The organism is candidate division WOR-3 bacterium (genome assembly GCA_016934535.1).
GTDB lineage: Bacteria > SDB-A > SDB-A > SDB-A > SDB-A > JAFGIG01.
Genome location: JAFGSQ010000008.1, coordinates 1 through 45,564, shown reverse-complemented (window position 1 = coordinate 45,564; position 45,564 = coordinate 1). Strand labels below are relative to the sequence as shown.

Annotated in this window: 40 protein-coding genes and 4 tRNA genes; 34 read left to right on the top strand and 10 right to left on the bottom strand. The window is 42.5% G+C overall.

Annotation, left to right across the window (positions count from 1 at the left end; translation table 11 throughout):
- Positions 1-838, top strand: an 838-nt coding sequence (locus tag JXL83_01710) for a T9SS type A sorting domain-containing protein (GenBank protein ID MBN2362828.1), incomplete at its 5' end; no start/stop codon positions are given.
- A gap of 30 nt (positions 839-868) precedes the next feature.
- Positions 869-1,915 carry a DUF362 domain-containing protein gene (locus tag JXL83_01705; protein MBN2362827.1) on the top strand — a complete coding sequence of 349 codons (1,047 nt, stop codon included), beginning with the start codon at positions 869-871 and terminating at the stop codon, positions 1,913-1,915.
- A gap of 61 nt (positions 1,916-1,976) precedes the next feature.
- Here JXL83_01705 and JXL83_01700 read toward each other — a convergent pair whose 3' ends face one another.
- Positions 1,977-2,489, bottom strand: coding sequence for a hypothetical protein (locus JXL83_01700; GenBank protein ID MBN2362826.1), 513 nt, complete (start codon positions 2,487-2,489; stop codon positions 1,977-1,979).
- A 222-nt stretch (positions 2,490-2,711) separates the two neighbouring features.
- On the opposite strand from JXL83_01700, the gene JXL83_01695 reads away from it, so the two are divergent.
- The 3 genes from JXL83_01695 (at position 2,712) to JXL83_01685 (ending at position 3,684) form a co-directional block, all read left to right on the top strand.
- On the top strand, positions 2,712-3,005 hold the full coding sequence (locus JXL83_01695) for a hypothetical protein (GenBank protein MBN2362825.1): 294 nt from the start codon (positions 2,712-2,714) through the stop codon (positions 3,003-3,005).
- Between the two features lie 178 nt (positions 3,006-3,183).
- Positions 3,184-3,420 (top strand): uracil-DNA glycosylase, encoded by a 237-nt coding sequence (locus JXL83_01690; GenBank protein MBN2362824.1) that lies wholly within the window; start codon positions 3,184-3,186, stop codon positions 3,418-3,420.
- A 54-nt stretch (positions 3,421-3,474) separates the two neighbouring features.
- Positions 3,475-3,684: a hypothetical protein gene (locus JXL83_01685; GenBank protein ID MBN2362823.1), complete on the top strand. Its 210-nt coding sequence runs from the start codon at positions 3,475-3,477 to the stop codon at positions 3,682-3,684.
- Here the strand turns inward: JXL83_01685 and JXL83_01680 are convergent.
- Together JXL83_01680 and JXL83_01675 are read right to left on the bottom strand one after the other, a co-directional pair.
- Positions 3,681-3,824: a hypothetical protein gene (locus JXL83_01680; protein ID MBN2362822.1), complete on the bottom strand. Its 144-nt coding sequence runs from the start codon at positions 3,822-3,824 to the stop codon at positions 3,681-3,683. The two genes, JXL83_01685 and JXL83_01680, sit on opposite strands and share 4 nt — an antisense overlap.
- Before the next feature lie 223 nt (positions 3,825-4,047).
- Complete coding sequence (locus JXL83_01675) at positions 4,048-4,818, bottom strand: GNAT family N-acetyltransferase (GenBank protein MBN2362821.1); 771 nt, start codon at positions 4,816-4,818, stop codon at positions 4,048-4,050.
- Between the two features lie 269 nt (positions 4,819-5,087).
- Between JXL83_01675 and JXL83_01670 the strand changes: the two genes are divergently transcribed.
- The 5 genes from JXL83_01670 to JXL83_01650 all read left to right on the top strand — a co-directional run bounded on the left by JXL83_01670 (position 5,088) and on the right by JXL83_01650 (position 12,366).
- On the top strand, positions 5,088-6,212 hold the full coding sequence (locus JXL83_01670) for a VWA domain-containing protein (GenBank protein MBN2362820.1): 1,125 nt from the start codon (positions 5,088-5,090) through the stop codon (positions 6,210-6,212).
- 9 nt (positions 6,213-6,221) lie between these two features.
- Positions 6,222-8,336, top strand: coding sequence for a VWA domain-containing protein (locus tag JXL83_01665; GenBank protein MBN2362819.1), 2,115 nt, complete (start codon positions 6,222-6,224; stop codon positions 8,334-8,336).
- 127 nt (positions 8,337-8,463) lie between these two features.
- Positions 8,464-10,362, top strand: coding sequence for a tetratricopeptide repeat protein (locus JXL83_01660; protein ID MBN2362818.1), 1,899 nt, complete (start codon positions 8,464-8,466; stop codon positions 10,360-10,362).
- Complete coding sequence (locus tag JXL83_01655; protein ID MBN2362817.1) at positions 10,359-11,267, top strand: hypothetical protein; 909 nt, start codon at positions 10,359-10,361, stop codon at positions 11,265-11,267. Before JXL83_01660 ends, JXL83_01655 begins: the two co-directional genes overlap by 4 nt.
- A 7-nt stretch (positions 11,268-11,274) precedes the next feature.
- Positions 11,275-12,366, top strand: coding sequence for a tetratricopeptide repeat protein (locus tag JXL83_01650; protein ID MBN2362816.1), 1,092 nt, complete (start codon positions 11,275-11,277; stop codon positions 12,364-12,366).
- On the opposite strand, the gene JXL83_01645 is transcribed toward JXL83_01650, so the two are convergent.
- The 3 genes from JXL83_01645 to JXL83_01635 all read right to left on the bottom strand — a co-directional run bounded on the left by JXL83_01645 (position 12,354) and on the right by JXL83_01635 (position 15,431).
- Entirely contained in the window at positions 12,354-13,007 is a 654-nt protein-coding gene (locus JXL83_01645; protein ID MBN2362815.1) for a PorT family protein, read from the bottom strand. The genes JXL83_01650 and JXL83_01645 overlap by 13 nt on opposite strands.
- Positions 13,008-13,072: 65 nt before the next feature.
- On the bottom strand, positions 13,073-14,038 hold the full coding sequence (locus JXL83_01640) for a MarR family transcriptional regulator (GenBank protein MBN2362814.1): 966 nt from the start codon (positions 14,036-14,038) through the stop codon (positions 13,073-13,075).
- A gap of 64 nt (positions 14,039-14,102) precedes the next feature.
- Positions 14,103-15,431, bottom strand: a complete 1,329-nt coding sequence (locus JXL83_01635; GenBank protein ID MBN2362813.1) for a S41 family peptidase — start codon at positions 15,429-15,431, stop codon at positions 14,103-14,105.
- Between the two features lie 150 nt (positions 15,432-15,581).
- Between JXL83_01635 and JXL83_01630 the strand changes: the two genes are divergently transcribed.
- On the top strand, positions 15,582-17,822 hold the full coding sequence (locus JXL83_01630) for a carbohydrate binding family 9 domain-containing protein (GenBank protein ID MBN2362812.1): 2,241 nt from the start codon (positions 15,582-15,584) through the stop codon (positions 17,820-17,822).
- A 12-nt stretch (positions 17,823-17,834) separates the two neighbouring features.
- Here JXL83_01630 and JXL83_01625 read toward each other — a convergent pair whose 3' ends face one another.
- Entirely contained in the window at positions 17,835-18,446 is a 612-nt protein-coding gene (locus tag JXL83_01625; GenBank protein ID MBN2362811.1) for a hypothetical protein, read from the bottom strand.
- Positions 18,447-18,577: 131 nt separating this feature from the next.
- On the opposite strand from JXL83_01625, the gene JXL83_01620 reads away from it, so the two are divergent.
- The 19 genes from JXL83_01620 (at position 18,578) to JXL83_01530 (ending at position 39,741) form a co-directional block, all read left to right on the top strand.
- Positions 18,578-20,260, top strand: a complete 1,683-nt coding sequence (locus tag JXL83_01620) for a Trk family potassium uptake protein (protein MBN2362810.1) — start codon at positions 18,578-18,580, stop codon at positions 20,258-20,260.
- Positions 20,261-20,268: 8 nt separating this feature from the next.
- Positions 20,269-20,961 carry a TrkA family potassium uptake protein gene (locus JXL83_01615; protein MBN2362809.1) on the top strand — a complete coding sequence of 231 codons (693 nt, stop codon included), beginning with the start codon at positions 20,269-20,271 and terminating at the stop codon, positions 20,959-20,961.
- On the top strand, positions 20,958-21,692 hold the full coding sequence (locus tag JXL83_01610; protein ID MBN2362808.1) for a hypothetical protein: 735 nt from the start codon (positions 20,958-20,960) through the stop codon (positions 21,690-21,692). The genes JXL83_01615 and JXL83_01610 overlap by 4 nt, the downstream gene beginning before the upstream one ends.
- 12 nt (positions 21,693-21,704) lie before the next feature.
- Positions 21,705-22,451 carry a SagB/ThcOx family dehydrogenase gene (locus tag JXL83_01605; GenBank protein ID MBN2362807.1) on the top strand — a complete coding sequence of 249 codons (747 nt, stop codon included), beginning with the start codon at positions 21,705-21,707 and terminating at the stop codon, positions 22,449-22,451.
- Positions 22,448-22,909: a hypothetical protein gene (locus JXL83_01600; protein MBN2362806.1), complete on the top strand. Its 462-nt coding sequence runs from the start codon at positions 22,448-22,450 to the stop codon at positions 22,907-22,909. Before JXL83_01605 ends, JXL83_01600 begins: the two co-directional genes overlap by 4 nt.
- 348 nt (positions 22,910-23,257) lie before the next feature.
- Positions 23,258-23,977 carry a peroxiredoxin gene (locus tag JXL83_01595; GenBank protein ID MBN2362805.1) on the top strand — a complete coding sequence of 240 codons (720 nt, stop codon included), beginning with the start codon at positions 23,258-23,260 and terminating at the stop codon, positions 23,975-23,977.
- Positions 23,978-24,250: 273 nt separating this feature from the next.
- Entirely contained in the window at positions 24,251-28,093 is a 3,843-nt protein-coding gene (locus tag JXL83_01590; protein ID MBN2362804.1) for a tetratricopeptide repeat protein, read from the top strand.
- Positions 28,090-28,578 (top strand): GNAT family N-acetyltransferase, encoded by a 489-nt coding sequence (locus JXL83_01585; protein MBN2362803.1) that lies wholly within the window; start codon positions 28,090-28,092, stop codon positions 28,576-28,578. The genes JXL83_01590 and JXL83_01585 overlap by 4 nt, the downstream gene beginning before the upstream one ends.
- 28 nt (positions 28,579-28,606) lie before the next feature.
- Positions 28,607-30,196: a hypothetical protein gene (locus JXL83_01580; GenBank protein MBN2362802.1), complete on the top strand. Its 1,590-nt coding sequence runs from the start codon at positions 28,607-28,609 to the stop codon at positions 30,194-30,196.
- 22 nt (positions 30,197-30,218) lie between these two features.
- Positions 30,219-31,562 (top strand): sigma 54-interacting transcriptional regulator, encoded by a 1,344-nt coding sequence (locus JXL83_01575; GenBank protein MBN2362801.1) that lies wholly within the window; start codon positions 30,219-30,221, stop codon positions 31,560-31,562.
- Positions 31,563-31,721: 159 nt separating this feature from the next.
- On the top strand, positions 31,722-32,114 hold the full coding sequence (locus JXL83_01570) for a NifB/NifX family molybdenum-iron cluster-binding protein (GenBank protein MBN2362800.1): 393 nt from the start codon (positions 31,722-31,724) through the stop codon (positions 32,112-32,114).
- 29 nt (positions 32,115-32,143) lie between these two features.
- Positions 32,144-32,467, top strand: coding sequence for a DUF5320 domain-containing protein (locus tag JXL83_01565; protein MBN2362799.1), 324 nt, complete (start codon positions 32,144-32,146; stop codon positions 32,465-32,467).
- Positions 32,464-32,826 carry a NifB/NifX family molybdenum-iron cluster-binding protein gene (locus JXL83_01560; protein MBN2362798.1) on the top strand — a complete coding sequence of 121 codons (363 nt, stop codon included), beginning with the start codon at positions 32,464-32,466 and terminating at the stop codon, positions 32,824-32,826. The genes JXL83_01565 and JXL83_01560 overlap by 4 nt, the downstream gene beginning before the upstream one ends.
- Entirely contained in the window at positions 32,823-33,671 is an 849-nt protein-coding gene (locus JXL83_01555) for an ATP-binding protein (protein MBN2362797.1), read from the top strand. Before JXL83_01560 ends, JXL83_01555 begins: the two co-directional genes overlap by 4 nt.
- On the top strand, positions 33,668-34,543 hold the full coding sequence (locus JXL83_01550; GenBank protein MBN2362796.1) for an ATP-binding protein: 876 nt from the start codon (positions 33,668-33,670) through the stop codon (positions 34,541-34,543). The genes JXL83_01555 and JXL83_01550 overlap by 4 nt, the downstream gene beginning before the upstream one ends.
- Positions 34,525-35,727, top strand: a complete 1,203-nt coding sequence (locus JXL83_01545) for a P-loop NTPase (GenBank protein MBN2362795.1) — start codon at positions 34,525-34,527, stop codon at positions 35,725-35,727. Before JXL83_01550 ends, JXL83_01545 begins: the two co-directional genes overlap by 19 nt.
- Positions 35,717-36,142, top strand: a complete 426-nt coding sequence (locus tag JXL83_01540; GenBank protein MBN2362794.1) for a PaaI family thioesterase — start codon at positions 35,717-35,719, stop codon at positions 36,140-36,142. Before JXL83_01545 ends, JXL83_01540 begins: the two co-directional genes overlap by 11 nt.
- A gap of 282 nt (positions 36,143-36,424) precedes the next feature.
- Positions 36,425-37,366 carry a substrate-binding domain-containing protein gene (locus JXL83_01535; protein MBN2362793.1) on the top strand — a complete coding sequence of 314 codons (942 nt, stop codon included), beginning with the start codon at positions 36,425-36,427 and terminating at the stop codon, positions 37,364-37,366.
- 41 nt (positions 37,367-37,407) lie between these two features.
- A complete protein-coding gene (locus JXL83_01530; GenBank protein MBN2362792.1) occupies positions 37,408-39,741 on the top strand; it encodes a response regulator in 2,334 nt (777 codons plus the stop codon).
- A 43-nt stretch (positions 39,742-39,784) separates the two neighbouring features.
- Here JXL83_01530 and glgB read toward each other — a convergent pair whose 3' ends face one another.
- From glgB to sppA, 3 genes are read right to left on the bottom strand one after another with little or no spacing between them, the layout of a single operon-like run.
- On the bottom strand, positions 39,785-41,992 hold the full coding sequence (gene glgB, locus JXL83_01525; protein ID MBN2362791.1) for a 1,4-alpha-glucan branching protein GlgB: 2,208 nt from the start codon (positions 41,990-41,992) through the stop codon (positions 39,785-39,787).
- A 10-nt stretch (positions 41,993-42,002) separates the two neighbouring features.
- The gene (locus JXL83_01520; protein ID MBN2362790.1) at positions 42,003-43,319 is read right to left on the bottom strand and encodes a hypothetical protein; all 1,317 of its coding nucleotides are present in this window, start codon (positions 43,317-43,319) and stop codon (positions 42,003-42,005) included.
- A gap of 2 nt (positions 43,320-43,321) precedes the next feature.
- Positions 43,322-45,052 (bottom strand): signal peptide peptidase SppA, encoded by a 1,731-nt coding sequence (sppA, locus tag JXL83_01515; protein ID MBN2362789.1) that lies wholly within the window; start codon positions 45,050-45,052, stop codon positions 43,322-43,324.
- Between the two features lie 128 nt (positions 45,053-45,180).
- On the opposite strand from sppA, the gene JXL83_01510 reads away from it, so the two are divergent.
- The 4 genes from JXL83_01510 to JXL83_01495 all read left to right on the top strand — a co-directional run bounded on the left by JXL83_01510 (position 45,181) and on the right by JXL83_01495 (position 45,561).
- Positions 45,181-45,252 (top strand) — tRNA-Glu (locus JXL83_01510).
- Positions 45,253-45,310: 58 nt separating this feature from the next.
- A tRNA-Thr gene (locus JXL83_01505) sits at positions 45,311-45,383 on the top strand.
- Between the two features lie 17 nt (positions 45,384-45,400).
- Positions 45,401-45,482, top strand: a tRNA-Tyr gene (locus tag JXL83_01500).
- Between the two features lie 6 nt (positions 45,483-45,488).
- Positions 45,489-45,561: transfer RNA gene (locus tag JXL83_01495), tRNA-Gly, on the top strand.
- Positions 45,562-45,564 lie beyond the last annotated feature (3 nt).

Here is a 45,564-nt window from a genome sequence, read left to right as displayed (position 1 = left end):
TCACAGACTTGACTACACTACGTCTCATGCCGATATCGGCCTTGACGTGGAAGGAAATGAAGTCCTGGTAATGCAGAACAACAGAACTGATTACATTGACCTCATTCCGATAGACACTCTCACTCAGCCGATTCTTGTCGCCGGAGGAAGTTACGCGGGCACGAACAGGACTCCGATTATGATACTATATTACAACAGCGGGTCTCCTTTTGGCCTGAATTCAGGTGTCCACATTTCGTGCAATTATCCGGGTTTCGCTGTTGTATCAACAACTATAGAGCCTTCTTTTCCGGAACAGAACTGGTTGGACAGGACGTTGACACTGGTCAGACTCGACAGGCAAAATCCGAGGGTATTTTATCTGTCCAAGCTCTACAACACTACTCAGGAATACTGGGAGGAGACGCACGCTGCCATAACGGACGACGGCTCCAAAATCGTTTGGGCGGACAATTGGAGCCAGGATGTCGGTCAGGAAAGAATTTTTCTGATGGAGCTCTTGATGCCCGACGACTGGCCGAACCTGACTTATGTCGAAGAATCCGGAGAAACTGAATTTGAGAAATCATTGCTCTTGTCTGTTAAACCGAATTATCTCTGCAGGACGTGTGATATCATATTTTTTCTTCAGCGATCGATGTTTGTCGACGTCGAAGTTTTCAACATAACCGGCGCTCTCGTCAAAGAGCTGGCATCAGAAAGTTTTGAAAACGGCGAAAGACATCTTGTTTGGAATTTTATGGACGAAAACGAAAACATTGTAAGATCAGGGGTGTATTTTGTAAACCTGAGCTCAGGTGAATTCAGTATAACAAAAAAAATGGTTTTAATGATTTGATAAAAAGCGAAAACATAAATTCAGAAAATAATGTCAAAAGTTTATTTTAGTCATATTGAAAAAGGCGCTTCAGATGAGACGATATCCGTTTATTCCTCAATTTTATTTGAGAAGCTGATAACCGAAGAAAAAATAAGTTTTGAAAAAACAGTGCCCATAAAAGTTCATTTCGGTGAAAAGGGAAACGTCACTTACAACAAGCCCGGATACTACGATGGAATTATAGATTTTTTAAAGTCACAAGGAGTCGAAACCTGCTACATAGAGACAAACGTCCTGTACAGAGGAGAAAGAACGACGAAGGCAAGCCACATAAAAGTCGCCCTGGATCACGGATTCAATCAAATACCCGTTGTTATCGCCGACGGCGATTCGGGGAAATATTCTTCAGAAATACAAATAGATAAAAAAAGATTCAGTGTATGTAAAATAGGAAAAGAATTTTCAAAGTTTGACCAATTTATAGTCATGAGTCATTTTAAGGGACATCTCTTGGCAGGGTTTGGAGGAGCCTTAAAAAACCTGGGCATGGGATTTGCGTCCCGGGAAGGTAAACTCGCCCAACATTCGGGCTCCGTTCCCTGGCTCAACTTTTTCGAGTGCAGAAAATGCGGAATCTGCGCCGAGAATTGTCTTGCAGACGCAATAGTTATGGGTGCTTATCCGAGGGTTATGAGAAAAAAATGCGTGGGCTGTGCGTCTTGCATAGCTGTCTGCCCCACGGGCGCAATGAAAATAAACTGGTTCGGTTCAATGGGCAGAAAATTCGCGGAAAATCTTGCCGAATACGCTTTTGCCGCCCAGCTCGGTAAAAAAATGATATATATCAATTACGCAGTCAATATGACAAAACTTTGCGACTGTGTCGGTAAATCTCAAAAAATATTTATCGACAACTTGGGGGTTTTAGCGTCGACGGATCCTGTTGCAATCGATCAGGCTTGTCTCGACCTTTTGGACAAGAGAAAGGGAAGAAAGGTGTTCCGCAGAGGAAGGCATGTTCTCAAATACGCAGAGGGAATAGGACTTGGAAAAAGAGAATATGAGCTTGAGACTATTTCCAAAACCAATCACTGATAGTATTTTTGTAGATTTAAAGTTCTGTGTGGCTAATAAATAATTTTTGACTATTTGTGTTTCAAAAACTGTAACCTATGCTCACTCCACAGTAAAAAAGAAGATTGTTGGAATTGAATAAGGGTGTAACTGCGGCTTTCAAAAAAGCACCTTTATAAGGCTGATAACGATAACCAAAAATTCCGGTTCCTAAAAATATAGTTTTTGACGCGTCGATCTCTTCGCCGAAGAAAAAGTCGGTGCCCTCGATTTCGATATGCATGGGTACAACTCCTCCTCCAACTTCGAAACTGTGGCTTCCCTGGCCGGTCAGATAGCTCGCTGTGATTGGAAAAGCCTGGAATTTAAACCATCCGTCTACGAAAAGAAAGAAAGTTGACATACTCCAGGAAGAATATCCGGCCCTCAGGGAAAACTGACGAATAGGTCTGAATTCATAATTCAATGAATATATGATTCCGGGACCGAACATTTCGCAATAAACCGCGTTTTTCGAAAAAGGTTTTGTGACTTGGGAAGTCAAAACACCCGTAAGTGAGATTATAATCAAAAATCCTGCGATAACCTGTTTCATTAGGGATCCTTTCTTTTTAATTATTTTGAGGGAATATGAAAGATAGAGAAATTTTTTTCCATTATTAATTATTATACAACAAAAACCAGTGCTGTAAATTGTTTTATCAGTCTTGAGACAGGCATAATAATTCGTTGTTATAATTCTGTGGAATAATTATAAAAATATATGTCTGGCATTTTGGAAAAATCATCATTTAATATTTTTTAGATGGAGGTAAAAGTGAAAACAAGGAACAGTGACTTAATAGGCTGGTTGTCAATATTTATATCCATAACAGGATTATTGCTTCCTTTTATCGTCATGAGATACGCAGTAAGCCTAAAAGACTTCTTGTGGAGCAACGGAGCTTACATCGTCTGGGCTTTTCAGCTTCTGTCCCTTATTTTCGGATTCGCGGGCAGGAGATCACAGGCAGGAAAATCGGGAATGGTAATGGCCGTCTTAATCGCTGCGATCCTGGTGTTGTATCTGTCGTTTCCTGTGAGTCTGAAGCCGATGCAGTTGCTGAAATGAAATGTCACGTTCGAATTAAACAGAAAAATACAAACGGGGACCAGCAGTAAATTCTCTGTTGCCAATATATGCTTATAAACAACGTTTTTGAAGCCGTTTTTTTAAATCATGTTTTTTACAAACGAGAAATTCCGTGGATAAGACAAGAAATTGTTTGTAAAATCGCGTACAGATTGAAATGAAAAAAAAGGATGATATCAAACGGGATCAAAATTCAAAGGACGACCCTTGCAGATGGTATAATGTGTGTCCAATGAAGAGATTTTTCGAAAAAGGAAAACTTGAAGCCAAGTGGATAAAATCGTATTGCAAAGGGAACTGGCGGAACTGCGTCCGTTTTCGCATGGAAGAAAAGGGAGAATACCACCCTGACTCGATGCTTCCGGACGGCAGTACAGACGAAAATTTAAGATAATAATCGAGAGGAGATACAATTCTGTTCTTCATTTTTTATCTATTCCTTGGGGGAATGGACGGACTGCAGAGTATAATTCTGAATTTACAGAACATGCAGATCGGATCTGATGAAGGAATCATGATTATTTCTGTCTATGACAATTATTTATATGATCCGGAATTGAAAGCCGGCTGGGGATTCAGTACTGTAATTAAAACTCCTTACGAGACAATACTTTTTGACATCCGTATCAATCAGCTGTTTCATCCCGGAGTAGTCTAATGACATTTGTAACGCGTCGGTTTGTTTTTCCAACCGACAGAATCCAGCCGCCATTCGGGGTAGCCGACCTCCTGAAACATTTTATGTTCAGCGTTGATGTATCCGTCGTCGTATTTGACTTTGAGCTGTTCAAACAACATTCACCATCTTTCTTTAGCCCGATCTGCGTTTACGATGCATCGTTCAACTGGTTATACAGTAGCATTATATATATTGTTATGTTTCCCTCGATATAATTCGTCTTTTCCTTCTTGATGTTTTGGAGTTCGTCAATTGCTTCGTAATGTTTGTTTATAGTTTCGTAGGGATCCAATGGCAGTTCTGATAAGTGTGGTACGGATGAAACAGAATCACTGTAGTCTTTTATTGTATATCTTTTTCCATTCTCACGAGTTCGTACTGAAGCTTGAAGCCGGCTTTCTGGCAGGCTCTTGCCAAACCTTCGTCAGGAAAAGTGAGCAGAAGCTGGTCCTGAGCGGGTTTTAAAAATGCGCCTATCGAGTCTACGACAGCTGGAAGATGAAGATGAGGTTCGAGCAATATGAAGGGCTTGCAACCAGGCATGTCGGCGACGAGTCTGCAGATTCCTTTGACAGTAGATTCTCCTTCGACGAACAGCAGAGCGAATTTGTGGGGAGGAGCGTGCTGTTCTACAATGTAATCCCATTCAGAAGGCAGAATAGACCTGAGCGTTTCGTTGAGGTCTCCTATTGAAAGAGCTCTCGTTTGACATCTGATTTTACCAGCCGATCCGGCTGATCTGCGGTGAATAGGAGCTATGAACTGGTACAGGTCGCCAATTTCTTCGAAGTCATAACTCTTGTAAAGTTTTATCGCGTCTTCGTTGTCTTTCTGAACTGCGAGGGTGACTGTATCTAATGAATACTTTTTGCACATGTCGACGGCTATCTCAATAAGCCTGCCCGCGATTCCTTTACGCCTGAACTGATCGAGCACGGCGATCCTGTGTATGTGGGCGGTGTCTTTGAAACTGACGTGAGAATAGGCGACCAGCTTTCCGCTGAATCTCACGGTCCAAAATTTGTCTTTGAGACATTCCTTGAAAGTTTCCCGGTTTGTCAAAGGTTCGTTTGGAAAACAGGCTCTGTCGACGGCTAAAAACTCTTCATACAAAAGATTCGGCTCGAGAGCGATTTCGAACTTTAAAATAGTTCTCTCCGGTGCTTGATATGTTCGGGCAACTCTTCCTGGATTTCATTTTAATACAATAACGGGAAGAGTTCTACTTATTTAAGATTTAATTTATACCGGCAATCGCAGTTCAAACAAAACGAGTTAATGGAATATCCAAAATTTTTGAAATAATAATGTTACTTTCAAAGTAGTACTATGCAAAAATGGAACATGAGACGAAAGAAAAAAAGAATGAAAAAGGAGGAAAAGTGAAAAGACTGATCGCCGCAACAATCCTGTTACTCGCGGTAATGTCGTGTAAAAATCCCGAATTAGCCGGACACAGAACCGTCAGAGTGGATAACCCTACAATCGAAGTCGTTTTCGTCCTCGACGCCACGGGAAGCATGTCGGGGTTGATCGAAGGCGCGAAAATGAAAATATGGTCCATTGCCAACGAAATCCTCACCGGAGATCCAGTTCCCGATGTCAGAATTGGACTGGTCATATACAGAGACAGAGGGGATGTATTCGTCGTAAAAAAATACGACATAACTGACGACATAGACCAAATATACGTCGATTTGACATCAGTCACGGCCGACGGAGGCGGAGATTTTCAGGAAGACGTCAACCAGGCTCTCACCTGGGCCGTCGACAGCATGTCATGGACTGATTCCGAAAACGTCTTAAAACTCGTCTTTCTCGTAGGCGACGCTCCTCCTCACATGGATTACAACGATCAGAACGACTATATAACCGTGTGCAGGGACGCGCTGAAGAAAGAAATAATAATAAACACTGTCAGATGCGGCACGGACAACAGCACGCAGGAAGTTTGGATGGAAATTGCCCATCTCGCCGAAGGGACTTACACTTCAATAGGATACGAAGCTTCACAGGTAGTAGCGACTCCGTACGACGAAGAAATCGCTTCTCTGAGCAGAGAACTCTACGGAACAGTACTTCTTTACGGAAGCGAAGAAGAAGTGATTATGGCGGATGCGACCATGGGAGCGAGCGGTGAATTAGCCGCCGAAGCTCCTTCGACGGCCGCAGACAGAGCTACGTACGCTTATGCTAAATCAGCCGCAGGATACGGATTTGTTTCGAGAGACCTGGTAAGCGAGATCATTGAAGGTAAAATAGAACTGAAAGACGTGGAAGACGACGAAATGCCCGAAATTTTCAAAGACATGACTGATGACGAGAGAACGGCATACATAGACAGCCTGAGATCGGAAAGAGAAGTCATCACAGGCAAAATGGCGGAACTTACAAGAATGAGGGACCAGTACATCAGGGATAACACCGGAGAAGAAAGAGATGCTTTCGACATTTTCGTCGTAGAAACCCTTAAAGAGCAAGCCGAAATAATCGGTGTGACCTATTGAGGGGGAAAGATGAAAAAATTCACGCTGATTTCGATCGTGCTCGCCGCTTTTGCGTCGGGCGTGTCGGCTGACGGATTTATAATCGTCCCTCCGACACCTTTTTTGCCGAATCCTGTACAGGTGGAAGTCAAATACCACCACGTAGACATTGAATTGACCCATCAGTTCGCCCAGGTCCACATAGACCAGGAATTTTACAATCCGAACAATCACCAGGTGGAAGGAAGATACATTTTCCCCATACCTGAAGAGGCCGCCATATCGGATTTTGTACTGTGGATAGAGGGCGAAAAAGTGCACGGTGAGATCAAAGACGCAGATGAAGCGCTGGAAATTTATCAGGAAATAGTTTCGAGGATGATTGATCCCGCCATTTTAAGATACGCAGGTCAGGACATGTTTGAGGCCAGGATTTTCCCGTTTCCGGCTAAAGGAAACAGACAGGTTGAACTCGATTATCAACAACTCGTCAGAAAAGATAAAAATCTTTACAGATTTATATATCCTCTTTCCACAGAAAGGTTTTCGTCGAAAGATCTCGAGAGCGCCGTCATCAGGATCGACCTTAAAACCGACAAACCCATCAAAAACGTATACTCGCCATCTCACGTAATTGAAGTGAGATACATTGATTCAAGGCACGCCGAGATAACTTGGGAAGAAAGAAACGTAAAACCCGACAAAGATTTTATACTGTATTACTCACTCAACGAAGATGAAGTGGATCTTTCAGTCATCACATACAAGCCTAAAAGGGGCGACGACGGATATTTCATTCTTTTGGGCTCCGTCGGAAGCGGTGAAGTCGAATCTACTCCCAAAGACATAGTCTTCGTAGTTGACCGATCCGGCTCGATGAGGGGCGAAAGAATGGAGATGGTAATAGATGCCCTGAATTACTGCGTAGACAACCTCAATCCCGAAGACAGATTCAACATTGTAACTTTTTCTTCGAGCACGGAAACTCTGTTTGACGACCTGTCGAGGGCTTCGAGAGTCAACATCAGCGACGCGGAAGATTTTATAGAAGACATAGTCGCCAGAGGGGGCACAAACATAGGAGACGCCCTCGACCTCGCGTTTGATCAGAATTATTCGGCAACGAGACCTTCTTTCATAGTCTTTCTCACAGACGGTTATCCGACCGTAGGTGAAATGGATCCAGGTAAAATCGTCGACATGGTGGAAGATTTCGACGAAGCAAAAATGTTCGTATTTGGTATTGGAAAAGACGAGATAAACGCCATACTGCTCGATGCGATGTCGGAAGCGGGAAGAGGGCTCGTCGAATATGTAAAGGACGGTGATACTCTCGAAGTGGTGATTAGCTCTTTTTACGACAAGATTTCACATCCCGTTCTGACAGACATTGCAGTCAACTTCGGGACAGCCAACGTGTATGATGTTGTGCCGAGGTCTTTGCCTGATATTTTTGAAGGCCAACAGCTGGTAATAACAGGCAGGTACAGAAACGGCGGCAGTTCCAGGGTCTATCTGACCGGTCTCAGAGGCGGTTCCAAACAGGAATTCACCTTCACGGCCGATTTCACTGAATACGACAGGGAATTGGATTTCATAGGAAGATACTGGGCAATGAGACAGGTCGGCACTCTTCTCAGGGACATAAGACTGAACGGTGAAAATCCCGAACTCGTCAACGACATAAAAGCCCTCGCCCTCGAGTTCGGAATTGTCACTCCGTACACTTCATACCTTGTCACGGAAAACGAGGAAATGCTTGCCGGGACTGAATTTGACGACATAAGGACGATGTCGTCCGAGATGCTGATGATGGACGGCGCTCTCGCTCCGGCAATGGGCGAAAAAGAAGCCTCCGGCGGGTTCGCGGTAGATGTTTCGAGCACAATTGACAGAATGGCCAGAGGAAACGTCCAGGAGGTTTCGCACAATCCTGTCATAAACTACATAAACGGCACAAGCTTTGTCAAAGAAGGAAGCGTCTGGAAACAAAACGGATACGAAAACCAGACAACTGAAAAAATAACTTTCGGAAGCGCTGAATTCTTTAAATTGCTCGCTGACAATCCCGAAGCAGGGGACTTCATGGCTTTGGGCGATGTGATATTCAAGGTGGGCGACACCTGGTACGAATTGACGCGCTGATAACCTTTTATCAGAACCGGAAAAAAGGCGGCCAAATGAGCCGCCTTTTTTATTTATAAAAAATTTGTAGGATACCATCTCATAAAGAGTCTACGTTTTTATTGTTTTATCGTGATATTATTAGATAATGGACGAAACAGAAGAACTCAAAAAAAAACTCAAAAAAACAAAAAGCGAAAAAGACAAAATTCTCCTACTATTTAAACTTGCCGAAATGTATTTGAATCGAAATAGTGAGATTTCGACAGAATATGCCGACGAAGCCATCAAGTTGGCTGAAAAAACAAATGATCAGTTAAATTTATCGAGGGCGTACAATAAAAAAGGGAAAATCAAGGTAATAGGCGGTCATTTAAAGGAATCTTTGACACTTTTTGAAAAAGCTTTGTCTATTCAGGAAAAAATTCAGGATAATAAACTCGTTTGTACGTCTTTAAACAGCATAGGGCTTAATCACTATTATCTGGGTAATTTTAAAGGGGCCATGTTTAATCTCGAAAAAGCCATAGAAATATCGAGGGAGATAGGCGCAAACGAAGTGTTGGCGCCGGCTCTTAGCAACAGAGGTCTCGTATTGGAAGCACTACAGGAAAAGGATAAAGCTCTCGAATCATATTTTGAATGTCTTGAAATTGAAGAGAATGAAGGGGTGCCGCTTGACAAAATGGCAGACACTCTCGGAAACATCGGATCGGTTTATGAAAGCATTTACGACAATGGAAAAGCGCTCGAATACTACAAAAAAAGTTTGTCAATGTATTTTAAAACGAGAAATAAAAAAGGTTTGGCCGGCGCAATTTCAAACGTAGCAAATATACTGAAGGACAATGATCAGGAAGACTTGGCTCTTAAATACTACATGAAAGCGCTGAAATTCGCCGAAGATGTAAAAAACAAAGAGTTCTGCGCTAATATACTGAACAATATCGGATTGGTTTATCTCAGAAAGAAAAATCACACCAAAGCTCTTGAGTATTTTAACGGATCACTGCGCATAAACGAGATTTTATATGACAAGAAATCAACAGCCAACAATTTGAACAATATAGCAGACGTCTATACATTCATAAAAGATTACGGCAGAGCCCGTGAATGTCTGGAGAAATCCTGTTCAATTTCTCGTGAAATAGGCGCTTTAAACCTCGAAGCGGAATCTCTCTTCAAACATGCGTATCTATTCGCACGGCAAAATGATTTTATAACAGCGCTCGAATATTTACACAAAGCAGACAATTTGAACGATCTGATTTTCAGCGAAGATCTGTCCGGGAAGATTTCTGAGCTGGAGACACGATTTGAAATTGAAAAAAAGAAAAGAGACGAAATAAACATTCAAACCAGGGCAGAGTTCTTTAGATTGAAAAACGATGAACTTAATGAAACCCTTGCCGAACTTACAGAGGAAAAGATAAAGACGGATTCGGTTCTGAAGGCGATTTTCCCGGAAAAAGTTAGAGAACGCCTGAAGCAGGGAAAGCCTACAGGTTTTGAAAACTTCAGGAACGTCACCGTTTTTTATTCCGACATAGCTGATTTTACGTCGAATGCGCGCGGCATAAACCCGGAAAGTTTGATAGGAGAGCTGAATGAAATTTTTTCGTCTTTTGATGAAATTTTTGAAAAATGGGAGTGCGAAAGAATAATGACAATAGGCGACGCCTATCTTGCTGTTTCCGGTCTGTTTGATAAAAAAACACCTGAAGGCATGGTTTCAGCATCAAACGAGTGCCTTGATTATTTGTGTGAAAGAAACAAAAAAAGAAATTTCAAATGGATGATAAGGGCGGGTATACACACTGGAAACGTTACGTGCGGTGTCATGGGTAAAAAAAAGTTTTTGTACGAGGTAACGGGGGAAGCCGTGGACATAGCTAAATATATTCAATCGATAATGCCTCCGATGATTTTGGGCATATCGTCGAGAACATTTGAAATGCTTTCTTTCAATTCTAAAATTGAAAGGATGGGTATTTTTGAATCGGAGGATTGCGGTCAGATAAAAGTGTACAAATCGGTGAAAAGATGAAGAGAGAAGAAGTAGAAAAAGAAAAGCTGTTGAGCGAGAAATTCTTTTCAAACGGAGATTTTGAAAAGGCGTACGGGCATTTTAATGAGTATCTGAGATTGAAAGAAGTTTATTTCGCGGCACAAATGGAGTCGGAAGAAAGAAAACTGAAGTTGAAGCAAGAGGTTGAAGGGATTGAGCATGAACTTGAAATTATCCGCAATGAAGCGGAAATCATGAAAACAGAAAATGAAAGACTCGAAAGAGCAAAAAACAGCCTTGAAGAGGAAAAGTTGAAATCCGATTCACTCCTTCTGAGCATTCTCCCTCCGTCTGTCGCCCGAGAAATGAAGGAAAACGGAAAGGTCTCGGCGAGATTGTACGACAACGTCACCGTATGTATAATCGGGTTTCCATGTATTAAAAAATTGTTGAGAATGGAAATAAACCTAGAAACGCTCGAAGAGTTGAGTAAAATTTACACTTTCTTTGATGAGACATTCGAAAAAATGAATTGTGAAAAAATAAAAACATTCGAAGAAAAGTATCTCGCGGTTTGCGGACTTCCCGTGGCCTTTGAAAATCATGCAGAAAACATTATTGCTGCCACCGTTGAAAACGCACGTCTTGTAAAGGAGATTAAAAAAAACAATTCAGATGATTGGTCTTTGAAAGTATCTGTGCATTCCGGATGCGTCATAGGAGGTGTCGTGGGAGAAAAAAAATTTCTTTTTGACATTTTTGGAGACACTATAAATACCGCGTCGAGAATATACGACCGGTCGGAAGCGGGAAAAATTTACGTTTCTGCAGATACTTACGATTTGGTGAAGGATAAAATTAAAAATGCTGAAAGGTCTGTTGTTAATTTGAAGGGCGTAGGTAAAACGGAAATGTACGCTTTTGACTACAGCGCTTGGATATGATAAAAACATGGGTAAAACAAATCCGACGTGCGAAGCTGAAAATCTGCTGAATGAAGCTTCACTTTCCAAAGATAAAGACCCGAAAAAAGCCCTTGAAAGCGCGACAAGAGCTCTTTCATTGATCGCGCAGACAAGTGAAATTGATCTGTTTTTTAAGGCTAAAAAAATCATAGCCAGATCGCTCGCGAGATTGGGAGAATATAAAAGATCCGAAGATGTTTTTTCTGAGGCGATTGGAATCAGCGGAGAAGACAAAAAAACCAAGGCAGAACTGTTAAAAGACCTCGGACTTGTAAAATACTACATGTGCGAGTATGAAGCGGCTCTTTCAATCCTTCACGAATCGTTAAATTTGTCTGAAGAATTGAACTGTTTTGAATTAAAAGCTCAATGCCTCAACAACATGGGTCTTGTTTTTTCAGCCAGAGGCGCTTATTCTGAAGCTTTAGGCGTTTTTGAAGAATCTTTAAAAATCAAAGAGAGTATAGAAAACTATTCTGAAAACAGCATAGCGAACACACTGTCGAGTATGGGTGATCTGTACGAAAAAAAAGGAGACGTCTATTTGAGCCTTGATTTTCATGAGAAAGCTTTAAAATTATACAAAAAAAACAATAACCTTTCAGGGATTGCAGGTCAGCTTTGCAATATAGGAATAATTTACAAAAAGCTTAATAAAAGCAAGGAAGCCATGACGTATTTCAAAAATTCGCTCGCATTGGCAAAAGAGATCAGACACAGGGAATTCGAAGCAAATATCCTGTTTAATCTCGCAAACACATTCATCGAAATAGGTGAAAAAGGCAAAGCTCTTGAGTGTTTTGAATTGTCGCTGGCAATAAATGAGGAATTGGGAGACCTGCAGGCGATAGCGAACATCAAACATGAATACGGCGCAATAAAAATACAGGAGAATGATTACGACTCTGCAGTCAGATTTCTGACTGAATCACTCAGCATTGCTGAAAAAATAGATGAAAAACCTCTCATTATGAATCTTTACAGAACTCTTTCCCTCGTTTATGAAAAGAAACACGACTTCGGCAGATCGCTTGAGAATTACAAAAAATATATTAAGATAAAAAATCAGATGACGTAGGCAAGACCGACCATCATGGAAGTCGTCTTGTTTTTCTGGTCTATGAGAAAAAGCAGTTCATCTTCGCGGGTGTGGACGGGATTTAGTCCCAAAGTGTGCCTGATGTCGATAGAGACGATCCAACTTTTGAAATCGAGAACCACTATGTCCAATTGAGCTCCTATTGTGAAACCGAAATCGGATTCCCTGACTTTGCCGTTTAAAAGATATTCTATGTCTTCCGTGACTGGGTCCGATCCGACCGGAAAATTGCTGATTCCGCCCGCGAAGAAAGAGTAGTATGGACCCGCTAATAAATTGTATCTGAGAGTCCCTCTGTCGAGAACTTTTAATTTAAATAGAACGGGGCATTCGAGGTAGTAAATGCAGATTGATTTTTTGTATTTTGTGAATCCTATCATGTAGGTGTTTTCTTTGCCCTTTGACGTAAAATAAAATTCAGGCTGAACAGACAGAAAATTTGTCACCGGCAAGTTGACAAACGAACCGACGTAGAAGCCTCTTCTCGTGCCGTCATCGTTCATCTGTCCTCCGTAAAAACTCGAAACGTTGAGGCCGGTCTTTATGCCAACGAGGGCTTCAGCGTTAAGGAAGCCAACGGACAAATAAAATAAAGACAATATTATTAAAACTTTTTTCATTTTAGTGATAAAAGGGTAAAAGGTATTTTATCATTCTTGTGAAAAAATACAAAGCTGAAATAATACTATTCGATTCTCAAGCTCATGGTAATGGAAGTTTTTGATCTTGAAAGAAATTTTTCGGGGAATTTGTTTACTGTTTCGGTTTTGAAACCCATGCTTCTGTAGAGATTGAATGCTTTTGTAAGTTTTTCATCCGTCAAAAGGAAAATCTTTCTGCCGTTTTTATCTTTGGCTCGCTTGATGGCTTCCGTAACGAGTTTTTTCCCGGCTCCTCTGTTCTGCTTGCTTTCTGTAACTGCCAGTTTTGACAGTTCATATTCACCGGGATCCATCTCCGAAACCGCACAAGTACCGACTATCTCTCCGTTTATGAGTGCAAAAAGTATGAATCCGTTTTTTGAAAAAATATATTTTTCAGGATTGTTTAATACTTCTTCGTCATAATTTTCGACTGAAAAAAATTTTTCTAGCCATTCATAATTGAGATTTTTGAAATATTTTTTTAACTGAGGCGTGTATTCAATTATTGCTATGGCCTCATACTGAGATTCTTTTATGTTTGAAATAACCCTTTCCGCCATCCCTTTTCGGTACAGCGATTTCTCCATTTTTGAAAGAACTTCTATGAAATTACAATCAACTTCGTTGAAAAGACCGTAAACAGCTCTTTCGAATGCTTTCCATACAGGTTCAAGCAAGGGGATCAACTGGGTGCCTTTTTCGGAAAGTTTTATCAAATGTTTTCTGGCGTCGTATTCGTCTTTCAAGGAGACGACGATGTCTTTTCTCGACATTGAGCTGACAATTTTTATTACGTTCGGGTGAGTCATGTGAAGGATGTTCGACAAATCTGTTATGGAAAGCGGCTCCTGGCTTTTGTAAAGAGCAAAAAATACAGGGAACCATTTGGTTTTGAACGGAATGTTCTGATTTTTATATACAGTTTCACCGTCTTTTACGAGTGTGTCGAGAAACCTCTTCGTCCTGCTTGCAATAGCAACCGGTCCTAATGTGTCGAATATGTCCATCCGTTTACCTGTTCTGATTATCTATCATTTTTCATTGTCAGGCAATTAAGTTCGATCTTTCTGTTCATCTCGTCGACCTCGGATTGATTTCTCGCCGTCCGCTTTGATAGATTGCGATGAGTCTGCAGAAGTGATTTGTTTCATCCTTTTCGAATTTCAATCTCAGAGAAATCAGATCTTTTATCAAAAAGGTGTCGTCGCCGATATAAATCATCGGATAAGGGTCTCTTCCCTGTCTCAGATAATTAAGCTCTCCGTTTTCAATAAAAATCTCTCTCGTTTCGTACAATCCTGCGTATTTTTCAAGCTCGGTTTCGGCTAAAAACATCGGGTCTATTATGCCTTCAATATATTCTATGTGCCATATAATTTCAGTTTCTTTCGCCGGATCTTCGTTTTTTTCGAGAATCTCGTTAAGAGCCAGAAGTTGAGACTTTTCAAGAGCCATTTGGGACTCTATAGGAAAGTCGGGGATTATCCCTACGCCTTCCCAATTATCGTTCGAAACCGGGTTGCAGGCTCTGGCGAAAGGGCATACAATTGTAATTCCCAGATTATCCCAGATTTGCATAATTATAGGATGAGCCCCGCCTCCCGTTGTGTCCCCTACAATTGATGCCCTTTCGAGTTTTTGCAGATTGTACGTGAATTCTTCTGCTGCGGAAAATGTGTAACTGCTTGTCAGTATGTAAACAGGCGTTTCAGGAATTTTATTTCCCGGAACGAATGAATAAGTCCAGGATTGTTCGTACACATTGTCAATCCTGTAATAAAAATCATTTATGTGCTGTTGTTCGTCAAAAAAGTAACTTGTCAGCAGCTGAATCATACTCGCTTCACCGCCTCCGTTGTCCCTGAGGTCGATTATCAAAGCGTCGCAGTTGGACAGGAAATTCATTGCGGCGACAGCAGTGTTGCCGGCATATCTGGCGTCGACAAATTCGTCGAATTTCAGGTATCCTATGTTGCCGGGCAGAATCTCGATTTTTTTGAAACCGAAATTATTCCGTCTCATCTGTTCAAGAGCTCTCTTTTTGTCTTCTTCGTCACCGTTTTCTTGTTTCATTCTTTCATCTATAAATGGCAATATTCTGAAATGTTTGTCACGGCAGACCAAAAATAGGTCTTCGTTTAAAACTTCAGTGAAATCGACCAAACCGGTTAAGTGATCGTATGATCCGGTTAATAAATTATACCTTGCGACACTGTCCATTTTCTGCGCTACTTCGGGATATACGTAAGTTGAGATCAATAGGCCGCAGACGCTGTCAATAATTTCTGCTTTGTCGTCTTTATTTATCGGACGGTCATTTGTACCGAAGTTTTGAGCCGCGATGTTTTTACAAAGAACAATAACGGCAAAAAGAACAATCAATGTCTTGCTGAAACTCATGTGTACTCCTTTTTGTATCCATATACGTAAACGGTAACATATTATCATATTTTTGTCAATAGTCAATTTTATGAATTATAACTTGACATAAATGAAATATTTGATATTATACGTAACTGAAAACATAAACTTTTTACGGGCGGGGTGGTTATGAAGTGCTTTTTTTTTCTTTCAGTTTCCCTGTTTTTCTCGATTGGATTATCTGCCTATGATAATGAGATAGGCAGCAATCTTCTTTATCTGGCGGATTCTCTGGACAACTATCACTTGATACCTAAAATTGAAAGAAATATAAGAATTGACGGAATAATTGAGCAAAATGAGTGGGACCAGGCTCTTGTTCTCACTCTGGACTATGAAGTCAGCCCGGGGGAAAATGTTCCTCCTCCTGTTTCGACGAAGGTCTACCTTGCATACGATGAAAACAATCTCTACGCAGCTTTTATGGCGAACGACCCGAATCCTTCAGAAATAAGGGCCAGGATCTCAGACAGAGATAACGCATGGAATGACGACTGGATCGGTCTAATATTGGACACTTTCAACGATGAACGAAGGACTTACGATTTCATATCAAATCCTTTGGGAGTGCAGATTGATCAGATTGAAAGTTCATACAGCGGAACTTTGCAGAGCTGGGACGCGGTGTGGAATTCGGCAGGGAGAATAAATGACAGCGGATATGCCGTCGAAATGTGCATTCCATTCAGAGCGCTCAATTTTCATCGTTCTGAGGGGGCGAGAATCTGGGGACTCGATGTGGTTAGAAGTTACCCGAGAAATGTCAGGCATCAAATAGGTCTTTTTCCAAGGGATCCGAACATAAACAGCTACATGAGCCAAGCTAATAAAATTATAGGTTTTGTCGGAGTTAAACCGGGCAGGAATATTGAAATAGATCCGACTTTTGTGACCATTCTTTCACAGGAGAGGGAAAACGGCGGTTTCAGGAACACTTCCGAAAAATACGATCCCGGCTTGACCATGTACTGGGGATTTACTTCTAACATGAAGTTATCTGCGACCGTGAACCCGGATTTTTCTCAAATTGAAGCCGACGCGGCAGAGTTGGACGTAAATGAGCAGTATTCAATATACTATCCGGAAAAGAGACCTTTTTTTCTAGAAGGGTCCGAATTGTTCGGATTCAGCATTCCTGTATTCAGATTCAGAACTTTTGCCGATCCGGAATGGGGAGTGAAAATTACGGGTAAGGAGGGAGCAAATTCGATAGGGTTTGTCGTGGTCAGAGACAGCATATCAAATTTCACCATACCCAACAGTTTTTATTCGAGAACTGCCAGTCTCGAGAAGGAAAATATCGGGGGAGCTATCAGGTACTTCAGGGATTTTGGAATTTCGGCAAACGTGGGACTGATATTGACCGACAGGGAAGGTGAGGATTATTACAACAGGACCGGCGGTGTCAGCGGAAGTTTCAATTTCGCCAGAAACGACAGAATAAATTTTGCGGGAGCACTTTCGAGGACGAAATATCCCGAAGAAATATCCGGCAGATATAATCAACCGGACACTGTATTTGACGGATGGTCGGCCCTCGGCGGATATTATCACAACACAAGAAAGCTGAGCTGGTACTGGAACTTTTATCTCATGGACCCGTTTTTCAGAGGGGACATGGGTCACGTCTACCAGGACAATTATAAAAACACCAGTATGGGTGCCGACTACTCCTGGATCGGCTCACCCGGAAAATGGTACAGGGAATTGTCTGCCGGTTATTCATACACGTACGAAGAAAATTTCGGCGACACACTTGTATATAAAGAACATGGTTTCAGTTTTGATTATTCAGGAGCGCGGATGATTTACGCGGAAATTCACGCGTTCATAGGAGAAAAAGGATTTTTGGGTGAAGTGTTCGACAACAATCGCGTCAATCTTTATTTTCAGATCAGACCTTCCGCGATGATCTTTTTGTCGTTATTTTCCTCATACGGAGACGACATAGACTACACGAACGTAGAACAGGGAAAATGCCTTCACTTGGAACCCTACGCCGAAATTAATCTCGGAAGGAATCTTTATATAGAGATGTCTCACGAATATGAATATATGAATATCGACAGGGGAAGACTTTACACAGCCAATGTAACAAACTTGACAGGCAAATATCATTTCACTCACAGATGTTTTATAAGGGGTATTCTGCAGTATCGAAACTACGAATTCTCACAGAATCTTTACCCTTATCCGGTAAGCAATGAAATAAAAGCAATATTCACACAGCTTCTTTTCTCATACAAGGTAAATCCGCAGACGGTGCTTTACTTGGGATATTCGGACAATTACGACGGCGACGAAATCACGCCGATAGCACAAAGGGACAGGACCTTTTTCGCTAAAATAGGTTATTCTTTCGTAATCTAATTCTTGATTCTGTCAGTAGAAAAGATAACCAACAGTCAAAATTGTTGAAACGGCGTTTGAAGTTCTGTCGGAATGAGTTTCATCGCCTGAGGAAAAACCGAACATCAGGGCTCCGTGAAAATGCCAGTGTTCGGAAAATTCGTAGCCGCCTCCGAGGGAAAATCCAAAACCGCCCGTCAGGTCGTCGAACCAGTCGCCGACAGGGTAAATTGAAAAGCCGACGTTTCCGTCTATGTAAGGTGAAGGAACTTTAGGGTTGAAATAATAAGTCATACCCAAGCCGGCGTTGTTCTGGCTGAAAGTCATTGGGTAGAAAGGAAAAAAGATTGTAGCGAATATTTTTTGTTCATCCGACAGCTCCCTGTCAAGTACGTCACTGAAAAATATCGCGCTTTTGTGGTCGTATTGGACACTGAACTGGTTCGTGAACGCCCATCCTATTCTTAAATCAAATCCCATCCCGAAATGCGTTTTGTCGTATTCCATACCCCGACTGTCTTCAGCGTGAACGAATGAAAGAGCAGGTCCAAGAGTAAAACCGGCGATGAAACCTTTTCTGTTAGAGGAAACCAGCGGCGAGGTCGTCAATACAACAACCAGAAAAGCGAAACAAAGCTTTTTCATGGAAGCCTCCTCTAGGCTTAAAGATCTATGTTATTATATATCTTAATAATCTCAAAAGCAATCGCCGGTTCAATCGTCAACGAACTTTTGTTGTTGCTTAAAGTACGGAAATTTCATAATATTCACTAAAAATGAAAAAGGCAATTGATAGAATATCGGGTTTCGTTGCACTTCTCGCGCTGGCTCTGTTATTGTTCGAGAGATCGCAAACCGCCGTTGCCGCAAAAGCATATCCTTTTCTGAGATGGATAAATCTAGTTGTCGTTCTCGTTTTTATCGCAGATATTATTCTGTCTTTAATGGCGGCGAGGAAAAAGTTAAGACATCTTTTAACACACTGGTACGATTCAATAGTCTTTATACCGCTGGTGTATTTTTTTTTCCCCAAAGAAAATATTTCGCTGAGCGTTTTTTTCTGGCAAGCCGCGATAGTCGTGTCGGTGCTGTCGAGATTTAAAAAAGCCAAAGGCTTCGTCGAAAGCATCGGATTGAGATCCGCGCAGGTGATGACAATTTCATTTATCTTTCTCATCTGCTCCGGTGCGGTTCTTCTCACTTTGCCCATAGCTACTTCTGGGGGAAGCCAAACTTCACTCGTAGATGCCTTTTTCACTTCGACTTCGGCCGTCTGCGTGACAGGACTCATCGTCAAGGATACGGCAGTGTATTTCAGCAGGTGGGGACAAGTCATAATCTTATGTTTGATCCAGCTCGGAGGACTTGGCATTATGTCGTTTTCGGTTTTGCTGGCGATAATGACCGGCAAAAAGATGAACTTGAGTCAGAAGGCGGCCATGCAGGATGTACTGGATCAGAACGAACTCTCGGGAGTCGCACAGCTCATAAAGTTTATTTTTAAAATGACGCTGTTTTTCGAGGCGGCAGGCGCTGCGGCTCTTTTCTTATTCTGGTTCGGCAGATTCGATTCTCCTGCAGAAGCAATTTACCACAGCGTTTTTCATTCCGTTTCAGCGTTCTGCAACGCCGGATTTTCAACCTTCAGCAACAGCCTCATGAATTTTGCTTCAGACACGGCGACAGTTCTGATAATTTCCGGATTGATAATATTCGGCGGGCTGGGTTTTGCGACTATAAAAGATTCGGTGGAGAAAATAAAGCATCAGTTTGGAAGGAAGAGAAAAAAACCGCGTTTAAAAGTCCAGTCGAAAATCGTCATCGCGGTTTCCGCTGTTTTAATATTTACGGGAACCGCCGCAATATTATTTTTCGAACTTTCTAATTCCCAAACCCCGGACGTCAGGACAAAACTCCTGACCGCTTTTTTTCAATCGGTCAGCACGAGAACCGCAGGTTTTAACACCTGCGACATAGCCTCTTTAGCCCCAGCCACGATATTTCTGATGATAATTCTGATGTTCATAGGAGCATCACCCGGCTCTACCGGCGGCGGTTTAAAAACGACAACATTCGCAGTATTGTGGGCGTGCATGACCAACGGTTTCACAAAAAACAGAAACGTCGAAATATACAAAAGAACGATTCCTGAAGAGACGATTTCAAAAGCAGTGACCGTCCTTCTGTTTTATATGATAACGCTTTTCGTGATTGTTCTGCTTTTGCTGACGTACGAAAATTTTTCATTGTCGGAGATTTTATTTGAAGCTGTCAGCGCCGTCGGAACGGTCGGTCTTTCAAAAGGCATAACTCCCCAGCTTTCCCCGGTGGGAAAAATTCTTGTAATAATACTCATGTTTTTCGGGAGACTCGGACCTCTCACAATCGGATATTCACTGATAGCACACAATAAAAAAACCGGTTATGCTTATGCCGAAGAAAAAGTTATGATCGGCTGAAAGTAGGTATGATGAGAAGCATCGCTGTAATAGGTCTGGGAATTTTCGGCAGCACTCTTGCCAGAGAATTGACCGACAAAGGAGCGCAGGTGATAGCAGTTGACAGCGACAAGAACAAAGTGGAAGCAGTGAAGGAGTCGGTGACGTACGCAGTGACACTGAACTCTATGGACAAAAACGCATTGATATCGGCCTCTGTACAGGATGTCGACGTAGCCGTAGTGTGCATAGGAGATGATGTCGAAGCCAATCTTCTGACTACGCTCCTTTTGAAAAAAATCGGCGTAAGAAGAATATGGTCTAGGGCGATCAACGGATTGCAGAAGGAAATTTTGAAAACTCTCGACGTTGACCAGATAGTCAGCCTCGAAGAAGAAATGGGTCTGACGGTCGCGAGAAGCCTGGTCTCCAGCGATGTCTCAAAGAGAATACCTCTTTCCGAAGGGCACAGTATAGCCGAGATAAAAATACCCGAGGCTTTTATCGGGAAGACTCTGAGGGTGATCGAACCGAGAAAGGAATACAAAGTCAACATCGTCGGCATTAAGTATCTCCTTCCGGCGGTAAATTCCTCGGGGAAGAGAGAGTTCAAGGAGGTTTTCGACGATATTCCTTCCCCTGACCAGGAGCTGAAAGAGGACATTTTTCTGCTTGTAGCCGGTTTGGACAAGAACATAGAAAGATTTGCGAAGGGAAAATGAAAACCGTATCTTTCAAAATGTCTTTAAAAGTGGTCTTTTTTTCTGTTTTTCTGCTCGGAGCGTTTTCGACAATCAGTTTATTCGCTGGCGGTATCCTGAACAGATGGTATTTAACGGCTTATCTGCTTCTGTTCGTCTTTCTCTGTGCTTACCTTGCAGTCAGATTATTTTTATACGGGAAGAAGATCACTGTGTTTCTTAATTCCATTTATAAGGGTGAATACAAAGCCGGTATAAGAAAAAACAGCTCAGTCCGCGACGAATTGACGGACATTGCAGACCTGTCGAATAAAGCAAGCGAAAGGCTCTGCAAGTACGACAAATTGAGAGCTGAAGCGGTCCGGCTCAACTTTACCGTTCTTGAAATAATATTCAACTGGATTTCAGAGCCATGTATGCTGTTGGATTCAGAGCAGAGTGTTTTTTATTTAAATAAATCCATGCAGGCTCTTTTCGGCGTTTCTCAGAACAGGTTCAGTTTTGCCTCAATCGAAAATCGGGATATGAATACGAAGTTCACGAGGTCCCTTTTGCTGTTAACGCTGAGAGATAAAGTGGAGAAGGAATTCACGGCTTTGCTTCAGCTACCGGTAAGGGAAGAAACCAGAAAACTGATGTTTCATTTTATCCCCGTCAGGGGAAAAGACGAAAACGTCAAATACGCTCTTTTGTTCGCGTACAGAGCTGACGAAGACATCCATGAAGAAACAACAGAGATTATCAAGCCTTAAAACGAGGTAAATATGTACGAAGATTACAGGGATTTTTTGAAAGACACAATAAGGAAAAAAACCGATTTTTCGAAAACCGAACAGAACAGAGGAATTAATCCGCCTCCGTTAGAAAAACCTTGCCCGGCAGACGCCGTGAAAATTGACATGGTCGCTCCCGGAAAATGGAAGTCAATAAAAGCAGTAAGCGTCGAAGAAGCCATAGCCGCAAGGAAGTCGCAAAGGGTGTTTTTGAATGACGGATTGAAACTGGACGAGCTCTCTTTTCTTTTGTGGGCCACTCAGGGAGTGAGAAAAAAAGAATCGGACAAAAGATGTTACAGAACGGTCCCTTCGGCAGGATGCCGTCACGCTTTTGAAACTTATTTGGCTGTTTTCAGGGTTGAAAATCTTGAAAGCAGCGCTATATACAGATATTTGCCGTTGAGTCACCAGCTGGTTTTTGAAAAAAAATTAGAAAACCTTGAAAAAGAAGTTGCTCTTTCGACTCTGGGCCAGAGCTTCTGCGGAAAAGGAGCAGTAGTTTTTTATTGGACGGCGCTTCCGGCGAGGATGGAGTGGAGATATTCAGACGCATCTTACAAGGTCATTGCTTTGGATGCCGGTCACGTTTGTCAAAATCTTTACACGGCATGTTCTGCCATCGGGGCAGGCACATGTGCTATTGCCGCGTACGATCAGGAATACGCCGATGAAATGCTGAGTTTGGACGGAAAAAATGAATTCGTAATATATATCGCTCCGGTGGGGAAAATATGATTCATCGTATTTTTCTTGCGCTGTTGTCGTCAATTCTGATCCTTTCAAACTGTTTTCCTGTCACAAAAAATCCTGAAAAAGAAATTTCAGATCTAATATTTCGTAAAACCGGTATGAAAATCGACACAACGATTGAAATAGTAGAAGACAGCGTCACCTACACCGAGGGCGCTTTCGATTCGGATTATACGAGAAACCTTATTTTATCTTACGAAAATGGATCGGAAAATGAAATAATATCCTGGATAGAGAATTCAAAATATTATGATCAGGTATTAAACGCAAATTACGCTGAACCAATGTGGAAGAAAATTGATGAGGACGGATTGCCGGGGGTTTGGGTTTCAAGAAATTACGGTTACGAGTTTTTTCATTCGATGTCGCAACAAGCAGAACCTTTCACTCTGAGGGTCGACACGATAAAAAACTTTATAAAAATGGAATTACGCCATCTTTAATTTACTTCATTGAAACAAACCGTGAAAAAAATGTAAGATGCGTGAATATTAGCAGTAAGGTATAAAATGACTTATAACAACAAATTCCGTGAACCGGTACATTTAGGCATGGAAAAAAATCAGATAATATTGTTTCAAAGCAATGAGATTTTTGTAAAATTTTTTATTTTGGATTGAGTTAACTTGAAAAAATGAATTAGCTATGATAAAATAATTATAATAATCATTATCAAAAAGGGGTGAAGATCTGATAAAAATTTTATGTATTTTGCATCCCAAATATTAAAAGCAGGCAGGAGGTAAATTCCTGCCTTTTTATTTAAAAAATAACAAGAAAAGGAGGAGCCCATGGCTGAGGAAGAAAAAATCGGATGTGCGAGACCGACGGGAGGTCCGGTAGGAGAAACTCCTCCACCGGATGAAAAGAACGCAAAACCTTTGGAAAAGGAGAAGAGATCCATGATAATGGTAGGAAAAAAAGCGCCTGATTTTTCGTCGCCGGCGTATTACAAAGGTAAATTCACTTCAGTAAAACTTTCTGATTTCCTTGGAAAATGGGTCGTGCTCTGTTTTTATCCCGGCGATTTCACTTTTGTTTGAGCCACCGAAGTTTCTGCGGTCGCAGAAAAATATCCCGAGTTTCAGAAATTAGGAGTAGAAGTCCTGTCAATGAGCGTTGACAGCGTGTTTGTTCACAAAATGTGGAATGACAACGAACTGTCAAAAATGGTAAAAGGCGGCATTCCTTTCCACATGCTGTCCGACGCCGGCGGAAAAGTCGGAGCTGTATACGGAATATATGATTCCGATGCCGGAGTGGAGACGAGAGGAAGATTCTTGATAGACCCGGACGGCGTAGTTCAGGGATTTGAAGTTTTGACTCCTCCGGTAGGAAGGAATGTCAGCGAAACTCTTCGTCAGGTTCAGGCTTTTCAACTCGTCAGAAATAGTAAAGGCTCCGAGGCCACTCCTTCGGGCTGGAAGCCCGGAAAAATGACTCTGAAGCCGAATCCGGATCTCGTCGGTAAAGTATGGGAGGTTTGGAAAACAGACATGGCTTTTGACTGAAAAAAGTTTACGCCGACTGCCGACTGAACGGCAAAGAAGTGATATGCTTTATGCAGTCTTGTAGAGTGTAAAAGATAATATGTTTGCCGTTCTGTTTTCTAAATGTTTTACAGGCGCTTTCTTGACGGATCGAGCTTTGATTTGCTGACGGAGTTGAAACAACTTCTGATTCAGGATCGAGACCATGCAAATGCATAAACTCGAGAACCCTGAAAACACTTCTTATAATAGCCGTCAATTTGTCCCGGGTGTGGACGAAGGTATTTTGAATTTATGAGATGTCTGGTTCCTGAATTAATTTCACAGAATTTAATCAAAAAAAAATTTAAAGGCTATCTGAAAGGCGCAGTGCTTTTCGCTGACATTTCAGGTTTCACGAAAATGACAAAAACCCTGATGGAAAAAGGTCCCGAAGGTGCGGAAGTGCTTTCAATTTCCATAAACGGTCTTTTCGGGCGTTGCATAGACTCAGTTTATATAAACGGAGGTTTCGTTTCGACTTTCGGTGGAGACGCCTTTTATGCTGTGTTTCCGGAAAGCGCCGGTTTTTGTAAGAGAACTGTTAAAGCAGCCGAAGAAATAAAGAGATACTTTTCCGAGAGAGGAGAAAAGAAAAACAGATTCGGCAAATTCGAACTTTCCGTAAAAGTCGCGATATCATACGGCGGCATAGAATACCGAATTCTTAAAAGAGACGGGATCGGAGCCTATTACATAAAGGGAAAGCCTTTTTATGACTCGGCAGAACTTTCCGGATCCTGCGGAAAAAACGAGTCTCTGGAAGACAGGAAATTTAAAGCGATTTCCAATAAAACACGGAACTCAATAAAGACTTCCCGAGCAGGTGTCCGGATTTTCACGGGAGAGAAAAACATAGACTCGATGTTTTATCCGAAAAAAGTAATTTCGCTTAAAACGCCGGGAGAATTCAGAGAGACGATAAATTGCTTTATATCGTTCGATGAAAACGACTTTGACAATGTTCTTCCGTCCGTTGTCGCTTCTGTCGAAAGCCACAAAGGATACTTAAACAGAATAAGTTTCGGAGACAAAGGTGGATTCATGCTTGTTGTTTTCGGCGCCCCTCAAAGCGAAGGCAACGATCTCGACAGAGCGCTCGATATGTGCGTAGATTTCAGGGGAATAGAAGGTTTTACATTCAAAGCCGGCGTCTCTTCAGGCATGGCTTACTCCGGTTTCATAGGCAGCAGAAACAGGTGTGAATACACCGCAATTGGTGAAAATGTCAATATGGCTGCAAGATTGATGAGTAAAGCAAAAACAGGAGAAATAATAACAGACGAAAAAATACGCGAAGCAAAAAGATCGTCTCATATATTCACGTCAAAAGGGAAAACTGTTCTGAAGGGATTTAATGAACCGATAGAGGTATTCTGTCTGGAAAAAAAAATCAGAAGCATTTCAGAAGTATCCGAATTCGGGAAAATTATCGGCAGAGAGACCGAGATATTGGAAATACAAAGAAAGTTGGACGCTGTATTGACCGAAAAGTCGTGTCAGATAATATTTCTGACTGGAGAAACCGGTATAGGAAAAACCAGAATAATTGAAGAATTGTACCGAAAGAGAGGCGACTTCAAATGGTATTTAGTCAACTCGGTTTCAACGCGCAAAAAAAGTCTAGGGGTGTTTGAGAGGTTTTTTAGGAACGTTTTCGATTACGAAGAAGGAATGACCGGACAAAACCGCGATAAATTTTTCAGAATATTCCGAAAATTAATCTCTTCAATAGAGGGAAAGAATGAAAAAGAACAATTCAGCAGAACGGAATCTTTCATCGCTTCAATTCTTGGAATCGAAATAAAGGATTCTCTCTACGAAAATCTCGATCCGAAATCCCGGTTTCAAAATATTGTGTGGTCAGTGAGAGTGTTTTTTGGAAAAATACTGGACGAAAGTAAATCTGCTCTCGTTTTCGAAGATATCGAACACCTGGATCCTGCTTCGGAAGAACTTGTCAGGTTGATCGTTTTGGATTCGGCGGAAAAAAAATGCGCGATTATTCTTTCCTCTACGGACGAAAAAATCATCTGTCTGGAAAATGTAAAAACGGCTTGCGAGGAAAAGGCGGTTTTACATTTGAAATTGGAAGCTCTCGATGAAAATAAAGCGTCTGAGCTCATGGACAGCAAAATGGCTGAAATAAACGCTGTCGATAATGTAAGGAAATACATATTGAATAAAAGCATTGGGAAACCTCTGTTTGTTATAAACTATTGTGATTACGTTAAGGAAAAAATTTCAAAAAATCCTCTTTACGATCCGTTTCTTGACGACAGGATGCCTTCGGATCTTTATTCTCTTACGACTTCAAAAATTGACGCCTTGAGACAGGATGTAAAAACCGCCCTCGAAAAAGCAGCGATTTTCGGAACCGAGTTTTCACCGGGAACCCTCAAGTTTTTATTGGGAGTCGAATTTTCAGAAAAAGTGCTCAAGGAATCAATCAACAGCAGGATTATAGAAGTTTCTGATGCGCATTCTTTCAGGTTTTCCGATCTTGTCACTTATAAAGTCCTGTATGAAATGCAATCGAAAACTGTCTTGAGAAGAACTCACGGGAAAATTGCCGACAGATTGCAGGATTTTTTTGGAACAGACATTGCGCCTTATTTCAAAGATATAGCTTATCACTATGAAAAAGCTGAAAAACCTGAAAAGGCCGGTGAATTTTATAAAAAAGCGGCGATGAGAGCCGCTGAAAGATTTGAAAACGCCGATTGCGTTGAGTATTACGGTAAAATTCTCGCTTACATGAAAAACAGATACACACTGAAAACGAAAGACAAGGCGGAAAAATTTCTCGAGTTGTCTTTGAAAACAGAGCGGGTTCTGAATTTAATGGCGAAAAGGAAAGAACAAAAAAATGTCCTAGGTGAAGCCATGAAAGTCCTAAAATACGCGGGAGACATACTCCTGAAAACGCAGATTATAGACAAGTCAGGTTGGGGCGAAATGAAAGACGGTGAAAAAATGCCTCCCTTGGAAAAATTCATTGAAGCATACAGGATTGGCAAAAAATATTCAAATGATAAAATACAGGCTGAAAGTCTTCATTCACTCGGATGCCACATGTTGAATTTCGGTAAAGTAAAAACTTCGGAGAAATTTTTCAAAAAAGCTTTGAAAATCGCCGAAAAAAATAATTTTGAAAAAGAGATTCAAAAGATACTGACTAATCTCGGCGGCATCTACTATATGCAGATGAAGTTTGAAAAAGCCATTGAAATGAACAGAAAAAGCCTGAGGATTGCAAGAAGAGAAAATAATAAAAACATGCTTCTTTATTCCTACGAACATCTTGCGGTTTTATACGACGTAAGCGGAGATTTCAATAGAGCGGAAAAATATTACATAAAATCTCTGAAATTGGCTGAAGAAACCGGAAACAGAAACGTCCTTCATTCCATATTCAATAACCTGAGTTCACACTATTACGATTTGGGTGAATATGAAAAGAGCATGTGTTTTTGCGAAAAGGGACTAATTGTTCTTAAAGAAATCAACGCTCCGTCAGAGTTTGCCCACGCCTACAATTTGATGAGTCAGATAAATCATTATCATTTCAAAGACGAAGACAAAGCCTTTGAATACATAGAAAAATCTTTGGAGGTTTCGAGAAGGTTCAAGGACTTCATCACTTTAGTTGACACACTTGAAATAAAAGCGGGATATCTCTTTGATTCAGGTAAGTTGAAGGAAAGCCTCCGTCTCACTGACGAGATTTTGAGTTACGAGAAGCGACTGGGGAATTTCATAGAGATAATACGCGCGAATATCAAGCGCCCGAGGATCGTGTTTGAGTTGAGCACAGATATTAAACAAAAGAAAGAATGCATAGAGCTTTTGGAAAAATTACTGCCGAAGACGGAATCAGACGAGTTGAAAGCGGAACTTCTGTTCAATCTGTGGAAAATGAGCGTAAAAATCCATTCACACAGGGAGAAAGCAGAAAAATACAGAGACGAAACAATAATGATTTACGTTAAAATCTCTGAAAAATCACCAAAATTTATATATAAAAGAAGACTGGACGAATTGAGAAATCAAGACGGTTATCAATTGAACGGATTTGCAAGCGAGGAGAAGAAATGAAAGACTCTTTTGAAATAATAGAAATATCAGAGAAATACAGAAAATTTGTAGTCAAATACATTTCAGACAACTGGGGCTCTTCGATTTTAGTATCATGTGGAAAAATTCACGACTCTGAAAACCTCCAAGGTTTCGTCGCGATCGAAAAAGGCGTCATAAAAGGAATAGCGACATTCGAAATAGTTGGAAAAGTATGCGAGATCGTTTCTCTTGACAGCATGGATAAAGGACGCGGGATAGGAAAAGCTCTCGTTGAGAAAATCATTGACAAGGCAGCGAAAGAAAAATGCAGTATGGTGTGGCTTATAACGACGAACGACAACACGAAAGCGATGAGATTTTATCAAAAAATCGGCTTTATCATGTCTGCTTTTTACAAAAATGCACTTAATGAATCAAGAAAACTTAAACCTGAAATACCGCTGACAGGAAATGACGGAATACCATTGCTTCACGAAATTAAATTTGAAAAAATATTACTTTAATGCGATCAGATTTTTGAAAGGAGGACACATGACTTTAAAATCATTCATTTTTATTTTTTTCTTTTGCCTTGAACAGAACATTGCATATTCAGGAATCATATATGTCGGCCCTTCAAGACCTTACACAGAAATCTTTCAGGTGACCGGAATCCTCGGCCCGGGGGATACAGTGTTCGTCGACGGCGATCACACCTATCAGGGAGACGTTTCTTTTACTGAACCTGGGACGCAGGATCAAAAAATAGCCATAATAGGAGTCAGGATAAACGGAAACAGGCCTACAGTTTCCGGCGGCACCAACACTGTCGCGTTTATTTCCCCGTGGCCTTATGAAAGTGGTGCCGACCATTACATTTTTCAGGGTTTTGAAGTGACAGGCGGTTCGTCGAGAGGTATTTATCACCAGTCAGACGACCTCACCATAAGGGATGTCCTCGTAAGAGATTGTCCCGCACACGGTATTCTCGGGGCCGATCAAGGATCCGGTTCATGCACAATGGAATATGTAGAAGTGAGGAATTGCGGCAACGGATCCTATCAGCACCAGATTTACATGGCTACGGACGAAGTCCATCACCCCGGCAGCGTGTTCAGAATGCAGTTTTGCTACATACACGACGCTGACGGAGGCAACAACGTCAAATCGAGAGCGGAGCGAAACGAAATATACTACAACTGGGTCGAGGGAGGATACTATCACGAACTCGAACTCATCGGTTGTGACGGAGGAGACACCGGCAACATTCATCTGAAAAGAGAGGATTCGGACGTCGTTGGAAACGTCCTTGTCAAAAAAGCCACGTCAGCCGGCAACAGTCCGGAATTCTACGTCGTCAGGATAGGCGGTGACGGAACGGGGATGACCCACGGAAGATACAGGTTCGTAAACAACACAATTATATGCGGAACAAGCGCCGTTATCAGGTGCTTCGACACGCTTGAAACCCTTGAAATGCACAACAATGTGTTTTACAGACCCGGAGGAAACATAGACATAATTCGGACAGTCGATGCCGTGTGGGTTCACGATACAGCCGTCATCACAGGCAGTGACAATTGGGTCTGTCAAGGCGCCGCGAACATACCTTACCAGTGGACTGGCACTATTGAGGGAAGCGACCCTGGATTTGTCAACTTTTCCGAATTGGACCTGAGAATTATACCCGGAAGCCCCCTCGTCGGAGAGGGAAATCAAACGCCTTCAAGCCCTCAGGGATTTCAGTTTCCGAATCCTTTATTTCCCCCTTTGTTTCACCCCCCTCTTCATGAATTGGTTTTGAATCCGGTCGAAAGACCGGCTGACGGCCAGATTGACATAGGAGCATACGAATACGGCTCAACTCCAGTTGAGGAAAATACAAATCTCGGAAGCGATATCGTTCAAGCGGATTTTTATGTGACCGTTTACGGGGGAAAGGTTTTTTTCATAGTTTCTCATGCGGGTGATTATGAACTGTCTGTTTACGATTTGACAGGCCGTGCCGTCAATTGTTTTACGGGCGAGAATACAACAGAGACGGAATTGATGTTTGAATGTGTTTTAAAACCGGGGCACTATTTCGCGGTCTTGAAATGCGAGGGAAATAAATTTGTCCGCTCTTTTCAAACAGTGAATTAACCTCTATATTGTATTAGTAATGATGAATGAAATAATTTTAGAAAGCATATCCGACGGAGTTTTCACAGTTGATTTGAACTGGAAAATTACATTTTTCAACAAAGCAGCCGAAAAGATCACGGGCGTAAAAAGGAGCGATGCCTTGGGTAAAAATTGTTGCGAGGTATTCAAATCCAACATGTGCGAGACGAAATGCCCGTTGAGGAAAACTATAAAAAACGGCAAGCCTCTGATAGATATTGCCGGATACCTTATAGATCTTAATGGCAGAGAAATTCCAATAAGCGTTTCAACGGCTCTTTTACATGACGAAAAAGGCGAGATAATAGGAGGAGCAGAAACTTTCAGAGATCTGAGCGAAATATCGGAATTGAAAAAAGAACTGAGTGAAAAAACGGCTTTCGGAGAGATGATAAGCGAAAACGCCGAAATGAGGCGCATCTTCGATGTCATTCCGGCTATATCGGAAAGTCCAAGCACGGTTCTCATTCAAGGTGAAACAGGAACCGGTAAAGAAGTGCTCGCCAAAACCATACACAATTTGGGACCTCGTTCCAAAAAACCTTTTGTAGCAATAAATTGCGCCGCCCTACCGGACACGCTTCTCGAATCGGAACTTTTCGGTTATAAAAAAGGGGCTTTCACCGGCGCAGATAATGACAGAACAGGTAAAATTACCGAGGCCTCCGACGGCACTTTATTTCTCGATGAAATCGGCGAAATATCGCAGTCTCTGGCGGTTAAACTGCTCAGGGTACTTCAGGAGAGGGAGTTTGAACCGCTGGGTTCAAACGTTGTCGTAAAGACTGGCGCGCGTATAATAACCGCTACAAACCGTGACCTGTATTTGATGACGCAGAAAAACGAATTTCGACAGGATCTTTTTTACCGCTTGAACATCATATCGCTGACACTGCCTCCATTGAGAAAAAGAAAAGAGGACATACCTCATCTCGCCGAGAAATTTTTGGACAGATTGAATGTAGTGCAGAAAAAAAACATATCAGCATTTAAGCCTGAAGTTTTTTCGTTTTTTTATACCTATGACTGGCCCGGAAATATAAGAGAACTCGAAAATGTCGTCGAGAGAGCTTACGTGCTGTGTTCCAAGAAAATAATTGGCATTGAATGCCTGCCTCAGGAATTGACAAAATTCAAATTGCCTCAGGTGGAATCGGGCGATATAAGGACGGCGAAAATAATGGTAGAGGAACAGGCTATAATGCGTGCACTCGAAAGAAACAAAAACAACAGAAGCGCCGCGGCAAGAGAACTCGGAATAGATAAAACTACCTTCTACAGAAAAGTAAAAAATTACGGCATTATACTCCCCTCAAAAAAGAAGTTGCGGCGACAGGAAATTTAGTTGCATAAATGCAACGGTAATAAAACAGATTGTGTTTCATTGTTGCACCGGCCATCTTTTTGCGCCTGAAGGGGCTCTTTCATAAATATCGCACATTAGCGACATGTCAATATATTTGAAAAGAATTGTTATTGGCATAGGTGTTGCTTATTTAATTTTATGAAACTTGCTATATCAGTATGGAATGACAGGATTGCCCCGGTTTTTGACGCTTCCGAAAGTGCAGTCGTGTACAGTTTTCAAACAGACGGATCCGTGGAGAAAATTTTTTTTTCATTGTCTCAGGAAACGGTACAGGAAAAAGTCGGATTTTTATACGAAAAAGGAGTCACAGCTCTTATATGTGGTGCGATATCCGAAAAAGGCTCACGCGAGGTTTTAAGCAAAGGTATTGAACTGATTCCTTTTGTCGCCGGAGACATTACGGATGTACTCAATGCGTGGACAAACAGGTCGTCAAAGATAGAATATTCAATGCCGGGGTGCAGATTTGCCGGAAACCGCAACAGGAAACAGCGCAGGTGCGGCGGCAGAAGAAAATTTGGCCGTTAATATAAAAAACAATAAAAAAGGAGGATTTTATGCCAGGTGGAAATGGAACCGGACCTTGGGGCGCCGGCCCCATGACGGGAAGAGGAATGGGCTTTTGCCCGGGTTACTCTGTTCCCGGATTCATGAACACGACGGCGGGATTTGGCAAAGGTAGGGGTTTTGGAACAGGCAGATTCGGAGGAAGAGGTTTCGGGAGAATGTTTTGGGGATGGCAGAGATTTGGCCAATTCGGATCAAATTTTTCGAGTGAATCCGTAAACGAAAAAGATTCGCTGAAGCAGACGGCTGAAGCCCTGAAATCACAATTGGACCAGATTAACAAACGTCTTGAAGAAATGGCGGGCGATAATTGAAAGTCGCCGTCACTTGTGCGGGGAAAGATCTTGATTCCCCGCTTGACAGTCGCTTCGGCAGAGCGTCGAATTTCATTATTTTTAACATTGAAGACGGCAGTTTTACTGTTCTCGATAACGAACAAAATCTAAACGCGGTTCAGGGGGCCGGAGTTCAATCGGCTCAGAAAATAGCCGGATCAGGAGCCGCCGCACTCATTACAGGGCACACCGGTCCAAAAGCTTTCGCCGTTCTCAAAAGTGCCGGAATTGCCGTTTACCACTCAAGCGCGCCGACTGTAAGAGAGGCGCTCGATGATTTTAAAAACGGAAAACTCGGAGCCGCGGACAATCCGGACGTAGAATCTCACTGGGTATGACTATAGCCGTTGCTTCGGGAAAAGGAGGCACAGGAAAGACAACAGTGGCCATAGCGTTGGCTTTGTCTTGCCGAAAAAAGATAACTCTTTTGGATTGCGATGTCGAAGAGCCTAACGCCGGGTTGTTTTTAGACACAGGAGCTTTAAAAAGCGAAGAAGTCGCTGTTTCAGTACCTTCGATAGATTTAACTAAATGCTCACACTGCGGTGAGTGCTCGGATTTCTGCAATTTCAACGCATTGGCAGTCACTGCAAAAGAAGTGCTCGTTTTCGAGGATTTGTGCCACAGTTGCGGCGGGTGCTCTCTCGTCTGCCCTGAAAACGCTATAAAATATAAAAAAGCGGTCATTGGGCAAGTGGAAAGCGCCTGCAAGGAAAGTGTTTTTTTTGTACAGGGAGTATTGAAAGTTGGAAAAGCAATGTCCCCTCCCGTCATTCGCGCGGTAAAAAAGCGAGGGAATCCGAAGGGGCTGACTCTAATAGATTGTCCGCCAGGAACTTCCTGTCCCATGATAACGGCAGTCAGCGGAGCGGATTACGCGATTCTTGTGACAGAACCTACGCCTTTTGGGAAACACGACCTCGTCCTCGCGGCTGAGACAGTCAGGAAAATGAAAATCCCCTTCGGAGTCATAATCAACCGTTGGGGTTCAAACTATAAAGGGGTCGAAGAGTTCTGTGAAAAAGAAGGAATCGAAATATTGATGAAAATAATGGAAGACAGAAAAATAGCCGAAGCCTGTTCAAGAGGAAAAAGCATTTTGGACGCCCTTCCGGAAATTGAAAATGAATTTATAAAAATTATTGATGATATTGCGGCTCGTTTCAAGGGGAAATATTTTTGAAAGAAATAGTTGTAATAAGCGGAAAAGGCGGCACAGGAAAAACCAGCCTTACGGCTTCCTTCGCATTTTTATCGAAAAACGTCGTCGTCGCCGACTGCGACGTGGACGCAGCCGATCTTCATCTTGTGCTGAATCCGAAAACGATCTCCCGGGGCCGGTTCAAAAGCGGAAATCTGGCAGTCATCGACCCTGCGAAATGTATTTCGTGCGGGAAATGTGAATTGCTGTGTAAATTCGAAGCCGTCATTTTAAATAAAAAAACCGGAAAATACAGTGTCGCCGAAACAGGTTGCGAAGGATGCGGAGTCTGCGTCCGTTTTTGTCCGGTTCAAGCGATCGGATTTCCCGAAAGAGATTGCGGAGAATGGTTCGTGTCCGAAGTGTCTTGCGGAAAAATGGTTCACGCCAGACTTGACAGCGGAGCGGAAAATTCAGGCAAACTTGTCAGCCTGGTCAGAAAAAAAGCGAAAGAGGAAGCTGAAAAATCAAAGGCGCAACTGATAATAGTGGACGGGCCGCCCGGCATAGGATGTCCCGTAATAGCTTCTGTCACAGGCGCAGATGCGGCGCTCATTGTGACTGAGCCGTCATTGTCCGGAGAACATGACCTGGAAAGGGTGGCAGACCTCGCGAAACATTTCAGAATACCTATTTACGTATGCGTGAATAAATGGGACATAAATCCTGAGAAGACACGCGGAATAGAACAATATTGCGTTGACTCGGGGGTCTTTTTTTGCGGTAAAATACATTACGACAAAAATGTAACGGAAGCTCAGGTGAACGGCAGGACTGTTGTTGAATACGGAGAAGGCGCCTGTGTCAGGGAAATAATTAATTTATGGGAGACGCTATGCAGAAAAATACTGTGAATAACGACGAAGAAAAAGCGCTCAGAGACAAAATATCCGGAATTGACAGAAAAATAGTTGTTTTATCGGGCAAGGGCGGTGTAGGGAAAAGCACTGTGTCGGTGAATTTAGCCTTGTCACTCGCTCTGCTCGGCAAAAAGGTCGGTCTTCTCGACATCGACATTCACGGGCCGAGTATTCCGACAATGCTTGATATGACCCAGACGAGGGCAGTCAGCGACGGATATGAAATACTGCCCGTTGAATTAGGAGACATCGAAAATTTAAAAGTAATTTCGATAGGATTTCTTCTTGAAAAACCTGACGACGCGGTTATATGGAGAGGCCCGATGAAAGCGGGAATGATTAAACAGTTCCTCAAAGACGTAAAATGGGGAAAGCTCGATTTTCTAATAATAGACTGTCCTCCGGGAACTGGAGACGAAATTCTTTCGACGGTTCAGCTTCTCGGGGCGGGTGTCGAAGCTGTTGTCGTGACAACTCCGCAGGAAGTCGCCGCAGCCGATGTAAGAAAATCTCTGAATTTCTGCGTCAAACTGGGACTTCCTGTCACAGGTCTCATAGAAAACATGAGCGGTTTTGTGTGTCCTCATTGCGGCAGGAGAACCGACATTTTTAAAACGGGAGGCGGAGAGAAAACGGCGCGAGCATTTAAAGTGCCTTATCTGGGGAGCATTCCAATCGATCCGGCTGTTGTGGACTCAGGCGACGAAGGTCTTCCTCTCGTCAAAAGACTGGAACATTCGCAGTCGGCAATCCTTTTTTCGGCCATTGCTGAAAAAATTATAATAAATAATACTTTGACCAACGGTATAGAAAAATTACAAACAACCGCGGAGGAAACTATGAAAATAGCCGTTCCCGTTGCCAACGGTCTTTTGAACGCTCATTTCGGGCATTGCGACACTTTTGCCATAATCACCGCAGACAAGACCTCCAAAAAAATAACGAACAGGGAAGATGTTCCTGCGCCTCCTCACGAACCGGGTCTTCTGCCGAAATGGCTTGGAGAAAAAGGCGTAGAAACAATAATAACCGGAGGAATGGGGAACAAGGCTAGGTCCCTTTTCGTCGAAATGGAAATTGAAGTAGTCGTCGGAGCTCCTATCGAAACGCCTGAAAAACTTGTCGAGAGTTATTTGGAAGGAAGTCTGAAGACGGGAGAAAACGTCTGTGACCACTGAAAGCTCTTCCTTCGTCCGTATCCCTCTTTCTCACAGGCACTGCAGATTTTGCGGAGAAGAAAATCCCGCTTCGCTCGGGCTTAAATTCAAAACCGCAGAAGACGGATGCGTGTACACTGAATTTGAATGTGAAAAACTGCTTCAGGGATATGAAGGATACCTTCACGGAGGAATTATATGCAGTCTTCTCGACTGCGCGATGACTCATTGTTTGTTTAATAAAAATGTTTCGGCATTCACGGCTGAACTGAACGTCCGATTTTTAAAACCTGTGCCGGTCGATTCAAAACTTTTAGTAAGGGCATGCTTTAAAGACAGGATTCACGGAATGTTCCGCCTGAAAGGCGAGATACTTACAGAAGGAAAACTTTTTGCAGTAGCTGACAGTAAATTCATGGAGATTCACAAGAATTGATTGTTTTCTGAAAATACAGGACGTGATTGTATTGTAATAAATACAACCGCTGTTTGTTTTGATTTGCCCTGTCAGATACAGGTAAAAACCTGAGACGCTTAATATAAAAAACGAATTTTTTAAGCCGTATGAAGAAAAGGCCTGGAAATCTTTATTGTACTGATTTGGATATTTTGGATTATTTTCAGCAGTAATATTTTTTGTGTTTTATATTCCCGATTTATTCTATAATTTAACCGGATAGCCGGATCGGAAACTTACCGCTTATAAAGGAGGTTTCTAATGCCGAAATTGTTAAGTCATTTTTTTTGCGTGTTGTTTAAAATTTCATCGTTAATTATATTGGCAGTAACCGTACCGAACTGTTCTGGTAAAGAGGATGACACTAAAAACGGAGACAACGATACAGTTATTGTCGGTTTGCTTATAAGCATGTCGGAAGAGACTCCTTTTTTTGTATCTCTTGTTAAGGGCGCTAATGAGTCCGCTGAAGAACACGGCGTCGAACTGGTCGTTTTATATGCGAACGATGATGAAGACCTCCAGTTCAGACAGATCGGCGAACTCGTCGAAAGAGGAGCGGCCGCAATACTGCTGAATCCGGTCAGCGATATGTTATGCCCTGCGATCAGATCAGCTTCGTCTTCGGGAGTTCCCGTATTCACGATTGACAGAAGCATCTCCTGCGACTCCGTCGTTTGTCATATCGCGTCGAACAATATAGAAGGCGGGATGATGGCGGGTGTTTATCTTGCTGAAACGCTCAACCGAAAAGGAAAAGTAGTTGAGTTGATCGGCACTCCGGGCTCTTCGGCGGCAACAGAACGCGGACTGGGTTTCAATCGTGCCGTTTCAAACTATCCCCAGATCGAAATTGTCGTTTCTGCAACTGCCTGCTTCAACAAGGCTGACGGAGAAAAAGTGTTCTCGGATATATTGAACGAATTCCCGGAAATAAACGGTGTATTTGCCCACAACGACGACATGATACTCGGTGCGATCGAAGCGGCTAAAAAAGCCGGAAGGTTGAACGGAATTGTTTTTATAGGATTTGACGGAATTGAAGAAGCGATCGTTTCGCTCGAAAAAAATGAAATGTCAGCTACAATAGCGCAAAGACCCGAGGAAATGGGGCGCATAGGAATCGAGACTATCATGGAATTTCTTTCCGGCAAAGATATTCCTGACACGATATTCATCGAGCTGGCGCTCATAACAAGATAAACGGCGACAGTCAGAATAAAATGAAGTTAACAAAGCCTAAAATGTCAATAAGACAGAGGACCGTTGCTGGTTTTTCCATAATAGTGATTTTCGTCGTTCTTTCATGCGTCTTGGGATTTGCCTATACGATCTCGGTCGAGAGAGTTGTCGACAATGTCATCCAAAATTCCGCTCGGCATGAAACATTAATCAGAGTTGATCAAAAGTGGCTGGAAATATCAACGGAAGTGGATAACGTCCTGCTGACGCGTCAAAGCGTCTTAATTGAAGGAAGACTGAAACTGGCGATGGAGAATTTGCTGTCGGAAATACAATTAATGAGAAATTCGTTTTTGTTCAGCAAAAATGAGTCTGCAAAAAATTACCTGACAACAATTGATGAAATTACTGAGCTGTCAGTTAAACTTGACGATGCCATAGACAGGGTTTCAAAAGACATAGAACAGGGAAAATGGGCCAGCGCTCAATACTTGAGGCACAACGATTTGGCGTCTTTGCAAAGAAGATTCGATTTTAAAATGAATCGTCTTCATTCAAATCTTCACAGTGAAATCGAAGCCTCGATGAACAATGCCGTGCAGACGATGAAGACGATGAGGATTTTCTGGGTTATTACCGCTTTGATGGCTCTTTTTGTCGGAATCATGGGGGACTTTGTTACTTCGAGAAGCATAGTGTCGCCGATATCCAAGCTTGTAGATGCTTCAAAAGCAATAGAGGGAGGAGATTTTTCGTTTAGAGTCAAAATGTCGAGGGGAAACGAATTTGACATTTTGGCGAAAGCTTTTAACGACATGACAACGCGATTCCAGGATCTTATACACACTCTTGAACAGGAAATCGCCGAAAAAAATCGAGCCGAAATCGCTTTGATCGAAAGCGAAAAAAGATACAGGGACATCTATGAAAATGCGATTGAGGGGATATTCCAGTCGACAGTTGAAGGCCGTTTTATTGATGCCAATCCGGCTCTTATAAACATTCTAGGTTACGATTCCAGGAAAGATTTAATTGAAAACTGCAAAAACATTGAAAAACAACTCTACGTTGCGTCGGAAGACAGGAAAAAATATATTTCTGACATTTTACAAAACGGAAAAGTAGTTGACAGAGAGATCCAGTTATTCAGAAAAAACGCGCAGAAAATATGGGTTTCTATAAGTACGCGTCTTGTTTATGATGATGAAGGGAATCCTTTTTATCTCGAAGGATTTGTTTCGGACATAACGGAACGTAAAAAGCTTTTTGATCAGCTTTCTCAGTCTCAGAAAATGGAAGCCATAGGAAGACTTGCCGGAGGGATAGCGCACGATTTCAACAATATTCTGACAATCATTATCGGTTACTGCGATCTATTATTGAGGGAGAATCCGGCGGAAAGTACAAAAAGTGCTTTGGAACAAATGATGGCGGGGGGAGAAAGAGGGCAACGGCTCACCGGTCAACTGCTCGCTTTCAGCAGAAAACAAATAATCAAACCCAGGACGATTGATCTCAACGGACTTATAACAAGACAACACGATATGTTCCGCCGAATTCTCGGCGAAGACATAGAGACAAAACTGTTTCTTCAAGAAAACCTGTGGAAAATAAGAATGGATCCCGGCCAGATAGAACAGGTGATAATAAACATTGTCGTAAACGCCCGCGACGCGATGCCCGACGGAGGAATTTTGACGATTGAGACGTCAAACGCGGAGTTTGATTTCTCATCCTCAAAAAGCAAAGCATGGGTGGAACCGGGTAAATATGTCCTCGTGTCAATAAGCGACAACGGAACAGGTATGGACGAAACAGTTAAAAGCCTGATATTCGAACCTTTTTTTACGACGAAAGAAAAAGACAAGGGAACGGGATTGGGATTATCTACGGTTTACGGAATTATTAAGCAGAATCACAGTTACGTTTATGTTTACAGCGAGTTGGGAAAGGGCTCGACATTTAAATGCTATTTTCCGAAAGTTGAAGATGAAGGCGAAACAGAATCCGATAAAAACCACCCTATGCCCGAAGTGAGAATAAATGAGACGGTTCTTCTTGTTGAAGACGATCCGGGAGTAAGAAATGTCACAAAAGAGACGCTAGCCAGTTTCGGATACAGAGTGTTTACAGCCGACAACGGCAAAGAAGCAATTGAGACGTTTAATACGAATTCGGAAGAAATCAGCATATTACTCACGGACGTAGTCATGCCTAACATGAGCGGAAAGGAACTGGCTCAAAACCTGTTAAAAAAGAAAAAACAACTGAAGGTAGTTTTCTTTTCAGGGTATACTGAAAACACAATAGTACAGAAAGGAGTTCTTGACAAGAATGTCAGGTTTCTTCAAAAACCTTATTCGACAAAGGATTTGCTTGACATTTTGGGCGGCTGAAACATTAAGACGGAAAATTATGTTCTTTTTTTTATTATTTTCTTCAGCCGTTATCAGGCGCAAGATATAGGACGGAAAGAGGAGGAAGGGTAATTTCAACAGAATATGGGTAAGAGTGCCATGGCTTGTCGTCAGATTTAATCCTGCCGTAATTGCCGACATTGCTTCCGTAGTAAAATTCGGAATCACTGTTAATCAACTCGCTGTAGTAAGTTCCTGAAGGCACGCCTATTCTGTAACTATGCCTGACTACCGGTGTAAAATTACAGACGACAACAACGTGGTTATTTTTGTTCTTACTCCATCTGACGAAAGCTATGACAGAACTGTCGGAATCGTAAAAGTCGATCCATGAAAATCCCTGAAAGCTGAAGTCTTCTTCCCAGAGAGCTTTGGTATTATTATATACGCCGATCAGATCGGCGACGAATTTTTTGAGCTTTGCGTGGGGTTCGTAGTTCAAAAGATGCCAGTCGAGACTTTTGTTGAACTGCCATTCTTCCCACTGGCCGATCTCAGAGCCCATGAAAAGCAGTTTTTTGCCCGGATGAGCGAACATGTATCCGAGTGAAAGGCGTGTGTTTGCAAATTTCTGCCAGTAATCTCCCGGCATTTTCGAAATCAGTGAGCGTTTTCCGTGAACGACTTCATCGTGAGAGACCGGAAGAATAAAGTTTTCCGTGAAAGCGTAAAGAAGCGAAAAAGTTATGTCGTTTCTGTGAAATTTTCTGAAAATCGGATCTTTTCCCATGTATCTGAAAAAATCGTTCATCCATCCCATGTTCCACTTGAACGCGAAACCCAGACCTCCCAGATAGACAGGTTTTGAGACCATCGGCCAGCTTGTAGATTCTTCGGCTATCATCAGAGCGGAAGGGAACAATTCGTAAATCTTCAGATTCAGGGTCTTTAGAAAATCGATGGCTTCGAGATTCTCTTTTCCTCCGTATTTATTCGGTATCCACTCGCCTTCTTTTTTCGAGTAGTCAAGATAAAGCATGGAAGCGACTGCGTCCACTCTAAGGCCGTCAATGTGAAATTTATCGAACCAGAAAATTGCGTTGGATACGAGAAAAGATCTGACCTCGCGCCTTTCGTAGTTGAAGACAAGGGTTCCCCAGTCGGGATTTTGACCCTGTTTGGGATCCTGATGCTCGTAAAGGGCAGTGCCGTCAAACATGGCGAGGGCGTGAGTGTCTCTCGGAAAGTGCCCGGGAACCCAGTCAAGAATGACTCCTATTCCGGCTTCGTGAAGTCTGTCGACCAGATATCTGAAGTCATCTGGGTTGCCGTATCTGCTTGTAGGTGCGTAGTAGCCCGTCACCTGATATCCCCAGGAATCGTCGAGCGGGTGTTCTGCTATTGGCAGGAATTCGACGTAATTGAATCCCATTTCCAGAAGATAAGGGATCAGAAGATCAGGAATATCCCTGTACGTCAGATTTCCATTAATTTCGTCTTTGGATTTTTTCATCCAGCTCGACAAGTGCATTTCGTAGATTGCAACAGGTTTTTCAAGAGGCAGTACTCTCCGGCGCATCCATTCCGAGTCATTCCATTTGTACTTTGTAAGGTCGAATACTGCCGAGGCAGTTCGCGGCCTTTTCTCAAAAAAGAAACCGTACGGATCGGTTCGAATGGATATTAGATTCTGTTTTGTTTTTATTTCATATTTATACAAAACCCCTTCTTCGATACCGGGAATAAAAAGCTCCCAAATTCCGCTGTTGCCGCGGGACCGCATGGGGTGTCGCCTGCCGTCCCAGTGGTTGAAATCTCCCACGACGCTGACTCTTTTCGCGTTTGGAGCCCAGACTGAAAAAACAGTTCCCTTTAAAGATTCGAAAACCATGACGTGAGCCCCGAGTTTTTCGTAAGCCATTGTGTTTGAGCCTTCGTTAAAAAGATAAATGTCATAATCGGAAAGGACAGGAGGAAGTCTGTAGGGGTCGTCCATTATGACGCTTTCGTCGCCGTTCCAGGAACATTTTATTCTGTAGGGGAAAAAATGTTCTCCGTCGGGAAACAACGCTTCGAAAAGACCCGCCGAATGTATCATCTCGGCTTTCCTGGTTTCTCTGTTTCCTATTATTTCTACATATTTGGCGTCGGGGGTGAAAACACGGACAGCGAGGACGTTTGAAGATTCTGTTACTTTCCTGTGCATTCCCAGTATTGAAAAGGGATCGTAGAGGTCAGAGTCTATTACGGTTTTAATTTCCGATTCAGTTAGGGTGGTACTGCCGGCCATCTGGTCTCCTCTATTTTAAAGTGAGTTCTCCGAATATTATGTCCGCCCAGGTTTCTCGCCGGGAAGGATCGGCATTTGATGGGAGAGAAACAAAGGAGACCGTTTCTCCGTCCACGTCTCTGTATTTTAGAAATGCCGAGACAATGTTCAATTTACCTTCAAGATTGAGGGCGTCTTTTAGATCTGAAACAGGGATTTCGACTAGAAATATGATCGTGTTTTCGGATTGTGAAACGGACCTCGCTTTTACATGAGAACTTTCCTGAAAATTTGATAATTTTAAAATTAGCTGTTCCGTGTTCGATTGATCATGAGGAAAGAGGGATATCTCGCAGTTATAATCCGGTAATGAAGGATTGGAAAAGTACATGGAAAAAAGATCTTTTCCGTGGGATATCTCACTGTCCTGCAGATATATTATCAGTTCGAGATAATCTTCCGTCGATCCGCCGACAATTTTGAATGAGGGATCAAAACCGGTGTAAGAAGAAGAAGAGACAGCGAAATTGTATCCGAGAAAAGCAGACCATATATTTAAAAAACGGGAGATGTCCTGATCGGAAATGCCGATCCATGATGTCGTAGGGAAAAATCTCTCGTCAGAAGGCAGGTCAAACAGAAAAATCAGGTCTTTGCCGTGAAGCGCGAAAGAATCATGCCGGACAATGTAGGATTTGGGAGAATATCCGTAAAAGTCCGGCTCGAAATAAATGGTCCCGGGTATTGACCAAACAGATCTCTCTATGCCGTAAAACGCTTCCGTTTCATCTATTTTCACCCAGTATTCCGGTGATTGAGCAAGGCAAAGACAACCCCCGGATAGATAAAGAAGACTTTTCATGTCGCGCCCTCCGTCGCGGTACTGTTCTTTAGACAAGAGATTGTAAAAAAGAGGAGCAATTGTTTCTTCAAGTAAAAATATTAGGTCGTAAGTTCTCGAAACAGTTTCGCTCTGCTGTGTCATTTTAAGATAGACTCCCTTTTTGTCGGTGAACACGTTTACGACACCGGCTGTTTCAATCGTGAACCTGCCGGTAGTGGAGGGGAAAAGACAACTATGTGAAACCGGCGTCCCCGAACGGTCGAGGACTACTATTCTGAACTTTGAGGTCGATCTGTCTGAGTATTCAAGGAAAACGACACAGTTGTCGCCCAAGGTTTGAAAAGCGTCGCAAAGAATCGAATCTGCAGTTCTGCCGTCAGGACCGGTAAATTCGGCCAGAGAAATTGCCATTCCGGCAGTGACCGCCAGATCGGAAGCAGATAATTTCAGTTTTTCAGCTATTTCTCCGGCTTGAAATGAAATTATTAAAAGAAGAGAAAACATTTTCAGTGAATTTCAAGTTTGTACGGAAATATAAGAGAAGGCTTGAATGAGAAATTTTTTTCTCCGAGAAAAAGAATACCCGAGGCTTCCGGAAAAACTCTTCCGGCAATAGCCATCCACGCCCTTTTCCTGAGGTTCTTGATGCTGAATGAAGGTTCCGGATATATTTCTACGCCAATGCTTGTTTCAACTGAAATTTCGGCCATTTCTTTGGCTATTGCAACTGCAAGATCAAGTCCCCCAAGAGTATCTATGAGAGCAAGTTTGTACGCCTCTCTTCCTGTCCACACTCTTCCGCCTGCGACTGATTCGACAAAAGCAGAATCGAGTTCCCTGTTCAGAGAGACTTCAGACGTGAAAAGAGAATACGCCTCGCTCGCATAACTTTCAAGAATTTCGGTTTCTCTCGGACTCAAAGGTCTGTATATAGACATGAAGTCTGAGGAAACATTCGTTTTAACCGTGTCCACGCTCAGGCCGGTTTTCAGCAGGAGACCGGAAACATCGGGTTTCAGCATGAAAACGCCTATCGATCCTGTCACGGTGAATTCGGAAGCAACTATGACGTCCGAATACATGGATACGAAGTAACCGCCCGATGCCGCCATGTCGCCCATCGAGGCGACGACCGGCTTTCTGCTTGCGGCGTATTCGACGGCTTTTCCAATGGCAAATGAGGCGTCGAGGTCTCCACCGGGACTGTTTACTCTTATCACCAGCGCTTTGAATCCGTCATTGTCGGCGGCTTTCATTATGAATTCGGCTATGACTCGGGCGTCTTGGGATTCATCGGAGCCAAACAGCGAATTGTCTCCGTACGATATCTCCCCTTCAATGAAAATTATGCACACGGATTTCTCTCTGGAAAAAGCATTTATGTCTTGAGAGATGTATTTTCTCGGGTTTATCGAACTGTCGGCTATGCCGAAATGGGCGGATATGTTTTCGTAAGATTCCAGCCTGTCGACGAGATGAAGAGACAAGGCTTTGGCGGCCGAAAGATATGGTCCGCTGTCGAGAATTACGTCGTAAGGCATAAAGAGGTCGTCTCTGTATTTTTCAACTTCCAGTACGTACAATTCATGTATTGAAGTAAGTATCTTCGTCAAATCTTCCCTGGAAGATGTTGAAAGAGAAGTATCCGTCAAAACGTTCGGCGCCGATTTGTAGTCTCCTTTGCTGAAAACTTCCCAGTGGACGCCGAGTTTTTCTGAAAGACCTGCGTAAAACAATACGGTCGAAGAGAGGCCGTCGATGAAGAGAGAACCGGTCGGAGAAAGGTATATGGAATCAGCAACGGAAGCGAGGAAGTATTCTTTGTCAGTAGCTCCGTTTATGTAGACGTAAACTTTTTTCCCGTTGCGTCTGAAATGTTCGAGCTCTTTACGAATGTCGGAGACACTTGACCATCCGTTTTCAATTCCGTGGATCTCGAGAAAAATAGAATGTATGTTCTCGTCTCCGCGTGCTTTCTTTATGGCTTGAATGAGATCTTCAACGGTGATGTCATTATATCCTGAAAAAAGATCTGCCGGATAAAAGCCGGGTATTTCCCTGTAATTTCCCGAAAGCCTTATACAAAGGCAGGAGGCGTTTGTGTCTCTTTGATATGCCATGTTTTTAAAGAAATCGTAAATAAGTTTAGACAGGAGAGTTGTGAAAAAAATGGCGGTTATGATAAAAACCGCCAGAAAAATTTTCAGACGTCTGCTATTATCCGAAGAATAAGACATTTGAATATAGAATATGTTTTTTTATATGGTGTCAACAGTTTTCTTTTCGGGAAATGAGAAGAAAACGTTTTTAAGTGATTTTTCCGTTGACAAGAGGATTCGTTTACATTTATATTATCGAACTTCGAGGCGGTATCGTCTAGGGGTCAGGACGGGTGGTTCTCAGCCATCAAACCGGGGTTCGATTCCCCGTACCGCCATATGCAAAAAAACTTGACTTTTTTATCTATTATTGTTAACTTAAACGTCTTAATTTTCGCTGGCGTAGCTCAGCCGGTAGAGCAGCTGATTTGTAATCAGCAGGTCGGGGGTTCAAATCCCTTCGCCAGCTATCGCGAAGCAGATGTAGGCGAGGTTCCCGAGTGGTCAAAGGGAGCAGACTGTAAATCTGTTGCCAGTGGCTTCGTAGGTTCGAATCCTACCCTCGCCATTTTCTGCGGGAGTAGCTCAGTTGGTAGAGCTTCGGCCTTCCAAGCCGATTGTCGCGGGTTCGAATCCCGTCTCCCGCTTTT

Excerpts from the sequence above, each read along its gene's own strand:
- JXL83_01620 (MBN2362810.1), top strand. The coding sequence starts at position 18,578 with ATGAAAAAGGCAATTGATAGAATATCGGGTTTCGTTGCACTTCTCGCG.
- JXL83_01535 (MBN2362793.1), top strand. The coding sequence starts at position 36,425 with ATGCCGAAATTGTTAAGTCATTTTTTTTGCGTGTTGTTTAAAATTTCA.
- JXL83_01530 (MBN2362792.1), top strand. The coding sequence starts at position 37,408 with ATGTCAATAAGACAGAGGACCGTTGCTGGTTTTTCCATAATAGTGATT.
- JXL83_01665 (MBN2362819.1), top strand. The coding sequence starts at position 6,222 with ATGAAAAAATTCACGCTGATTTCGATCGTGCTCGCCGCTTTTGCGTCG.
- JXL83_01610 (MBN2362808.1), top strand. The coding sequence starts at position 20,958 with ATGAAAACCGTATCTTTCAAAATGTCTTTAAAAGTGGTCTTTTTTTCT.
- JXL83_01565 (MBN2362799.1), top strand. The coding sequence starts at position 32,144 with ATGCCAGGTGGAAATGGAACCGGACCTTGGGGCGCCGGCCCCATGACG.
- JXL83_01555 (MBN2362797.1), top strand. The coding sequence starts at position 32,823 with ATGACTATAGCCGTTGCTTCGGGAAAAGGAGGCACAGGAAAGACAACA.
- JXL83_01585 (MBN2362803.1), top strand. The coding sequence starts at position 28,090 with ATGAAAGACTCTTTTGAAATAATAGAAATATCAGAGAAATACAGAAAA.
- JXL83_01640 (MBN2362814.1), bottom strand. The coding sequence starts at position 14,038 with ATGGACATATTCGACACATTAGGACCGGTTGCTATTGCAAGCAGGACG.
- JXL83_01630 (MBN2362812.1), top strand. The coding sequence starts at position 15,582 with ATGAAGTGCTTTTTTTTTCTTTCAGTTTCCCTGTTTTTCTCGATTGGA.
- JXL83_01590 (MBN2362804.1), top strand. The coding sequence starts at position 24,251 with ATGAGATGTCTGGTTCCTGAATTAATTTCACAGAATTTAATCAAAAAA.
- JXL83_01680 (MBN2362822.1), bottom strand. The coding sequence starts at position 3,824 with ATGTTGTTTGAACAGCTCAAAGTCAAATACGACGACGGATACATCAAC.
- JXL83_01690 (MBN2362824.1), top strand. The coding sequence starts at position 3,184 with ATGAAAAAAAAGGATGATATCAAACGGGATCAAAATTCAAAGGACGAC.
- JXL83_01660 (MBN2362818.1), top strand. The coding sequence starts at position 8,464 with ATGGACGAAACAGAAGAACTCAAAAAAAAACTCAAAAAAACAAAAAGC.
- JXL83_01650 (MBN2362816.1), top strand. The coding sequence starts at position 11,275 with ATGGGTAAAACAAATCCGACGTGCGAAGCTGAAAATCTGCTGAATGAA.
- JXL83_01520 (MBN2362790.1), bottom strand. The coding sequence starts at position 43,319 with ATGTTTTCTCTTCTTTTAATAATTTCATTTCAAGCCGGAGAAATAGCT.
- JXL83_01625 (MBN2362811.1), bottom strand. The coding sequence starts at position 18,446 with ATGAAAAAGCTTTGTTTCGCTTTTCTGGTTGTTGTATTGACGACCTCG.
- JXL83_01545 (MBN2362795.1), top strand. The coding sequence starts at position 34,525 with ATGCAGAAAAATACTGTGAATAACGACGAAGAAAAAGCGCTCAGAGAC.
- JXL83_01575 (MBN2362801.1), top strand. The coding sequence starts at position 30,219 with ATGAATGAAATAATTTTAGAAAGCATATCCGACGGAGTTTTCACAGTT.
- JXL83_01700 (MBN2362826.1), bottom strand. The coding sequence starts at position 2,489 with ATGAAACAGGTTATCGCAGGATTTTTGATTATAATCTCACTTACGGGT.
- JXL83_01605 (MBN2362807.1), top strand. The coding sequence starts at position 21,705 with ATGTACGAAGATTACAGGGATTTTTTGAAAGACACAATAAGGAAAAAA.
- JXL83_01600 (MBN2362806.1), top strand. The coding sequence starts at position 22,448 with ATGATTCATCGTATTTTTCTTGCGCTGTTGTCGTCAATTCTGATCCTT.
- JXL83_01685 (MBN2362823.1), top strand. The coding sequence starts at position 3,475 with ATGGACGGACTGCAGAGTATAATTCTGAATTTACAGAACATGCAGATC.
- JXL83_01655 (MBN2362817.1), top strand. The coding sequence starts at position 10,359 with ATGAAGAGAGAAGAAGTAGAAAAAGAAAAGCTGTTGAGCGAGAAATTC.
- glgB (MBN2362791.1), bottom strand. The coding sequence starts at position 41,992 with ATGGCCGGCAGTACCACCCTAACTGAATCGGAAATTAAAACCGTAATA.
- JXL83_01615 (MBN2362809.1), top strand. The coding sequence starts at position 20,269 with ATGATGAGAAGCATCGCTGTAATAGGTCTGGGAATTTTCGGCAGCACT.
- JXL83_01570 (MBN2362800.1), top strand. The coding sequence starts at position 31,722 with ATGAAACTTGCTATATCAGTATGGAATGACAGGATTGCCCCGGTTTTT.
- JXL83_01705 (MBN2362827.1), top strand. The coding sequence starts at position 869 with ATGTCAAAAGTTTATTTTAGTCATATTGAAAAAGGCGCTTCAGATGAG.
- JXL83_01645 (MBN2362815.1), bottom strand. The coding sequence starts at position 13,007 with ATGAAAAAAGTTTTAATAATATTGTCTTTATTTTATTTGTCCGTTGGC.
- JXL83_01580 (MBN2362802.1), top strand. The coding sequence starts at position 28,607 with ATGACTTTAAAATCATTCATTTTTATTTTTTTCTTTTGCCTTGAACAG.
- sppA (MBN2362789.1), bottom strand. The coding sequence starts at position 45,052 with ATGTCTTATTCTTCGGATAATAGCAGACGTCTGAAAATTTTTCTGGCG.
- JXL83_01635 (MBN2362813.1), bottom strand. The coding sequence starts at position 15,431 with ATGAGTTTCAGCAAGACATTGATTGTTCTTTTTGCCGTTATTGTTCTT.